The organism is Edaphobacter aggregans DSM 19364, assembly GCF_000745965.1.
In the GTDB taxonomy this organism is placed as follows: domain Bacteria; phylum Acidobacteriota; class Terriglobia; order Terriglobales; family Acidobacteriaceae; genus Edaphobacter; species Edaphobacter aggregans.
Genome location: NZ_JQKI01000016.1, coordinates 57,466 through 114,615, shown reverse-complemented (window position 1 = coordinate 114,615; position 57,150 = coordinate 57,466). Strand labels below are relative to the sequence as shown.

The 57,150-nt window shown below is 61.6% G+C and carries 48 protein-coding genes and 3 pseudogenes (2 of these 51 cut by a window edge); 19 read left to right on the top strand and 32 right to left on the bottom strand.

The window, feature by feature from the left end; all coding sequences use genetic code 11:
• The 3 genes from bufB to Q363_RS08360 all read right to left on the bottom strand — a co-directional run.
• Positions 1 to 477, bottom strand: partial view of an MNIO family bufferin maturase gene (bufB, locus tag Q363_RS08370; RefSeq protein ID WP_035349304.1) — the 5' portion only. It extends 405 nt beyond the left edge of the window; only the first 477 of its 882 coding nucleotides appear in the window; it begins with the start codon at positions 475 to 477; its stop codon lies off the left edge, out of view.
• An 80-nt stretch (positions 478 to 557) separates the two neighbouring features.
• A complete protein-coding gene (locus Q363_RS08365; RefSeq protein ID WP_035349302.1) occupies positions 558 to 848 on the bottom strand; it encodes a hypothetical protein in 291 nt (96 codons plus the stop codon).
• A 177-nt stretch (positions 849 to 1,025) separates the two neighbouring features.
• Positions 1,026 to 1,805: a DUF1223 domain-containing protein gene (locus Q363_RS08360; protein WP_035349301.1), complete on the bottom strand. Its 780-nt coding sequence runs from the start codon at positions 1,803 to 1,805 to the stop codon at positions 1,026 to 1,028.
• A 227-nt stretch (positions 1,806 to 2,032) separates the two neighbouring features.
• Between Q363_RS08360 and Q363_RS08355 the strand changes: the two genes are divergently transcribed.
• The 3 genes from Q363_RS08355 to Q363_RS08345 are packed head-to-tail and all read left to right on the top strand — an operon-like array spanning position 2,033 to position 3,302.
• The gene (locus Q363_RS08355; protein ID WP_245632110.1) at positions 2,033 to 2,440 is read left to right on the top strand and encodes a DoxX family protein; all 408 of its coding nucleotides are present in this window, start codon (positions 2,033 to 2,035) and stop codon (positions 2,438 to 2,440) included.
• Positions 2,437 to 3,066: a sigma-70 family RNA polymerase sigma factor gene (locus Q363_RS08350; RefSeq protein ID WP_035349299.1), complete on the top strand. Its 630-nt coding sequence runs from the start codon at positions 2,437 to 2,439 to the stop codon at positions 3,064 to 3,066. Before Q363_RS08355 ends, Q363_RS08350 begins: the two co-directional genes overlap by 4 nt.
• Positions 3,057 to 3,302 (top strand): anti-sigma factor family protein, encoded by a 246-nt coding sequence (locus Q363_RS08345; RefSeq protein WP_035349298.1) that lies wholly within the window; start codon positions 3,057 to 3,059, stop codon positions 3,300 to 3,302. Before Q363_RS08350 ends, Q363_RS08345 begins: the two co-directional genes overlap by 10 nt.
• Positions 3,303 to 4,206: 904 nt before the next feature.
• Here the strand turns inward: Q363_RS08345 and Q363_RS35905 are convergent.
• The 6 genes and pseudogenes from Q363_RS35905 to Q363_RS43840 form a co-directional block, all read right to left on the bottom strand.
• Positions 4,207 to 5,379, bottom strand: coding sequence for a tyrosine-type recombinase/integrase (locus tag Q363_RS35905; protein ID WP_157466631.1), 1,173 nt, complete (start codon positions 5,377 to 5,379; stop codon positions 4,207 to 4,209).
• Between the two features lie 592 nt (positions 5,380 to 5,971).
• Positions 5,972 to 6,625, bottom strand: coding sequence for an outer membrane beta-barrel protein (locus Q363_RS43855; protein ID WP_051978554.1), 654 nt, complete (start codon positions 6,623 to 6,625; stop codon positions 5,972 to 5,974).
• Positions 6,626 to 6,668: 43 nt separating this feature from the next.
• Positions 6,669 to 7,031, bottom strand: a pseudogene (locus Q363_RS47465) (outer membrane beta-barrel protein); the annotation flags it as partial.
• Positions 6,955 to 7,566, bottom strand: a complete 612-nt coding sequence (locus Q363_RS43850; RefSeq protein WP_483782887.1) for a TonB-dependent receptor domain-containing protein — start codon at positions 7,564 to 7,566, stop codon at positions 6,955 to 6,957. The pseudogene Q363_RS47465 and the gene Q363_RS43850, both read right to left, overlap by 77 nt.
• The gene (locus Q363_RS43845) at positions 7,467 to 8,198 is read right to left on the bottom strand and encodes an outer membrane beta-barrel protein (RefSeq protein ID WP_051978552.1); all 732 of its coding nucleotides are present in this window, start codon (positions 8,196 to 8,198) and stop codon (positions 7,467 to 7,469) included. Before Q363_RS43845 ends, Q363_RS43850 begins: the two co-directional genes overlap by 100 nt.
• Positions 8,092 to 8,727, bottom strand: coding sequence for an outer membrane beta-barrel protein (locus Q363_RS43840; RefSeq protein ID WP_051978551.1), 636 nt, complete (start codon positions 8,725 to 8,727; stop codon positions 8,092 to 8,094). The genes Q363_RS43845 and Q363_RS43840 overlap by 107 nt, the downstream gene beginning before the upstream one ends.
• Here Q363_RS43840 and Q363_RS47460 point away from each other — a divergent pair.
• Both Q363_RS47460 and Q363_RS08325 read left to right on the top strand, forming a co-directional pair.
• Complete coding sequence (locus Q363_RS47460) at positions 8,683 to 8,820, top strand: DUF3455 domain-containing protein (RefSeq protein ID WP_157466643.1); 138 nt, start codon at positions 8,683 to 8,685, stop codon at positions 8,818 to 8,820. The two genes, Q363_RS43840 and Q363_RS47460, sit on opposite strands and share 45 nt — an antisense overlap.
• A gap of 161 nt (positions 8,821 to 8,981) precedes the next feature.
• Positions 8,982 to 9,812 carry a sensor histidine kinase gene (locus Q363_RS08325; RefSeq protein ID WP_245632109.1) on the top strand — a complete coding sequence of 277 codons (831 nt, stop codon included), beginning with the start codon at positions 8,982 to 8,984 and terminating at the stop codon, positions 9,810 to 9,812.
• A gap of 453 nt (positions 9,813 to 10,265) precedes the next feature.
• On the opposite strand, the gene Q363_RS08320 is transcribed toward Q363_RS08325, so the two are convergent.
• Positions 10,266 to 10,850, bottom strand: a complete 585-nt coding sequence (locus Q363_RS08320; RefSeq protein ID WP_035349297.1) for a TetR/AcrR family transcriptional regulator — start codon at positions 10,848 to 10,850, stop codon at positions 10,266 to 10,268.
• Positions 10,851 to 10,994: 144 nt separating this feature from the next.
• On the opposite strand from Q363_RS08320, the gene Q363_RS08315 reads away from it, so the two are divergent.
• Positions 10,995 to 12,002: an SDR family NAD(P)-dependent oxidoreductase gene (locus Q363_RS08315; protein ID WP_035349296.1), complete on the top strand. Its 1,008-nt coding sequence runs from the start codon at positions 10,995 to 10,997 to the stop codon at positions 12,000 to 12,002.
• Here Q363_RS08315 and Q363_RS08305 read toward each other — a convergent pair.
• The 7 genes and pseudogenes from Q363_RS08305 to truA form a co-directional block, all read right to left on the bottom strand.
• Positions 11,999 to 13,170 (bottom strand): annotated as a pseudogene (locus Q363_RS08305) (IS5 family transposase). The gene Q363_RS08315 and the pseudogene Q363_RS08305 overlap by 4 nt on opposite strands.
• Before the next feature lie 216 nt (positions 13,171 to 13,386).
• On the bottom strand, positions 13,387 to 13,764 hold the full coding sequence (locus Q363_RS08300) for a peptidoglycan-binding protein (RefSeq protein ID WP_064742614.1): 378 nt from the start codon (positions 13,762 to 13,764) through the stop codon (positions 13,387 to 13,389).
• A gap of 524 nt (positions 13,765 to 14,288) precedes the next feature.
• The gene (locus Q363_RS08290) at positions 14,289 to 15,932 is read right to left on the bottom strand and encodes a trypsin-like peptidase domain-containing protein (protein WP_035349290.1); all 1,644 of its coding nucleotides are present in this window, start codon (positions 15,930 to 15,932) and stop codon (positions 14,289 to 14,291) included.
• A 204-nt stretch (positions 15,933 to 16,136) separates the two neighbouring features.
• Positions 16,137 to 17,060, bottom strand: a complete 924-nt coding sequence (locus tag Q363_RS08285) for a DMT family transporter (protein ID WP_035349288.1) — start codon at positions 17,058 to 17,060, stop codon at positions 16,137 to 16,139.
• A gap of 96 nt (positions 17,061 to 17,156) precedes the next feature.
• A complete protein-coding gene (locus tag Q363_RS08280) occupies positions 17,157 to 18,929 on the bottom strand; it encodes an amidohydrolase (protein WP_035349287.1) in 1,773 nt (590 codons plus the stop codon).
• Positions 18,930 to 19,055: 126 nt separating this feature from the next.
• Positions 19,056 to 20,318 (bottom strand): M20/M25/M40 family metallo-hydrolase, encoded by a 1,263-nt coding sequence (locus tag Q363_RS08275; protein ID WP_035349286.1) that lies wholly within the window; start codon positions 20,316 to 20,318, stop codon positions 19,056 to 19,058.
• Between the two features lie 159 nt (positions 20,319 to 20,477).
• The gene (gene truA, locus Q363_RS08270) at positions 20,478 to 21,275 is read right to left on the bottom strand and encodes a tRNA pseudouridine(38-40) synthase TruA (protein ID WP_035349285.1); all 798 of its coding nucleotides are present in this window, start codon (positions 21,273 to 21,275) and stop codon (positions 20,478 to 20,480) included.
• 447 nt (positions 21,276 to 21,722) lie between these two features.
• On the opposite strand from truA, the gene Q363_RS08265 reads away from it, so the two are divergent.
• On the top strand, positions 21,723 to 23,828 hold the full coding sequence (locus tag Q363_RS08265) for a TolC family protein (protein WP_035349284.1): 2,106 nt from the start codon (positions 21,723 to 21,725) through the stop codon (positions 23,826 to 23,828).
• 114 nt (positions 23,829 to 23,942) lie between these two features.
• Positions 23,943 to 26,102: a thioredoxin domain-containing protein gene (locus Q363_RS08260; RefSeq protein WP_035349282.1), complete on the top strand. Its 2,160-nt coding sequence runs from the start codon at positions 23,943 to 23,945 to the stop codon at positions 26,100 to 26,102.
• Positions 26,103 to 26,109: 7 nt separating this feature from the next.
• Here Q363_RS08260 and Q363_RS08255 read toward each other — a convergent pair whose 3' ends face one another.
• On the bottom strand, positions 26,110 to 27,042 hold the full coding sequence (locus tag Q363_RS08255) for a mechanosensitive ion channel family protein (protein ID WP_035349281.1): 933 nt from the start codon (positions 27,040 to 27,042) through the stop codon (positions 26,110 to 26,112).
• A 100-nt stretch (positions 27,043 to 27,142) separates the two neighbouring features.
• On the opposite strand from Q363_RS08255, the gene Q363_RS40295 reads away from it, so the two are divergent.
• Positions 27,143 to 27,535, top strand: a complete 393-nt coding sequence (locus tag Q363_RS40295) for a hypothetical protein (RefSeq protein ID WP_035349280.1) — start codon at positions 27,143 to 27,145, stop codon at positions 27,533 to 27,535.
• Here the strand turns inward: Q363_RS40295 and Q363_RS43835 are convergent.
• The 3 genes and pseudogenes from Q363_RS43835 to Q363_RS40280 form a co-directional block, all read right to left on the bottom strand.
• Positions 27,426 to 27,854 carry a S8 family serine peptidase gene (locus Q363_RS43835; RefSeq protein WP_157466629.1) on the bottom strand — a complete coding sequence of 143 codons (429 nt, stop codon included), beginning with the start codon at positions 27,852 to 27,854 and terminating at the stop codon, positions 27,426 to 27,428. The genes Q363_RS40295 and Q363_RS43835 overlap by 110 nt on opposite strands.
• 101 nt (positions 27,855 to 27,955) lie before the next feature.
• Positions 27,956 to 28,195 (bottom strand): annotated as a pseudogene (locus tag Q363_RS45365) (S8 family serine peptidase); the annotation flags it as partial.
• Positions 28,144 to 29,127: a S8 family serine peptidase gene (locus Q363_RS40280; RefSeq protein WP_035349278.1), complete on the bottom strand. Its 984-nt coding sequence runs from the start codon at positions 29,125 to 29,127 to the stop codon at positions 28,144 to 28,146. The gene Q363_RS40280 and the pseudogene Q363_RS45365, both read right to left, overlap by 52 nt.
• Before the next feature lie 262 nt (positions 29,128 to 29,389).
• Here Q363_RS40280 and Q363_RS08235 point away from each other — a divergent pair, with 262 nt between their 5' ends.
• The 4 genes from Q363_RS08235 to Q363_RS08220 all read left to right on the top strand — a co-directional run bounded on the left by Q363_RS08235 (position 29,390) and on the right by Q363_RS08220 (position 37,612).
• The gene (locus Q363_RS08235; RefSeq protein ID WP_245632107.1) at positions 29,390 to 31,699 is read left to right on the top strand and encodes a sodium-translocating pyrophosphatase; all 2,310 of its coding nucleotides are present in this window, start codon (positions 29,390 to 29,392) and stop codon (positions 31,697 to 31,699) included.
• Positions 31,700 to 31,883: 184 nt separating this feature from the next.
• On the top strand, positions 31,884 to 34,070 hold the full coding sequence (locus Q363_RS08230) for an alpha-ketoacid dehydrogenase subunit alpha/beta (RefSeq protein ID WP_035349277.1): 2,187 nt from the start codon (positions 31,884 to 31,886) through the stop codon (positions 34,068 to 34,070).
• An 81-nt stretch (positions 34,071 to 34,151) separates the two neighbouring features.
• Positions 34,152 to 36,296, top strand: coding sequence for a DUF1800 domain-containing protein (locus Q363_RS08225; protein WP_035349276.1), 2,145 nt, complete (start codon positions 34,152 to 34,154; stop codon positions 36,294 to 36,296).
• Between the two features lie 56 nt (positions 36,297 to 36,352).
• Entirely contained in the window at positions 36,353 to 37,612 is a 1,260-nt protein-coding gene (locus Q363_RS08220) for a DUF1501 domain-containing protein (protein ID WP_051978561.1), read from the top strand.
• 283 nt (positions 37,613 to 37,895) lie between these two features.
• Here the strand turns inward: Q363_RS08220 and Q363_RS08215 are convergent, their stop codons facing one another.
• Together Q363_RS08215 and Q363_RS35880 are read right to left on the bottom strand one after the other, a co-directional pair.
• Complete coding sequence (locus Q363_RS08215; RefSeq protein WP_051978546.1) at positions 37,896 to 38,321, bottom strand: DoxX family protein; 426 nt, start codon at positions 38,319 to 38,321, stop codon at positions 37,896 to 37,898.
• Between the two features lie 46 nt (positions 38,322 to 38,367).
• Complete coding sequence (locus tag Q363_RS35880; protein WP_051978545.1) at positions 38,368 to 39,288, bottom strand: alpha/beta hydrolase; 921 nt, start codon at positions 39,286 to 39,288, stop codon at positions 38,368 to 38,370.
• A 58-nt stretch (positions 39,289 to 39,346) separates the two neighbouring features.
• On the opposite strand from Q363_RS35880, the gene Q363_RS08205 reads away from it, so the two are divergent.
• From Q363_RS08205 to carB, 3 genes are all read left to right on the top strand, one after another.
• Positions 39,347 to 39,706 carry a Rieske (2Fe-2S) protein gene (locus Q363_RS08205; protein ID WP_245632106.1) on the top strand — a complete coding sequence of 120 codons (360 nt, stop codon included), beginning with the start codon at positions 39,347 to 39,349 and terminating at the stop codon, positions 39,704 to 39,706.
• A 149-nt stretch (positions 39,707 to 39,855) separates the two neighbouring features.
• Positions 39,856 to 40,995, top strand: a complete 1,140-nt coding sequence (carA, locus tag Q363_RS08200; protein WP_035349275.1) for a glutamine-hydrolyzing carbamoyl-phosphate synthase small subunit — start codon at positions 39,856 to 39,858, stop codon at positions 40,993 to 40,995.
• 88 nt (positions 40,996 to 41,083) lie between these two features.
• Positions 41,084 to 44,365 carry a carbamoyl-phosphate synthase large subunit gene (gene carB / locus Q363_RS08195; RefSeq protein ID WP_035349274.1) on the top strand — a complete coding sequence of 1,094 codons (3,282 nt, stop codon included), beginning with the start codon at positions 41,084 to 41,086 and terminating at the stop codon, positions 44,363 to 44,365.
• Here the strand turns inward: carB and Q363_RS08190 are convergent.
• Complete coding sequence (locus tag Q363_RS08190; protein WP_035349272.1) at positions 44,362 to 44,844, bottom strand: hypothetical protein; 483 nt, start codon at positions 44,842 to 44,844, stop codon at positions 44,362 to 44,364. The genes carB and Q363_RS08190 overlap by 4 nt on opposite strands.
• A 135-nt stretch (positions 44,845 to 44,979) precedes the next feature.
• On the opposite strand from Q363_RS08190, the gene Q363_RS08185 reads away from it, so the two are divergent.
• Positions 44,980 to 46,017 (top strand): dihydrodipicolinate synthase family protein, encoded by a 1,038-nt coding sequence (locus Q363_RS08185; RefSeq protein WP_035349270.1) that lies wholly within the window; start codon positions 44,980 to 44,982, stop codon positions 46,015 to 46,017.
• Between the two features lie 523 nt (positions 46,018 to 46,540).
• On the opposite strand, the gene Q363_RS08180 is transcribed toward Q363_RS08185, so the two are convergent.
• The 8 genes from Q363_RS08180 to panB all read right to left on the bottom strand — a co-directional run bounded on the left by Q363_RS08180 (position 46,541) and on the right by panB (position 53,946).
• On the bottom strand, positions 46,541 to 47,509 hold the full coding sequence (locus tag Q363_RS08180) for a tetratricopeptide repeat protein (protein ID WP_035349268.1): 969 nt from the start codon (positions 47,507 to 47,509) through the stop codon (positions 46,541 to 46,543).
• A 252-nt stretch (positions 47,510 to 47,761) separates the two neighbouring features.
• Positions 47,762 to 48,517 carry a peptidoglycan-associated lipoprotein Pal gene (gene pal / locus Q363_RS08175; protein WP_035349267.1) on the bottom strand — a complete coding sequence of 252 codons (756 nt, stop codon included), beginning with the start codon at positions 48,515 to 48,517 and terminating at the stop codon, positions 47,762 to 47,764.
• A 90-nt stretch (positions 48,518 to 48,607) separates the two neighbouring features.
• The gene (tolB, locus tag Q363_RS08170; protein WP_035349265.1) at positions 48,608 to 49,963 is read right to left on the bottom strand and encodes a Tol-Pal system beta propeller repeat protein TolB; all 1,356 of its coding nucleotides are present in this window, start codon (positions 49,961 to 49,963) and stop codon (positions 48,608 to 48,610) included.
• 85 nt (positions 49,964 to 50,048) lie between these two features.
• Positions 50,049 to 50,843 carry a TonB family protein gene (locus Q363_RS08165; RefSeq protein ID WP_051978544.1) on the bottom strand — a complete coding sequence of 265 codons (795 nt, stop codon included), beginning with the start codon at positions 50,841 to 50,843 and terminating at the stop codon, positions 50,049 to 50,051.
• A 9-nt stretch (positions 50,844 to 50,852) separates the two neighbouring features.
• A complete protein-coding gene (locus Q363_RS08160) occupies positions 50,853 to 51,266 on the bottom strand; it encodes an ExbD/TolR family protein (protein ID WP_035349264.1) in 414 nt (137 codons plus the stop codon).
• Between the two features lie 2 nt (positions 51,267 to 51,268).
• Positions 51,269 to 52,069, bottom strand: coding sequence for a MotA/TolQ/ExbB proton channel family protein (locus Q363_RS08155; RefSeq protein ID WP_035349262.1), 801 nt, complete (start codon positions 52,067 to 52,069; stop codon positions 51,269 to 51,271).
• A gap of 90 nt (positions 52,070 to 52,159) precedes the next feature.
• Complete coding sequence (panC, locus tag Q363_RS08150; RefSeq protein WP_035349261.1) at positions 52,160 to 53,023, bottom strand: pantoate--beta-alanine ligase; 864 nt, start codon at positions 53,021 to 53,023, stop codon at positions 52,160 to 52,162.
• A gap of 8 nt (positions 53,024 to 53,031) precedes the next feature.
• Positions 53,032 to 53,946, bottom strand: coding sequence for a 3-methyl-2-oxobutanoate hydroxymethyltransferase (panB, locus tag Q363_RS08145; protein WP_035349259.1), 915 nt, complete (start codon positions 53,944 to 53,946; stop codon positions 53,032 to 53,034).
• Positions 53,947 to 54,080: 134 nt separating this feature from the next.
• On the opposite strand from panB, the gene recN reads away from it, so the two are divergent.
• On the top strand, positions 54,081 to 55,772 hold the full coding sequence (recN, locus tag Q363_RS08140) for a DNA repair protein RecN (RefSeq protein WP_035349258.1): 1,692 nt from the start codon (positions 54,081 to 54,083) through the stop codon (positions 55,770 to 55,772).
• A 404-nt stretch (positions 55,773 to 56,176) separates the two neighbouring features.
• Positions 56,177 to 57,150: the 5' portion of a 4-hydroxy-3-methylbut-2-enyl diphosphate reductase gene (locus Q363_RS08135; RefSeq protein WP_035349257.1), read on the top strand. The gene runs 40 nt beyond the window's last position; the window shows 974 of its 1,014 coding nt (coding positions 1-974); the start codon lies at positions 56,177 to 56,179; its stop codon lies beyond the right edge, outside the window.

Sequence of the window (57,150 nt, the reverse complement as noted above, 5' to 3'; positions counted from 1 at the left end):
CATTTGGGAGTCGTTATATGCCGCATAGCTGCTGACGTTTTCGACAGCGACAGGAATTTCGAGGTAGTCCTGCACTATACGAATCCGTTCGGCTGTCGCCCGCACAGCCTCGAATGTATACGGCAGCGGCAGAAGGTCGTGGGTATAGCGCCCGTCCACGCTGCCCCAGCAAAGATGATCGGAGAGCCAGGGAGTCTTGGTGCGCTTGGTCAGCTCCTTGATGCGCCGGAGGTGGTCCCGGTTCAACGGCTGTGCGCTACCGAAGTACATGGAGACCCCATGTTGGACCACTCGATACTGGTCGAGGATCTGGTCGAGAATCTTGAGCGGACGCCCACCGTCGACCATGTAGTTCTCCGAGATGATCTCAAACCAGTCCACGAGCGGCTTCTTCGAGAGAATGTGGTCGTAGTGAGGAACTCTCAGGCCAATACCGACTCCGCAGTCGGTATATCCGTTGAAGCGATTGGCAGACATAGAAGCTCCGATCCGGGTGAGGCGGCGTAATCGGCAGGAGGCTCATGCTTGCATACACAAGCCTCCCACGCGGGTCGAGATTAGTGCTTGGAGCCGTCGGTCGCGCAGGCACCTTGTCCTTTGCAGTCGTTCTTGCCAGCATGCTTCTTGTCGCCGCCGCCCTGTCCCTTGCAGTCGTTCTGTCCCTTGCAGGCATGCTTGGGGAGCGCCTTCTGGCCATCTTCAGCCATCACACCAGTGATAGCCGGCGAGACGCTTGAGATGCCCGTGTGGCCGGCGAGGGGTTGAGCATTGAGACGGACAGCGGTGCCGCCCAGGAGGCCCGCGAAAGCTGCGGCCAGTGCGAGGTTGCTTACGGTGTTGGTCTTCATGAAGAGTTCCTTTCTTCGGTTGGGCCAGGTGTTTCCACCTGGAGGTTTGGGGTCATGACCCGGAGGCCGGGAAGAGCGTCATCTACGACCTGGGAGGCTGCTCTTCCCATGCCGCCTGTTTGAGGTGCGAAAGCAAGGTTGGTTACAAGAGAAGAAAAGAATCTTGACATGGATACTTCAGAGGGATGCCGTGGCAGCTCCCAGAATCGTCCCCTGATGCGCTTCCTGTACGAAAAGGACGAGGTGGTGTCCCGGACCGGCCGTCACTTGAAAGCCCTCCGGGAGCGATAAATGGATGGACTTTTCGGCATCTCCTGCCACCGTGGCAACCTTGGTCAGAGATCGAGCGACCGAGACATGCTGCAGGAGTCTGCCCGAGTTTTCTCCCCGCAGGACATTCGAGCGGTCCGCGTCATCGGTGAGGACTGCGACAACATCCAGGGGCTTGGAGGTGTGGCCTGAGAAGGAAAACTTCACATCGACGCCATCCGCTGAAAGCGTCGAGGTTATGATCCGCAGATCAAAATGTGTCCGCTTTGTGTCGTCGAGGAGCGCGCGCTCAAGAGCACCGCCATCGCTCCCTACGAACTGATCCCGCCCGTTCAATACCATCTGCGGCGTGTAGGAGCCCTCCGCGGACAGGCGGGATGCGTAGACACTCTGCCTTTCCGTGAAGACCGGCAAAGAATAAGGATCTCGCCATCCCAGATTGTTCCAATAGGTGACATGCTCACTGATGCCGACGATGAGCTGCCCGGCGTTTGTCTGCTTCAGATTGATCTGACGCAGCAATGCATCGGCGGGCGGACAACTCGAACATCCCTCAGAAGTGAACAGCTCTACGATTGCGACGGAAGCAGGTTTGCTCGCGGATACATCCTGGGCAAACGCTGAAGACGGTACCGCATGAGTGACGAGAAGAGCACACGAAGCGGTGAGCAGAACACGAAAATGCATAATCAACCTCCAGCCAGACAGCGTTCATCTGACGTGCGTTTGGCTTAAGAGTTACAGCCAGAACTTCTTAAATCGTTTGTAACCGGAGCGTACCCCGTGACTCTAACGATGCGATAAGGCATTCCCGCTATGAATAAGCGGCTCAGCCGCCAGATGAGGAGTATATGGCTCAAATCTTACGCATCTATCATCGTGCCGTGTCTGCACTCGCTTCACTTCAATCTCCGATGCTGCTCGCAGTTCGGCTTTACTGGGGCTTTCAGTTTGCCCAGACCGGATGGGGCAAGCTGCATCATCTGGCAAAGATCACAGGCTTCTTCGCCAGCCTCAATATCCCGTTTCCGGGTTTCAACGCGCCGTTCATTGCGTCGCTGGAGTTTGTTGGCGGTATTCTGATGATGCTTGGTCTCTTCTCCAGGCCGATCGCTTTCCTTCTGGCCTGCAACATGTTCGTTGCATACTGGACCGCCGATCGGGAGGCGCTGACCGCGATCTTCTCCGATCCAGAAAAGTTCTACGTGGCCGATCCATATACCTTCCTGTTCGCATCTTTGATGATCCTGATCTTCGGGGCCGGCCTGTTCTCGATCGATGCTCTTATTTCCAAACGGCTGCAGGTCACAAAACAGCGATGACCGCTGAGACTTCAACTCGTTCTGAGGCGGGAATGATTGCCGCGATCCTCGCCGGGGACACCCAGCTCTATCACGAGTTGATCCGTCCCTACGAACGAAGTGTGTATTTGATGGCTTTGTCGTACATCAAGAATGAGGCCGATGCGGAGGATGTTGCTCAGGAAGCCTTTGTGAAAGCCTTCCGGAGTCTCTCAACGTTTCGCGCGGAGGCGAAGTTCAGCACGTGGCTTATCAGCATTACCCTAAATGAAGCGCGCAGCCGACTTCGCAGACAGTCTGTCATCCGAATGCAATCGCTGGATGGGCCTGCTGACGACAACAGTGGTGTTTCACCGGCGCTCTTACGCGATTGGCGCGAAATACCGTCAGAGGTCGTGGAGCGAGCAGAAATACGGCAACTGATTCAACACGCAGTTGAAAGTCTTCCTGACATTTATCGCGAGGTCTTTCTTTTGCGGGATGTCCAGGAGCTCAATGTCAATGAAACTGCCGAGGCACTGGGCATTAACATTCCTAATGTGAAGGTCCGATTGCATCGTGCCCGTATGATGCTGCAAAAACAACTGGCCCCTCAGCTGAAAACAATAAACAAAACATTGAAACGGAGGTGGCTCCCATGGTCATAGATTGCAAACACGTCTGGAACTACATCTATGGCTATCTGGATGACGATCTGCCGGAGGAGACTCGCGACATAGTTCAGAAGCACCTCGATCATTGTGAGATCTGCTCAGCGATTCTGGACTCGACACGAAACATCATCATTCTCACTGCCGACGATCGTGTCTTTGAACTGCCGGTTGGGTTCAGTGATCGGCTTCATGCACGCATCGACCTTGAGCTGATGAAAGCTGGATCGTGAGAGGAAATTGCAAAATAGATATCGAGATAAGCAGCAGTACCGATTCGAATTGAATATGCAACGGGCAAAGATATTGGCGACGGTAAAACGGCTAGATCGGGAAATTTTCATCAAGCATTTAGTGATGTCGACGTTGCCAAAAAAGACTCCTAACAACGGATCTTGCCGGGCTCGCTTTCGATCAGTGGTTTGCAGACATCTTGTGTCCCTATTCCGACGCTAACGGGCGAACGTCAACCTTGAGCGTCTTCAGGCCAGCGGTGGCCTGAAGGGCGGCAATTGCAGTTTGAAGAGTCTGATATTGCCGGCCTGCTAGCTCCATGTCCTGCCCCTGTTCATGATTGCAGCTTGTTCACGTAAACGTGAACAAGCTGATTTTGTGAACAAGAACACGAGGCTCTCAAGCTAAATAGGCAAAGAAAATGGGCTGAACCCCAACGGTCAGCCCACGCCCACTGGTTAGAAAAGTTGATGCCAATTTGATGCCAAACAGAGCCCGGAATACCGGTTTTTGCGGGTTCTACCGGCTATTAACTCCTTTAGAATGTTTAGCCGTCCACCGTTCGTACACCTTCACACGATGGAAGTCGACGCAGTTTGGCGTTTTCGATCAAGAACTGGCAGATCGTAGCGAAGACATCGCTAAGATTGCTGTAGTCTTCCAAACCGTTCTGTCCACGACCAGGCGTTCAGAAGCGTTTTGAACGATGTTCGTTTCAACAGCAAGTCATCTGCTGTCGAGAAACTTCACCGAATTCTTCAACGTTGGATTCGACCTATGAGCCTCGATCCAATTGACCTGCGGTCGGCGATCTCCTCGTTCGCGGTTCCGAGTTTGGCGTGAGCCAACTCGTGAACCACGATCCTCCCCGAGAAGGGAAGCGACCTCTCACCGTGGGGTGGTTCAGGCGGCGAACGCGTCTTCTAGTGCCTCTCGCTTAGACTGATGATCCAGATGGGCATATCGCGCGGTCATCTTGATATCTCGGTGACCGGCAAGCTCCTGAACAACCTTTAAGCTCTTCCCGGCTTGGACTAGCCGGGAACAGAACGTGTGTCGGTTATCGTGCCATCGATAGTTCTTCACCTTTGCCTCCTTCAACACGGCAGCCCACCACTTCTTCGGATCTGCCAGAGCGAAGCAGCAGCCTTCCGGTGATTGATTCGGCTCTCCCTCTCTCCTGTCCTTCCTCTGGAGCTTCATCATCTTTAGAGTTTGGAATGACTGGACGACCTCGGGAAGCATTGGGATGTAGCGTTCGGTGCCGTTCTTCGACTCCTTCACGTGGATCTGTTTGTGTTTGAAGTCGACTTCGGCCCAGTTTAGTCCGTATTGCTCCCCTCGGCGCATTCCGGTTTGCAGGGAGATGACGAACTCGCACAGATGATGTTGTTCCCAATTCCCCTCCTGATGATGACCGGCTTTGTCACAATCATCGATACGCTTCTGGATGGCCGCGCGGATAGCTTTCTCCTCTTCCGGCTTGAGCCAGCGGATCACGCCATTCTTGAGTTTGCGCTGGGACGTACCCTTGACCGGATTGTCCGTAACCTTCTCGTTCTTGATGCCGCGCTTGTACGAGGCGCTGAGCATGACTCGGTATCTGTTGACGGAAGCGTCGGCGAGCGGCTTCCCTTTGTCCTTGGCTTTCTGGGTGTGTCCATTGGTGAGTCCGTCCAGCCAAGCCTCGACCTCGCGCGGCTTGAGGCCAGCAGCGTGTCGACCTCCGAGACCTGCCTTGATCCGATCAAGGCGCCTAGGTGGATTGACCTGATCTTTGTATTGAGTGGGATGCTTGGCGATGTAGTCCTTGAGATCGTCGCATAGCTCCCCGACGGTCACGCCGCTGGCCTTTTCGTCTCGCAGTGCCTTCTTTTCCGCCATGGTAAGGATCGGTTCTGTTGCCTTTACGGGCAGCGCGTCAGCACCTTCTTTGCGCTTCAGGGACCGGGCATCCTCCAACCATGCAATAGCCTGTTGTCGGTCTTCCGGGTTTGGTCCGAAAACCTTACGCACTAACTTACCGTTTGCCCGGTACTGTGCGGCCCAGGCATTGCGATCCTCGCGCCAGTACACCCCACGAATCTTCTGCGGTTTTGGTCCCCTTGCCACAGATCCCCCTTTGTCTTCCGTATCGCCATCATAGCCGCTTGGGGATACTTTGGGGATACTTTTAAGTGGAGTTTAGGGCGTCTGTGTGCAACGATTGGCGTCTAGCTGATTCCAGTAAGTAGCTGTAAATAGTTATGTTAACCGTCATTATGCGTTCCTGTGCGAATCGGTGCAAAACTTCATTGAACGCACTCCTAACGCGAAGGTCGCAGGTTGGACTCCTGCCCGGGCCACCAGATTTCATTTCTTATCAGCAAGATATAAGAGCATCGGCAAGAAGCCGATCCGGGTCCTCCTGGAATTGGGATACTTTGGGATACTTTCACGAAAATACTTTTTTCGTGTCAGCGCCGCATGCTAATGCATGGAAGCGCACCCGCACGAACACCGACGTTGAGCGCCTGCTCAACACAGTCTGTTCAGCAATTGTTTGGAGCAGGAAAGGCCTCTGCGCGACCTGCTACACGTGACGTCACAACCAGGAAAAGCAAAGGAGGCAAGAGAAAGGCTGGACACTGCTGAAAACGCAGTATCCAGCCTCGGGTGGTACAGACTGTTAATAGGAAAGACGGAGGGCGAGCTGCATCACGCGGGGGTCGCCTGAAAGCGTGGTGATCTGGCCGGCCGCACCGCTGGAGAAGTTATTGTTGGGTTGGCCAAAGAGAGGTGTGTTGCTGACGTTGAAGACCTCCCAACGGAACTCAAGGTTGGCTATTTCGTGGATTGGGAATTCGCGCAGGAGCGCAGCGTCGAAAACGTTGGTGTGCGGACCCCGGAGCGTGTTGCGACCACTGTTGCCAATGACGCCGGGAGCCGTGAGCGAAAAGGCATCAGTGAGGTTGGGAGCGTTGGCGCGGCACTGCGGGTTTTGCGCGGCGTAGAACCAACAGTCCGTATTGTGGACCAGCGTGGGCTTGCCGATCAGGTTGACAGTGGCGGTGGCTGCCCCGTATGGATCTAGTGCCGTGCCGAGCCATCCACCGCCGTTGACGGTGAAAGGATGACCGCTGTAGTAGGTGTAGACGCCCGAGGTGCGGAAACCGCCGAGGATGGAGCTGAGAATTCCGTGGTTGGCGAAGGTCTTGCCCTTGCCGAAGGGCAACTCGTAAACGTAGTTTGCGGAAATGCGATGCGGGATGTCGAAGTCGCTGAGGCTGTACCAGGCAGCGTAGTTTCTCCCATCGGGGGGGTGCTCCGGAGTTGCTCTCAAGCTCCTGCGGTGTATTGTCGAGGCTGCGGGAGTAGGTGTAAGCAGTGCGGAAGCTGAAGCCACTGGCGAAGCGGCGAGTTAGCGTCGCCTCGAGGCCGTTATAGTTTCCGAATCCGATCGAGTTGGTGTATTCGATGTAGCCGAAGTTAGCGAAAGGAACCTTGCTGGGTGCGCTAGGGGAGGCGATGCTGGGCTGATTGAGATCGCTGATGACGTCGAGATGGGTGGACTTGGTGCCAACGTAGTTTACCTCGACGGTAAGTTTGCTGGGCAGATCACGCTGGAAGCCGAAGCGCCACTGCTGCACGTTCGGAGCCGGGCGTGCGGGTTCATCGTGCGGAGATGGAAGGCCTGAAGCTGCGACAGATTGATCGTCGAGGGATCCAGGAAGTTTGCGGAAAGCCATTCTGGGTAATCAGAGCTGGAGTCGTAGAGTTTGAGGCAACCGCCGGCGCCTTGTTGATAAGGAAGGGCGGGTTGAGTGCGAGCTGGTTCTCGCTGCCGAAGCGCTCAAACATCGAGTAATAGTAGCCATATCCGGCTCGAATGACAGTCTTCGTATCCGGAGAATAGGAGATGCCGAGGCGTGGGCCGAAGTTCTTGTAGTTGGGGTTGATCAGCGCGCGGTCCTTGAGAGAGCCGCTCTTGGCAAAGACTAGTCCGCCGGCGCCTCCGTTGGCAGTGGGGTCGAAGTTGGCCTGTTGGTTCTTGCCTTCCAGGGCCGGGGTAGCGAAGTCGTAACGGAGCCCAAGGTTGACGGTGAGATTTGGCAGCAGCTTCCAATCGTCCTGCGCGAAGCCCGAGACCATCCAGAGCCGCTGGTCCACGAATTGTACGTTGGTCAGCTGCGTCGACTGTGCGAGGCCGAGCAGTCCGTCCGCGTAAGAGAGGCCGGGCGCAAGGCAGTGATTGCTCGCACCGCCGCGCCGGCAACTGAAGATGCCGGTGAAGCCAAGATCGCCGCGAGTGCCGGCTCATCCTGGAAGATGTTGCGCATGGGAGCGTAGAGGGTGCCGCCTAGCTTGAGTGAATGCTTGCCCAGTGCAAGTGAGACCGTGTCGACCCACTGAATCTGCTGGGGCGTCTGAGATTTGGGCAGGAAGTCGGGCGAGCCGATGAAGGTGAAGTTGGCGAATTGAGTCAACGGAACGCCACCGGCGACGGCTGGGTTGTTGGGGATGCCAGGAACAAATTCGTCCGCAGCGTTCAAGCCGAAGGGATCCTGCTGGGCAATCGACCGATTTCGGATGAAGCCCAGATGAAATTCGTTGAGAATGTTGGGAGAGAGAATGTGGGTCCAGCCGAGGACTGCGCTGTGGGAGTAAATCTTCTGGCGGCCAAATGCGGAGGTCGAGGTGCCGTCGGCGATGCCTCCGTAGTTACCGGGGATGAAGCGCGAGCGGCTGATATAGCTGTAGCGGACGAAAAGGTTGTCGGTTTTGGAGGCGGTCCAGTCAACCCGGCCGTCATAGCTGTCGTTGTTGTCGCTCAGGCCGGCGTTGCGAAAGTAATTGTTGAGCTGACCCCGGCCGGTTAGGCTGCGGAAAGAGAGCGATGATGCCCTGCATGGCATTGTCTGAGCCGCGTGGCAGGAATCTGATTGTTGGGGAAGGTTTGTTGGTGAGGGGGTCGTAGATGGTGGGATATTTCACGCCGAGTAAAGCCGCGGTAGCGGGGCTGAAGTCGCCGATGCGCTCATTCGGCAGAGGCACGGTCGATGTGCGGGAGACGCCTTGCTTGATGCGGGTGCCTTCGTAGTTGAAGAAGGCGAAGAGGCGATCGTGGATGATGGGGCCGCTGACGCTTCCGCCAAACTGGTGCTGATTGTTTTGTGCCTTGCGAGTTTGACTGCGCTTGGTGAAGTAGTCCGTCGCATCGAAAAAGTCGTTACGGAGATATTCGAAGGCAAGGAGATGAAAGCGGTTGTTGCCGCCCATCGTGTTGACAGAGAGAGCTGCTCCGGGCGCGCGGCCATACTCGGCCGAATAGGGATTCGTGACGATGGTGAACTGTTGGATTGTGTCAACGGACGGATGCGGGGCCTGCGTGCTTAACTCCTGAACGTTTTCAGAGATTGTGTTGTCCAGCGTACCGGGACGCACGGGGAAAATGCGCCTGACGGTAGTTGCAGCCAGAGCGCAACGCGCAGAGTTCCTTACACAGCGACATATTCCTTCTATGAAGCGGGGCAATGATCAGAACATTGCGCTCGTAGCTAGAGGGCAAGGGCATTGGCAGCGGCCTCCATCCTGAATTTAGATTTCGAGAACACGTCGAAGCTATTTATTTGCGCCGGGAATAAAAACAGTGGCGCCGTGTTCTTCACCACCAGTGATTAACTTCGAGGCAACTTGTCGTGAGCAACAAGAGCAGGGAACACAGGGGAACAGTGAGAACACACCGTAGGAAAACAAAGATTTCAGACCGCGGCAATATCCTCGTGTTTGATAAGGGCGTTGGTCTGGATCTGCGAAACGAACCGCAGCTGCATGCACCACGCCAACTGATAGAGGCAGAGAGGATGTCGGCAATCGGCAGGATGGCATGCTCGATATCCCACGATATGCGCCACTCGCTCACGGCGATCTATGCGAACGCCGAGTTCCTCGAGCGCCACGATTTATGTGCGGGCGCGCGGGCTGATCTGCTGCTCGAAATTCAAGAAGCAGTGCTCGCGATGACGGACCGCATCGATTCATTACTGCAATTCGGTAGTAGCGGACGGAAAAATCCGCTTGTCCATGCGCGCGTTTCCTTGGTAGTTGAGAAAGCTGTTGCGGCAGTGAAGTTTCATCCAGACGGACAGAACGTTTCCATCACAGTTGGCAAGTTACCGCCGGCGGAAGCAGACATCGATGCGAGGAATCTTGAAAGTGCCATATATAACTTGCTGCTCAATGCCTGCCAAGCTGCGACACGCTCAACTCGTGTGCCTGAGGTGAAGGTCCACCTGACGGAAGTCGATGAACGGATCTACCTCACAATCGTGGACAATGGTCCCGGCATACCTGCCTCTGTCCGGAGTACGTTGTTCGATCCATTCGTGACCGCAGGAAAACCCAACGGAACAGGCCTGGGGCTCACCCTGGCTCGTCGAATAGCTGAAGAGCACGGTGGTAGTGTCTGCCTCGAGGAATTGAATCGAGAGAGGACGGTATTCACGCTGAGTCTGACGAAGAACAGATGATTACCTTTAGAAGGGCTGAAGAGTGGCAGAGCGGCTTCGGAGCCTGCAGCAATGGATCTGCGAACTGCTCTTAAAGAATCAACGAACTGAGATGGGCACTCACGGAAATTAAGGAGCTTCCCCGGGTGCAGAATGCGGCGTTTGGTTCATCCCCGCCTCCCACCCACCTTCAATCGACGATCTTCAAAGAGACAGAACGCGAGTTCATCGTGATGTTGACAAGAGACTATTCCTCGCACGATCAAGCCAGGACGCCGCAGACCGCCGACGCGCAGGGCGGTAGAGGCGGAGTCGGATTCAGCAACTCGTGTTACCTCGGGTCGCAGCCGAAAACCACCCCTCATACAAGTACCGGTAAAGGTATCGGTGTTGGGGTAAGGCCCTACTCAACTTACATCATTGAGACCTCGATGAGTGGCAGCGGGTGGGCACCCACACATAAAGATACCTGCTCTAAGTGATCGGCCGCGAACCGATGATGAGGATCTGCACGAGTCTTCTTGCGCTTTGCTGCCAGTCTGGCGCGGACGCCACGTTGGAGACGCCGATAAGAGCCCGAAGCAGATCGAGGGGGGCAAGATCGGAACGTATGTCGCCGCTCTTGATAGCGCGTTCCACCAGAGCGTTGATCGCTCCTATGATTTGGGCGCCTGATGCTTCAAACACCTTACAGTGTTCTCCGACAAGAGTATTCAGTGCCGGTGCGATGATCTGCTTGGTCGCAATATAGTCGACGAAGAGCAACATCCAGGCCTGCAATGCCTCGATGGGTGGCATCGTCCTGGCAAACTCCCTCTCTGCCGCCGCTAGCTTTTCTACTTCGGTGCGATAGACCTCCTCAAGGAGTGCCTCGCGGGTGGGGAAATGGCGATACAAAGTTCCCGCACCAACGCCTGCCCTCTTGGCGACATCGTCCAGGCTGATGTTTGCGCCTGACCGGGTGAAAGCTTTCTTCGCTATTTCCAGAATGCGCTCCCGGTTGCGCTGCGCATCTGCGCGGGGCTTCCGACTAACGAGTTGTGAATGTTTTGTGGTCATGCCCAAAATATTTGCAACCGGAGGCCGTCTCCGATTATCGTAGTCTTTTACGGAGTCACTCTCCGTTTTATTCCCAGCCGAGAGCGACAGTCAATATCGGTGCGCAAGCACACGCCTGGAACGGCTGGTTCAAGGAGGAAGAGAATGGCGAACGTGTTTGGTGCGACCTCAACAACGGAAGATGTGCTGTCTGGCGTAAATTTACAGGGCAAACGGATTCTCGTTACGGGAGTTTCAGCTGGGCTTGGTATCGAGACTGCGCGGGCTCTGGCTGCGCATGGTGCGCAGGTGGTTGGCGCGGCGCGAGATTTGACTAAGGCTGAAGCGGCGACCGCCCAGGTACGAACGGACGCTGCGGCCTCCGGTGGAAGCTTCGGGCTCGTTGAACTAGACCTCGCCAGCCTTAAGAGCGTGCGAGCCTGCGCCGACGGACTGTTAGCAAAAGGTGAACCCTTCGACGTGGTCATCGCGAACGCGGGAGTGATGGCCACACCGTTCGGACATACGGCAGACGGTTTTGAAACACAGTTCGGCACCAACCACCTGGGCCACTTTGTCTTCGTCAATCGGATTGCGCCGCTTATTGGTAGCGGAGGGCGGCTGGTCGATCTGTCTTCTTCGGGGCATCGCTTCGCCAACGTCGACCTGGACGATCCCAACTTTGAGCGCACACCCTATGACCCCTTCGTCGCTTATGGCCGATCGAAGACGGCAAACATTCTCTTTGCTGTAGCTTTCGATCAACGGCATCGCGGGCGTGGCGTACGTGCCGCAGCCGTGCATCCTGGCGGTATACAGACCGAGTTGGCCCGCCACATGGATCCGAGCCACCTGCAAGCCATGGTCGACCAGATGAGTAAGCAGCTTGAAGCAGAGGGTAAAGGACCCTTCCAATTCAAGACGGTCCCTCAGGGAGCCGCAACTTCCGTGTGGGCGGGTGTCGTCGCCTCGGCTGGAGAGATTGGTGGCCAGTATTGCGAGAACTGTCATGTCGGCAAGATCGTATCGGACGACGTGACCATCAGCGCTATTAGCGAAGGAGTACGCGGATATGCGCTTGATCCCAACAATGCCGAGGCGCTCTGGAAGAAGAGCGAAGAAATGGTTGGCGAGTCTTTTAGCGATCAGCCTTTAGCTATGAAGTTTCACTAGGTTGTTGTCCATCTGACCGAGAACGAAGAAGCTGATTGTGACGAGCAATGAGTGACTTCGGAGGTCAGATGGACTACCACTATCATGCCCGTGAGACGGCGCGTGGTCGAGAGCAGTTGATGAAGAAGGTGCTGGACGACCAGCTGCACCAGCCAGTTGACGCGGCGCAAGCCACGCAGCTTGACTTGGTGGAGCGCGCGGTCCAGCTTGGCCCAGCCGAAGACCTTCTCCACCAGCTTGCGCTTCTGCTGACTCAGCCGGAAGCCGTCGCTCGAGCGCTCGGCCTCGGTCAGCAAGTTTTGGTCCACTTGGGGTTCGGTGCATACTCGGCGACGTGCGGCACCACCTGCCGGGTGCGTATCTGCTCGAGGAACGACTCGTGCTGATAGCTCTTGTCTGCCCCCAGCGTCATCGAGCCAGACGGTCTCCTTCGTTGCCGGTGCAGGTTGATCATGCGCAGCGCCGCGTCTCGCTCGGCGGTGGTGCTGGACGGAGTGGCCAGCGCCTGCACGACCAGGCCGTTGCGGTTCTCCGTCAGCACATGGCCCAGATAGCTCGGCACCACCGCGGCGGAGGAGCTCTTGCGGTACAGCCGCGCCTCCCGATCGGTGGCCGACTCATGGGTGGTGTCGCGCAGCAGCTTGCGCCCGCGCGCTCCCGTGCCGCGATCCGGCGGGTCCTGCTTCTCCCGGAAGCTGCGCCGGCTTGCCCAGGCCTGGATCAACGTGCCATCCACGGTGAAGTGTTCTTCGCTCAACAGCTGTTGGGCATGCGCCTGCTCGACGACGGCCAGCAGCCGCTCGACCACCTCGCCCTTCATCAGACGCTGGCGGTTCTTGGTGAACACGGTCACATCCCAGATGGTGTCGTCCATGTTCAGGCCCACGAACCAGCGGAACAGAAGGTTGTAATCCAGCTGCTCCATCAACTGCCGCTCGCTGCGCACCGAGTACAGCGCCTGCAGCAGAAGCGCACGCACCAGCTTCTCCGGCGCAATGGAGGGACGCCCACCGACGGCATACAGCGTCGTGTCGAAGTGCGCCGACAGCTCCGACAGCGCAGCATCTGTCATCGGCCGAATCGCTCGTAGCGGATGGTCCGGCGGAACCCGCTGCTCCGCACTGATATAGCTGAACACTGCGCCTTGCTGAAGATCGTCGCCTCGCAATCTCCTCTTTTACCAATTTAAAAACTCAGAGAGTTTTTCCGCAGCCTGTAAAGCCGTGCCCATAAGCAAAACACAGTTTTTCAGCATCCTCTGAAGCCCCGCTCTACCTCAGAGACAACAGCAAGGGCATCGGGCGTAAGGCAAGGTGCCGGCTGACCGGACTTTGTACCCCAAAAACTTTGTTTTTGGGGTACGTTGCGCTAGGAGGGGTGGGCTTCAGCGATCGGAGCTGGTGGTTGCGGCGGCTTCGAGGTTGGAGTTCTGGGAGGGGCCGAGGCCTAGCTTGATGATGGCGCGGGAGTCGGGCATCAGCTTGGTCTGCCAGCCGTTGTCGGACTGGAACTTGCGCATGGCGCTCTCGGTGGCCGAATCCCAGTGGCCGCTGGGCTCGGTCATGTAGCCGGAGCGGACGAGGGCGTCCTGGATCTCGGTGGCGCGGTTGTCGTCGATGGAGCGTTGGCCGGAGGTGTGCTTGGCGGTGGGCTTCCGTTTGGTGGGCGAGGTGGGTCCGCGGCGGGGGTGCGTCATCGCGATACAAGGGGTCAGGGCGGTTGCCAGAAGAAGGGCGGAGGTAAGGAGTCGGCCTGGCCGCATGGAGTTGTGAGACCTCGCGTGAGCAGTATGATGCAGATGGCCGGGGAGCCTACTGTCAAATCATTACTATCGTATAAGGGTATCCCGAGAGTAAAGGGGATGCAAGAAAAGGTTGACAGTGTGGTACAGCTTTTTGGGGAGGCGGATATGGATATAGGGAGAGACCCGGGGGATGAGGAGGGTGCTGAAAAGTGCTCCGCGGGCGAAAATCGTAACCTCGGCGGCTAAATCCTCCTTGAAAACAGGAGACTTGCGGCACGGCTGAAGCCGTTGCCTTGAAGCAAGACGGATCATTGGCGTCCGCGAAAGCCTCTTGTTTATGAGGGTTGGGGTTTACCCCTGAACCCGGTCCGGCATTACTACTGCGCTCCGTCCTCGGAGATTACGGCAGGGGCCGGAAGAAATGCGGGTCCTTCGACTCCGCTGGGCTCCGCTCAGGATGACACATCGTAGAGGACTGAAGATGGAAAAAGGGAGTGGCTGGGCCACTCCCCTTAGTTTCTCGAAGGTTTCCAGTGGAGGGCCTACGGGAGGGTTCCTCCAACGTAGGAGTTTCCGCCGCCCTTTTGCAGGGGCGAGTGGACGACGAAGACCACATCATCCTTGGACTTGAGGGCGGTGACGATGGCCCGGTAGGAGGCCTCATCGGTGACGGGTTTCTTGTTGATCTCAGTGATGATGGTTCCCTTGACAAGGTTGATCTCGTCAGCGAAGGAGCCGGGGCGGACGTTGGTAACGATGACCCCCTTGGAGATCCCGGTCTTCTGGGCGACGGTGGGTGGGATGGCTGAGACGGTGATGCCGAGCTTGCTCTGGCCGGCGTCAGACTCCTGCGGGCTGTTGTCGTCGTCGTCGTTGTTCCCGGCGAGATCGGCGTAGGTCTTGTTGCGGTCGCCAATGGCGACGTTGGCGGTGTTCTGTTTGCCGTCGCGGAGGTAGCCGAGCTTGACGGTGGTGCCGACCTTGCGGGCGGAGATGTCGTTGACGAGGTCGTCGCCGTCCTTAATCTCGCGGCCGTCGATGGAGACGATGACGTCGCCGGGCTGGATGCCGGCCTTGGCGGCTCCGCCGGTGGGCGTAACGGTGGAGACGATGACTCCGTTCTTGAAGCCGTACATGCGGCCGACTGCGGAGCTGAGCGAGGACTGGAAGGAGATTCCGATGGAACCGCGGACGACCTTATGCTCCGGCCCGATGAGGCTGTTGTAGACGTTGACGATGATGTTGGAGGGCATGGCGAAGCCGACGCCCTGGGAGCCCATGGACTGGGTGTAGATGGCGGTGTTCATGCCGATGACCTGGCCTGCCATGTCGACGAGCGGACCGCCGGAGTTGCCGGGGTTGATGGCGGCGTCAGTCTGGATGAACTTCTGGAACTGCGACTGGGAGACGCCGGAGGGCGTGGGCTCGTCGATGGAGCGGTTCTTGGCGGAGACGATGCCGGCGGAGACGGTCTGGGAGAGGCCGAAGGGGCTGCCGACGGCGAGGACCCAGTCACCGACCTGCGCGCCGTCGGAGTTGCCTAGCTTGACGGAGGGCAGAGGCTTGTCGGTGTCGATCTTGATGACGGCGATGTCGGTGTCCTTGTCGGTTCCGATGACCGTGGCGGGACGGCCTTCAGTGTCGGGGCCGCCGTCAGGGTCGGTGGAGAGCTTGACGTAGATCTTGTCGGCCTTGTCGACGACGTGGTTGTTGGTGATGATGTAGCCACGGGAATCGACGATGAAGCCGGAGCCGAGGGCGCGGCGCTCGCTGGGACCGAACTGGCCGTCATCGTCACCGCCGCCAGGGTTTCCGAAGAAGCGGTTGAAGAAGTCCTGCATGTCGCCCTGGTCGTCGCCGCTGGGAGGACGCTGGCCGGGACGACGGCGGCCCTTGGTGGTGGACTGCTTGGGGAGCGACTCGGTGTTGATGTTGACGACGGCGGGACCGACCTGTTTGGCGATCTGGGAGAAGCCGTTGGAGAGGGAGGCGGCCGCGGGGACGACGAGCGGCTTGGCGTCGGAGGTATCGACGCGGGTCTGTTCCTTGCCGCTGACGCCGCGGGTCAGGATGGAGCCTGCGAGGATGCCGGCGGAGAGCGTGGCCAGGAGTGCGAAGGTCGTGCTGAGTCGGTGTGTGCGCAGCCGCTCGAGCCAGCTTGGGTTGGTGCTTGTCGGTGTGTCCATCGGTAAATGAGACCTCTTTCGATTGCTTCCTGTCGCCCGGACACCGGGGAGCGGGCGGAGTCTTAAGTATAGTCTTTGTCCGGATTCGCTGGTGAGAGCGATTAGGGAGTCATCCGGTTGATTAGACGCGAAGGATTGGCAAAGGTGGTCTCCCCAATGGGATGGGTATCTGACGGAGGAAGATGAGGATCGGATGGATGGAGTTCAGGATGGGTGCGTGGGAGTTGGGGCGGATGTGGGTAGGAGTTCGGTGAAGAGGATGCCAGTGAGGATGAGCGCTGCTCCTGCGAGGGAGCGAGGGCTGAGGCGCTCGTGGAGGAAGAGGAAGGAGATGAGCCAGGCGAAGACTGGTTCGAGGGTGAGGAGCAGTGCGGTGTGCGTGGGAGGGAGATGCTGCTGGGCCCAGCTCTGAATAGTGAAGGCGGCGGCGGTGGCGAGCAGGCTGGTGATGGCGAGGGCCGTGATGAGGCGTGGGGTGAGGGTGAGATAGATGGGGCCTCCGAAGGAGAGTGTGAGGAGCATGAAGGCGGCGGCGAAGGTGATCTGCAGGGTGGCTAGCTGGGGGATTGGGATCTGGGAGGAGGTGTGGGCGAGAGAGAGGAGGTGTCCGGCGAAGGCGATGGCGCAGAGGAGGGTGAGGAGGTCGCCGAGGCTGATGGAGGTGAAGATGTTTGAGGCAGTGGTTCCGGCGGGTGCGGTGAGGAGGAGGAGGCCGGCGAAGGCGAGGAGTGCTCCGAGGTATGCGGCCGCGCGCGGAGGGTGCGCGCTGGCGGGGCGGATCGCGGGGATGGCGGTCAACAGAGGGACGAAGACGACGACGAGTCCGGTGATGAAGGCGGATTTGGCGGCGGTGGTGCGAGCGAGGCCGGCGGTCTGAAGCTGATAGCCAGCGGCGAGGAAGAGGCCGACGACGGCTGAGGCGGCGAGGGTGGTGCGAGGGATGGAGCGGAGTTGGCGACGATTGATGAGGGCGAGTGCGATGGCGGCGAGGGTCATTCGCAGGAGATTGAAGAGGAGCGGGGAGGCGTCGCGGAGGGCGTCCTTGATGAGCGCGAAGGTGGCTCCCCAGACGGCGACGACGGCGAGGAGCAGGAGGTGGGCGATGGTGGATGGGGATAGGCGGGGCAAGTGATTGGGCGGTGCTCGGTGGTGGAGAAGCGGCTCTCTCTGCTCCGCTGCGCTCGGGTCGAGATGACAACGCTGTGGAATTGAGTCTAGGCGAAGTTATTTTGGCGCTGTATAGACGGTTTCGCCGTTGACGATGGTTTGAAGGACGCGGGTGTGGAGGAGCTGCTGCGGGGTGGCGGTGGTGATGTCGCGGTCGAGGACGATGAAGTCGGCCAAGAAGCCGGGCTCGAGACGGCCTTTTTCTTTTTCGCGGAAGTCGGCGAAGGCGGAGCCCTGGGTGTAGGCGTAGAGGGCTTCGTTGAAGGTTAGTTTTTCCTGGGGTTCGTAGGTGCGTGTGCCGGCTTCGTTCTGGCGGGTGATGGCGGCGTAGAGGCCGCGGAAGGGATTGATGGACTCGACGGGGTAGTCGGTGCCGAAGGCCAAGACGACATTATGGTCGAGGAAGGAGCGCCAGGCGTAGGAGTATTTGGCGCGGTCGGGGCCGAGGCGGTCGCCAGCCCAGTTCATGTCGGTGAGGAGGTGGGAGGGCTGCATGGAGGCGATGATGCCGAGCTTGGAGTAGGTGTCGAAGTCGGCGGGGAGGAGGACCTGGGAGTGCTCGATGCGGAAGCGAGGGTCGTCGGATTTAGGCATGAGCCGTGTGCCAAGGTTGGCTTCGGCGCGAGCGGTGGCCTCCTTTTGCTGCTGGGAACGGGCGTTGATGGCGAGTTGGAAGGCTTCGAGGGCCATGTGGTTGGCGCGGTCACCAATGGCATGGAAGCCGAGTTGAAAGCCCGCTTCGGCGCGCTCGATGGCCATGGCGTTCAATTTGTCCTGATCGTAGCGGGGGATGCCGGAGTTCTTGGAGTCATCGGAGTAGGGGGCGGCGAGGGCGGCTGTACGGGAGCCGAGTGAGCCGTCCATGTAGCCCTTGAGCATGCCGGTGTGGAGGAACGGGTCAGTGTAACCGGGTACTCCGGGTGTGCGGCGCTCGAAGAGAGTATCGAGTGGGGTGTCGTAGGCGAGCCACTCGCTGATGCGGAGGTGGAGCTGGTTTTTACTGCGGAGATCCTGGAGAACGAAGTAATCGTCCCAGGAGGAGAGGTCTTCGACGGAGGTGACGCCGTTGGCGAGGGCATCATTGATGGCAAGGAGTAAGGCCTTGCGGCGTTGTTCCGGCGTGGGTGGGGGGACGATGTTGAAGAGCAGCGAGGTGGCGGGGCCTTCGCGGACGATGCCTGTGGGGTCGCCCTTGGCGTCGCGGTCGATCTTGCCGCCTGCGGGGTCGGGGGTGTCGCGGGTGATGTGTGCGGCGGCGAGGGCGGCGGAGTTGGCGACGAGGATGTGGCCATCAGTGCGCTCGAGGACTGCGGGGTGGCCAGCCGTGACGGCGTCGATGTCCTGGCGGGTGGGGAGAGTCTTGGTGGGCCACTTGGTCTGGTCCCAGCCTCCACCCTGGAGCCAGGCGCCGGGCTGCTGTTTGGCGGCGTAGTCGCGGATGCGCTGCTGCATATCAGTGAGTGATTTGGTGCCGTCCAGGTCGATCGTCAGCTTCTGCTGACCGGCTCCGGCGATGTGGGTGTGGGCGTCGATGAAACCGGGCATGACGAAGGCGCCGTGGAGGTCGATGATCTTCGTATTCGCGGTTTTGCGAAAGAGCACAGCCGAGTCTTCGCCGACAGCGGTAATCGCGCCGCTTCCCCCGATAGCGATTGCGGAGACGCGCGCGGGTGTCGGCGAGGGGTCGTCGGGCCGCAGATGCGCGCCGGTGAGGATGTTTCCGTTGATGTAGATGGTGCTGATCGTGAGGGGCGGCGGGATGGGTTGAGGCACGGACTGGGCGTGCGCCGCGGCGGCGAGCAGGAGAATGACTGCGATGGGGGCTTTCACGCGCTTGAGTGTATCGCAGGAAATCTTCGTTCTAGCAAAGGATTCGCTCCGCTCGAATGATCCCAGGTCTCAGAAGCGACCCATTCGACTGCGCTCAGGGCAGGTCCTGGGGCACCGGCACCCGGCTCAGGAGACGGTTGCGGAGGATTCCTGCTTTGATTCGGCGGCGAGCTTGGGAGCGATCTGGGTGGCGGCGAGCAGGAGAAGGAGGATGCGGCGGAGAGCGGTCTCGCGACCGGTGGGGTCGTACCACTCCTCGATGGTGTGGATGTTGCCTCCGATGCCTCCGGTGCCGATGGCGAGGGCGGGGATGCCGAGGGAGAGGGGGAGGTTGGCGTCGGTGGAGCCGAGGCGCTGCTCCGTGGAGAGGTTGAGGTGGCGGTCGACGGCGCGGAGGGTGGAGAGGAGGGCGGAGTTGTCGGGAAGAGAAGCGGCTGGGCGGTCGCCGATGGTCTCGATGTGATGCGTTGCGGGGTTGGACGTGGCTGCGAGCGGAGCCATGAGTTCGTCGAAGATTCGTTGGATCTCACGGGTGGCGATGTGAAGGTGCTCGGAGTGGGTGGAGCGGAGTTCGATGAGCGCGGTGGCGGAGGAGGGGATGGAGTTGACGGAGGTTCCGCCGGAGATGTGGCCGACGTTGAGGGTGGTGACGGGCGAGGTGGAGAGGGGAAGGTCTGCGATGGCTGCGAGGCCTCGGCTGAGGAGAAGGATGGGGTTGGGTGCTCCGGCGTCGGACCAGGAGTGGCCGCCGGGACCGGTGATGGTGACGCGGAAGCGAACGCTGCCGAGTGCGCGGGTGACGACGGTTGAGGTTCCGCTGCCCTCGAGCGCGATGGCGGCGGCGATGCGCCCGCGATAGGTGCCGTGCTCGAAGAGGTAGCGACTGCCGCGGAGGTCGCCTTCGCCCTCTTCGCCTACGTTTGCGGCGAAGAGGATGGTTGCGGGCGGGTTGATGCGGGCGTAGCGCAGTGCAGCGGCGATGGCGAGGAGCGCGGAGAGGCCGGCACCGTTGTCGCAGATGCCGGGGCAGTGAATGCGCTGGGTGTCGGTGCGCTCGACGGGTTCGCAATGGGTGCCTGGGGGGAAGACGGTGTCGAGGTGTGCGGAGAGCAGGATGACGGGGTGATCGGAGGTGTGGTCCTCGGGGGTGAGTTCGGCGAGGGCGTTGCCCTCTTCGTCGGCGTGGACGTTGGAGAGACCGAGGGAGCGGAAGCGGTCGAGGAAGAACTCGGCACGTTGCTGTTCGTGGAAGGGGGGAGCGGGAATGCGGACGGTGTCTAGGAGCCAGTGGCGGATCTGCGGCTGATGGAGATGAAGCCAGTGGAAGGCACGATGGACCGCGGTGAGGGTCGCAAGCTGCGTGATGCGCTGATGGTTGGCGGCAGACATGGCTTCTAGGAAGAGTAGCGCGATTTTGGGTTTGGGTTTGTGGAGTGTGATCGAGGGGATGGCGGAAGACTGGGATTTATGCCGGCGAGAGCGGTGTTTAATGCGGGGGTTCTTCCCCTTCGACTTCGCTCAGGGTCGGAATGACGCTTCTACTAAACGTCAGTAGTCGACTTCAACGAGAAAGAGGCCTTGCGGTGGGGCAGTGGGGCCGGCGGCGGTGCGGGAGCGGGCAGCGATGATGGTGGGGACGAGGCCGGGGGCGGTGCGTCCGCGGCCCACGTCGACGAAGGTTCCGACGAGGTTGCGGACCATGTGGTGAAGGAAGCCGGAGCCGGTGACGCGGTAGAAGAGCAGGTCGCCGTCGCGGTGCCAGGTGGAGGCGAAGATGGTGCGGATGGCGGTCTTTGCGGGCCCGTCAGACGAGGTGTTGTCGTCTTCATCTGATTCATCTGAGGCATTGCGGTTGGCGAGGTCGGGATCGGTGGCGGCGAAGGAGGTGAAATCGTGGGTTCCGATGACGTGTGCGGCGCCTTGCTGCATGTCGGTGAGCGAGAGGGGCCATGTGCAGTTCCAGACGAAGGGAGCGAGCGTGGGCGGGCAGATGGGCTGGGTGGCGATGCGGTACTCGTAGGTCTTGCGGCGGGCGCTGTGGCGGGCGTGGAAGTCAGCGGGGGCTTCTTCAAGGGAGACGATGCGGATGCTGGCGGGGAGGATGTGGTTGAGGGCGCGCTGGAGATTGGACGCGGGGATGGGGGATTGGAGGGAGACGCTGGCGACCTGTCCGAGGGCGTGGACGCCGGTGTCGGTGCGGCCGGAGCCCTGGGGGAGAACGATCTCGCCCGTGATGTGGTGGAGGGCGCGGGCGAGGGTTCCCTGGACGGTGGGGAGGCCGGGCTGAATCTGCCATCCGTTGTAGGACGAGCCGTCGTAGGCGACTGTGAGCTTCCAGTGAGGCATGGGGATAGATGGACGGTAACATGCGAGCGTGGGGGACGTGAATGAGGTGAGAGTGTTGGTTCCCCGGGCTCGGTTGAGGGGAGTAACGGATGGGGGTTGATATACTTAGCGCGTTGCGAATCGGGGAAAATTTGCGGAGTCGGTGGGAACGAAGCGGCAGGTGTGTGCGTATCAGAGCCAAGCCGCAGCCTTCCGGTTGGATTGGTCTGCAGGGAAGGTCTCCTGCAGGTCATCATCATCTTTATGAGTCCTTGGGAACATGCTGCGCGTCTTAGAGAGCTACTGAGAGAGAAAGAGCCGTTGTGACTTGGCGCGGGTTGTGCCGGGTTTAGCAAGCAAGAGGGAAGTTCCGGCAAATTGCCCAGGTGTAGGGAAGTGCCCGTCTGGGCATGACACGGGAGCATGACACAAGGAAGAGTTGGAGAGCGCATCGTGAGATTAAGGGATATGCAGGCGGCGGCGAGCATCGGATTGCTGCTGATGAGCGTGAGCACACAACCGGTGGTGGCGCAGCAGGCGAACCCTCAGCCGCAGACTCAGACCAATCCCACGGCACCGGCGCCGCAGCAGCCGGTGGTGACGGACACGACAGGGACCCCTGGGCTGCCGCAGGCTCCGGCGCCGAAGCCGACCGAGCCGCTGTATCTGCGGGACACGAATGTGGATTACACGAAGCCGAAGAGCCATATTTGGAATCCGCTTGCGCCGTATACGGCGACGAACGTTCCTGAGACACGGCTGGGCAACTCGCCGCAACTGGCTCAGCTGCTGCGCGACGGCAAGATTTATCTGAGCCTGTCGGATGCGGTGATGCTTGCACTGCAGAACAACTACGACATCGAGATTGCGCGCATCAACCTGGATATTGCAGACACGGATATTCTGCGTACGAAGGCTGGTGGAACAATCCGCGGTGTTTCGACGGGTCTGGTGACGAACACCATTGGCGGAACCACATCCACGATCACGGGCGGCGGTGGTCCGGGCGGAACGACGACCGGCGCGGGTGGCGGAGCTGCCGGCGCTACGGGTATCGTGCTGAGCACCAACGGCGGTGGACCGCTGCCGATCAACCGTGATCCGGTGCTGACAGGCACGCTGCAGTACGAATCGGCAAGCACGCAGCAGTCCACGACGTTCCTTACTGGAACCAATACGCTTAACCAGAACACTGGTACTTACAACTTCGGCTATCAACAGGGCTTTGTCACGGGCACCCTGCTGAATTTCAGCTTCAATAATTCGCGGACGACCACGAACAGCATCCGAGCGACCTACAGCCCGCAGGTGAACTCGTTCTTCCAGATCAGGGGAACGCAGCACCTGCTGCAGGGCTTCGGACCGTGGCTGAACACGCGCTTGCTTCTGCAGGCGAAGAATGACCGGCGGATTACGGATTCCGCGTTCCGGCAGCAACTGCTGTTCACGGTGACCCAGGTGGAGAACATCTACATTGGTCTGGTGAGCGCGTATGAGGACGAGCAGGCGAAGACGCGCGCTCTGGCCCAGTCGACGCAGCTGACCTCGGATAACCGCAAGCAGCTGGAGATTGGAACGCTGGCTCCGCTGGATGTGGTGAACTCGGACGCGCAGGTGGCGACGGACAAGCAGGCCCTGGTGGCCTCGCAGACGAACCTTGAGTATCAACAGCTGCTGATGAAGCAGGCGATCGCGCGGAACCTGAATGATCCGACGCTGTCGGCTGCTCCAGTGATTCCAACCGACCGCGTGGGCCTGGAACGGCTGCCGGAAGAGGACATGCCGACGGAAGATCTCGTGCGGCAGGCGTATGCGAACAATCCGCAGATCGAACAGGCCGTGCTGAACATGAAGAACAACGAGATCACGATCAAGGCGTTCAAGAACAATCTGCTGCCGACGGTGGATGCGTATGGCTTCTACGGTGGATCGGGGCTGGGTGGCCCTCAAAATCCGAATCTGAACTGTGCACTGGCTGGTCCGGGAGTCTGCCCCGTTCCAACGACGGGTTACGGAGATGTGCTCAGCAACACCTTCAACAACAACTTCCCGGACAAGGGTGTGGGCGTGAGCATCAATATTCCGCTGCGGAACCGGATTGCGCAGGCGGACCAGGCGCGGTCGCAGATGGAGTACCGCCAGTCGGAGATGCGTTTGCAGCAGCTCTATACGCAGATTCGCATCAATGTGATCAACGGGCAGTATGCGTTGACCAACGACCGGGCGCAGGTGCAGGCGGCGCAGGCCTCGCGCGACTTTGCGGCGCAGAGCCTTGACGCTGAGCAGAAGAAGTACCGGCTGGGTGCTTCGACGACCGCACTGGTTCTGCAGCAGCAGCGGAACCTGGCGACGGCCGATAATAACCTGATCTCGGCGCTGGCGGCTTACGCAAAGGATCGCGTTGCGCTGGGGCAGCTGCTTTCGAATCTGCTGGACAAGTACGGAATCAGGATTGAGGATGCGGCCACGGGCAACATCACGCGGCCACCCGTGATTCCGGGACTGACGACGCCGAAGGCTCCTGAAGCGCCGAAGCCGATTCCGGGGACTCCGACAGGTCCTCCTCCGCAGTAGTCTGGATTTCAACGCATGCAAGGCAGGTCCGGGCTTCGGTCCGGGCCTTGCTGTTTGCCGATGAGATAGAGTGTTGCGGGGATTTAGGGAGCGCGCTGCAATACACTGGTGATTATGAGTGACGGACAGAAAACGGAGCAGTGGAACGCCCTGGCGAAGGCGGCCTCAGCATACCTTCGGTCTGCGATGCATCAGCCGGTGGAGTGGCATGAGTGGAGTGAAGAGGCGTTTGCCAGAGCGAAGTCTGAGGACAAGCCGGTCCTGCTGGATATTGGAGCGGTGTGGTGCCACTGGTGCCACGTGATGGATCGCGAGTCGTATGAGAACGCGGAGACGGCGAAGCTGATCAACGAGCACTTTATCGCGGTGAAGGTGGACCGGGACGAGAGGCCGGACGTCGATACGCGCTACCAGGCTGCGGTAGCGGCGATCAGTGGACAAGGAGGCTGGCCGTTGACGGCGTTTCTCACGCCGGAGGGCAAGCCCTACTTTGGAGGGACGTATTTTCCGCCGGACGACAGGCATGGCAGACCGGGCTTTCCGCGCGTGCTGCTGACGATGGCCGAGGCCTTCCAGAAGCGGCGCGAGGAGGTGAACGACTCGGCGGGCAGCGTGATGGCGGCGATTGAGCACAACGAGTCGTTTGTGGGTCGGGCAGGGAATCCGGGGCCGGAGCTGGTAGCGAAGCTGGTGGGATCGGCGCTGAAGCAGTTCGATGCGCGCTCGGGCGGCTTCGGGTCGCAGCCGAAGTTTCCGCACTCGGGAGCGATCGACCTTCTGCTGGATGCGTCGTCGCGGGTATGGGTGGGGGCTGGAGAGCAGGTGGGCGAGGACGCGAAGACGGCCGCGATGGTGACGCTCGAAAAGATGTCGCGCGGGGGAATCTACGATCATCTGGCCGGCGGGTTTCATCGCTACTCAGTGGATGAGCGATGGGTGGTGCCGCACTTCGAGAAGATGGCGTACGACAACAGCGAACTGCTGAAGAACTATGTGCACGCCTTCCAGACGTTCGTCGAACCGGAGTGCGCGCGTGTGGCGCGAGAGATCATCCGGTGGATGGACGAGTGGTTGAGCGACCGCGAGCGCGGAGGATTCTATGCCTCGCAGGACGCGGACTTTTCCCTCGACGACGATGGCGACTACTTTACATGGACCTTGGATGAGGCGGCTGCGGTGCTGACGCCCGAGGAGCTTGCGGTTGCGAGCGCCTACTACGACATCGGCGATATCGGGGACATGCATCACAATCCTGCGAAGAACGTGCTGCACGTGCGCGGGACGCTGGAGGGAGTGGCGAAGTCGAATGGCATCTCTCCGGAGACGGCCAGGGAACTGCTGACGGTTGCGAAGAGAAAGATGTACGCGGCGCGGCTGAAGAGGCCGACGCCGTATGTGGATAAGACGGTATACGTGGGCTGGAACGGGATGTGCATCTCGGCATACCTTGAGGCCGGGCGTGTGCTCGATATGCCGGAGGTGCGGGAGTTTGCCCTGAAATCGCTGGACCGCGTGCTGAAGAGCGCGTGGGACGGCGATGCCGGCATGGCGCATGTCGTGGCGTATGGCGAAGGACAGAGTCCGGGGCAGCGCGTCGCTGGAGTTCTCGAAGACTATGGGTTCATGGGTAATGCAGCGCTCGATGCCTGGGAGGCGACTGGGGAGATTCGCTACTACGATGCCGCGGAGGCGATTGCCCGGGCGGTGGTCAGGCGGTTCTACGATCCGGTTGGCGGAGGGTTCTTCGACACCGAGGCAGCTGCGGGTGGAGAGCAACGCCTAGGCGCTTTGACGGTGCGGAGAAAGCCTCTGCAGGACTCGCCGACGCCGGCGGGGAACTCCGTAGCGGCGACGCTGCTGCTGCGCCTGGAGGCTCTGAACGGCCGCGAGGACGATGCGGTGAAGGCGCAGGAGACGCTGGAGACGTTTGCGGGGATCGTGGAGCACTTCGGGCTGTATGCGGCGAGCTACGGGCTGGCGCTGCAGCGCATGGTGCAGCGGCCTGTTCAGGTCTGCGTGATCGGCGACGACGCGGAGGCCCGCAGGCTTGAGGCGGTTGCGCTGGCTCGGTACGCGGTGAACAAGAGCGTGATCCGCTTCCGGCGGGAGGAGCTTGCAGCGCTGCCGCCGACGCTCGCGGAGACGCTTCCGCATCTGCCGTGGTTGAAGGACGAATCGTCGGGCAGCTTTGCGGTGGTCTGCACAGGCAAGGGATGCCTGCCTCCGGTCGGAACCGTGGATGAGCTGATTGCGGCGATGAACCAGGCGCTGTAGCGACTATTCATGCGCCGATGGTTGGCGGGGCCGGTGGGGCGGTGGGGTCCGGCTTCTGCTGCATGACGAGCATGTTGGAGGAGGTTCCCAGGGGGATTCCATCCTTCTCGAAGGCGAGGATGATGCGGCGGCGCAACTCGCGGAGGACGCCGTCGCGCTGGTTGGCGCGGACGCGGATGCTGATCGGGTAGATGATCTCGCGGCCGCGGATGTCGTTGACGCCGGCGATGTCGGGGTCGGCGACGGCGATGTCTTTGAATGCAGGATCGTTGCGGACCTCGGTGGCGACGCGGCGGAGGAGTGCCATGACCTTGTCGGGATTCGCGGTGGCGTCGACGGAGACTGGTAGCGAGGCGATGGAGAAGTCGCGCGACTGGTTGGAGACAGTGGCGATCTGGCTGTTGGGGATGAGGTGGAGGGTTCCGTCGCCGTCGCGGAGGCGGGTACTGCGGAGGGAGAGATCCTCAACAGTGCCCTTGAGACCGGCGATAGTGATGACCTTGTACTGATCTTCGAGCAGGATAAAGATACCGTTGAGCATGTCCTTGAAGATGGACTGGGCTCCGAGTCCGATGCCGACGCCGAGGATGCCGGCCGAGGCCAGCAGCGGTTGATAGGGAATGTTGAAGATGGTGAGGACCTGCAGGAAGGCGAGGAATCCGAGGACGCCAAAGGAGGTGGCTCGGAGGATAGAGGCCATGGTTCGGAGCTGAGCGGCGCGGTGGAAGTTGCCAACCTGCAGTTCGGCATGCTTGCGTAGCCGGTTGACGAAGAAGATTACGATGCGCCAGACGATGAAGGTGAGGACGAGGACGACGATGAGCTTCGGCAGTTTCTCGTGAAGGAAGACGGATATGTCCTGGTTCCACTCCCGGGCGAGGAGCTGGGAGAGACGTTCTTCCGGGGGAGGTTCTTGCAGGGCCTGGGCCAGAAGGAGCATGATACTGGCATCTCGCTTTCGCGGTTGAGTTCGGGTTTCCTTCAGAATGCAGTAATTCGTGGATTGGATGCAAAGCCGGAAGGCGAGGAGAGGGGGACACGTGAAGACACGACGGATTTCCCTGATAGGAACGGCGCTGCTGGTGGGCGCGTCGGGTGTGATTGTGCTGGGGCAGCGGCAGAGCAATCCGCAGCCGCCGCCGCCTCCGAGGACGAACTACCCTCCGATGGTTCCGATGTCGCCGATGGGTGGACTCGATTCGTCGGGGGCTCCTGACATGCTGGGAGCGCGGATGGCCGAGCAACAGGCTCGGTCGCGGAACAGCGAGCGGCAGAGGCGGCTGGAGTCGGACACCGAAAAGCTGGTAGGACTGGTGTCGAACTTCAAGGAGCAAGTGCAGAGCGACAAGGGCTTGTCGCCAACCGATCTGAGCAAGAAGGCCGAGGAGATCGAGAAGCTGGCCAAGAGCGTGAAGGACAGAATGAAGGGCTGAGCGTGGCCTCTCTTACGGCTGTTTGAGTGCGTCGGCCGTGTCGATCTCGGGGATTGGCAGAGGTGGGCGTGGGTGTGGTGGCGGTGGAGCGCAGAACGTTGACGGTCTTTGTGGCGTCCCAGTCAGGATGCGCGGCTCGCAGGAGTGCGGCGGCGCCTGCGACGAGCGGAGCCGAGGCGCTGGTTCCGATGGCCTGGACATAGGCAGTGTGTCCGAGGTCGAAACAGCCGAAGCTGTGTCCGGGGTCGGAGGGCACGCCATCGGCCGTGTTGGGAAGGCCGGAGGTGCGGGCTCCGCGAACCCACCCGCTGACGGCCATGTCGGACCCTGAGGGGTAGCTTCCGCCGGGCGCGGCGAGCGCATTGAGGGGCGCTCCGTAGTGCTGTAGTAGGCGAGCGGCGGTGGGCCTGGAACGCAGACGGCTCCGGTGCGGGTGTCCTCCATGCAGTCGGGGTTGGTGGAGGCGGCGATGGCGAGGACGCCGCGGGACTGCGCGGGGATCTCGACGTAGCGTGGGTTCGAGAGGTTGTAGCCGTTGTTGCCCGCTGCCGCGATGACGACCGCTCCCGCCTGGGTGGCCGCGTAGGTGACGCGGTCGAAGGTCGCCTTTATGCCTGCACCGTCGCCAGTGGAGAGATCGATGGTGGCGCCAAGCGACATGGAGATGACGTCGGCGTGGTTGGCGATGGCGTCGTCGATGCCTTGGATGACCCAACTAAGCGCCGGACGCCGCTGGAGTCGCCTGAGGTACAGCGTGCGGCATTGGAGGCTCCGACGATCGCCAGCGGCATGCGCTCGAGGACCTTGATGTTGAGGATGGTTGCGGTGGGAGCGACTCCGACGACGCGGCCTGTGCCGGGGCCGAGAGCGGCGGCGGCGAGCGATGCGGTCCAGGTGCCGTGACCGGCCTGATCCTGCAGGGAGCCGTCGTCGCAGACGCTGGGAAGCACGGTGGGATCGACCTCGGAGACATTGAGGCCGAGATTCGGGGCGATGTCGGGGTGGGCGGCATCGACCCCGCTGTCAATGACGGCGATGCGGACGCCCCGACCGGTGGTCGTGTCCCAGGGGCCCTGCGCTGGACCGCCGGGAGTGTTGCGGCCGTAGCCACCTGCCTGACGGACGGCCCATCCCTGGGGCGAGTTGTAGTAGGTGTCGAAGGCGGCGGCCGGTCCGGAGACGACCGAGAAGGTGGGGTCGAGGGAGCCGGGCACGGGACGGATGCGGAGGCGGTGCGCGGTGACGATGCGGTCGTGCAGGACGAACTCGACGCCGGGTTGCGCGGCGAGCAGGCGAATGATGGCGCGATCGTCTTCCTGAGGTAGTGTGATCTTCGCGGAAAGAGGCGAGGCGGAGTGTTGAAGCGTTTGAACGGTGGCGATGCCGAGACGGTCGTGGCGCTGAACGCGGGCGCCGACGGCCTGCGCGCGGAGTTCGGCGTCACCTCGAATGGAGGCGTTGCGGTAGACGACGATGTAGCGGTTGGGGACGATGTTGTCTGCGCTGGAGGTGGCTGCGGTCTGCGCCTGCAGGCATGGCGCGAGGGAGAGAGCAGAACACAGGGTAAGGCGGAGACAGCGGCGAACATGCACAGGACACCTCGATGATTTGCGCTGTCTTCCTGATCGGCACTTTGGCGAAAAGGCATTAGCGGAGGTGGGCGCCTGTGCTATTACTTTGATTTGTGTATCGGGGCTCAAGTCGTGTTGGCCTGAACCTGTCGATACATTGACCCTGTTTATCGGCACATGCTCTAATTGGCCGCTCTTAGGGCACCGCATCGCGGGCACTTCCGGGAGCACAGTGGATAATCTGCTGGATCTGATGTTGGGCTGATTTCAAGGAGACCTTTGCATGCATGTGGTAAGCCTTCTGGCTATGGCAGTTGGAGAGCAAGTTCCTTATACATCTGCGGTGGGGGATGGCAGCGACGGGCGGATGTGGTTGTGGATTGCGTTGGGGGTGGGCGCGCTGGCGCTGGTGGCTGCGCTGATCCTGGCACGCAAGGTGATCTCGGCCGATACGGGAACGGCGGACATGCAGATGATCTCGAATGCGATCCGCGAAGGGGCGGAGGCGTTCCTGAAGAGGCAGTATCGGACGATCGGGGCGATTGCGCTGGTGCTGGCGGTGGTGCTCTTCATCGGGTATCACATGTCGGAGCGGACGGCGCCTTACGCGCTGAAGACGGTGGTGAGCTTTCTGATGGGAGCGGTCTGCTCGGCGCTGGCGGGCTATACGGGCATGTACTGCTCGATCCGGGCGAACATCCGCACGGCCGCAGCGGCGCGGACGAGCCTGAACCAGGCGCTGCAGATGGCGCTGCGAGGCGGCGCGGTGACGGGCCTGGTGGTCGTGGCGCTGTCGCTGCTGGGCGTCGGTGTGCTGTTCCTGTTCTTCGGAGGGCTTGAGAATCCGCGGGCGGTGCCGTATCAGCTGGTGGGATTTGGATTCGGAGCTTCGCTGGTCGCGCTGTTTGCGCAGCTCGGCGGCGGTATCTATACGAAGGCCGCCGACGTGGGAGCGGACCTCGTGGGCAAGGTGGAGGCGGGGATTCCGGAGGACGATCCGCGTAACCCGGCGGTGATCGCAGACTTGGTGGGTGACAACGTTGGCGACTGCGCAGGCCGCGGCGCCGACCTGTTCGAGTCGACGGCAGCGGAGAACGTGGGCGCGATGATTCTGGGCGCGGCGCTGTATCCGGTGTTCGGGGTGAAGGGGATTCTGTTTCCCCTGATCGTGCATGCGATCAATTTGATTGCGAGCACTGTGGGCGTCTTCGTGGTGAAGACGAATGAGCAGGAAGACCCGATGCATGCGCTGAACCGTGGGTTCTACCTGACGTCAGGGCTGGCGCTGCTTGGGTTTGCCGGTGCGGTGTATACGATGCTCAACGGGCCGATGGTGCAGCCGATATGGCTGCTGGGCTGCGGCGTGATCGGGCTGGCGACGGCGTTTCTGTTCGTGTGGATCACGGAGTACTACACGGAGTCGGTGTATCGGCCGGTGAAGTCGATCGCGGAGGCTTCGCTGACCGGACCGGCGACGAACATCATTAGCGGGCTCGCTGTGGGCATGGAGACTCCGGCGCTGCCGGTGATCGTGATCTCGGCGGCACTGCTGCTGAGCTACTACTTCGGCGTGCGCGGGCTCGCAGCGGTTGCGGGAATCGGCGACTACGAGAAGGGGATCTACGGAACGGCGATCGCCACGATGGGTATGTTGAGCTGCGCGGCTTACATCCTTGCGATGGATACCTTCGGGCCGATTACGGACAACGCCGGTGGCATCATCGAGATGTCGCACCAGCCTCATGAGATTCGCGAGCGCACGGACAAGCTGGATTCGGCTGGCAACACGACGAAGGCGCTGACCAAGGGCTATGCGATCGGGTCGGCCTCGCTGGCGGCGTTCCTGCTGTTCTCGGCGTACCTGGAGGAGATCAAGGCGATCGTGACAGACAAGGTGACGCACGCGGGCGGCTACATGCCGGCGGGATGGAGCTTCACGAACATCAATCTGGCGCAGATTCCGGTGTTTGTGGGTGCGCTGCTGGGCGCGATGCTGACGTATCTGTTCAGCTCGCTCGCGATCAAGGCGGTGGGACGGACGGCGCAGATGGTGGTGCAGGATGTGCGCGCGCAGTTTCGCGAGAACCCGGGCATCATGGAGGGGACGGCGAAGCCGGATTACGCACGCTGCGTCCATATTGTGACCGGCGCTGCACTGAAGGAGATGGTGCTACCGGGAGTCCTTGCAGTCGGCCTGCCGGTGGCGGTCGGGCTGATCTTCCGGCACTTCAGCTCGAGCTATCAGGCAGGGACGGCGAGCTATGCTCCGGGCACGATCCTTCCTGTTCCGGCGATCGCGGGCCACGCGGTGAACTTGGCCGGGGCCGAGGCGGTTGCTGGTCTGCTGATGGTTGGCACGATCGCTGGCGTGCTGCTGGCGATGCTGATGAACAACGGCGGCGGTGCCTGGGACAACGCGAAGAAGTTTATCGAGACCGGGCAGTATGGCGGCAAGAAGAGCGAGGCGCACAAGGCAGCTGTCGTGGGCGACACAGTGGGCGATCCGTTTAAGGACACCGCGGGCCCTAGCCTGCACGTGCTGATCAAGCTGCTCGCCACGATTACGCTGGTGCTGGCTCCGCTGTTCGTTTAGTGCGAGGCGCAGGAACAGGGGCGGCCTGCGGGTTGCCTCTCTTCAGTAGGAGGCATTGACAGTGTGAGTGGAAATTCGCTTGTAGGGGAGCCGTAGGGGCAAGTCAGGTCATGCGGCTTCCCGGTACAATCTTCTTTGGTGGCGCGGGTCCGGCTGCCGCTTCCGAGGTTTGAGGATAAGGCGTATGGCTCGTCAGTCTGGCAGTGGCGTTGTGGAGAAGAAGAAGGCGGAGGGCGGGGTGGCGGAGACGTCGCTGACGCGGGAGCAGCTGGTGGAGTTCTACCGGCTGATGTATCTGTCGCGCAGGACGGACGACCGCGAGATTGTGCTGAAGCGGCAGCAGAAGATCTTCTTCCAGATATCGTGCGCTGGGCACGAGGCCCTGCTGGTGGCCGCAGGCATGGCGATGAAGCCAGGATACGACTGGTTCTTTCCGTACTACCGCGATCGTGCACTCTGTCTGGCGCTCGGAAACACGGTCGAGGAGCAGATGCTGCAGGCCGTCGGCGCGGCGGCCGATCCGGCCAGCGGCGGGCGGCAGATGCCGTCGCACTGGTCGAGTCCGAAGCTGAACATCGTGAGCCCGTCGTCGTCGACGGCGACGCAGTGCCTTCATGCGGTGGGCTGCGCGGAGGGGGGGCGCTACTTCGCAAAGCATCCTGAGGCCGCGGCGAAACATGAGGGCGACTACCGCGAGTTCAAGGACGTGACGTTTCACGGCGATGAGGTGGTGTATGTCTCGATCGGCGAGGGCTCGACGAGCCAGGGCGAGTTCTGGGAGTCGCTGAACACGGCGAGCAACGGCAAGCTGCCAGTGCTGTACGTCGTGGAAGACAACGGCTATGCGATCTCGACGCCAGTGGAGGCGAATACTCCGGGCGGCAACATCTCGCGGCTGGTGGCGAACTTCCCGAACTTCCACTTTGCGGAGATCGACGGAACAGATCCGATTGCGAGCTACAACGCGATGGTGGAGGCGGTGGCATGGTGCCGCGCGGGTAAAGGGCCGGCGCTGGTGCATGGTCATGTGATCCGGCCATACTCGCATTCCTTGAGCGACGACGAGCGGCTATACCGCACACAGGCGGAGCTTGAGGCGGACGCGCTGCGCGATCCGATTTCGCGGATGCAGATGTGGCTTCTGCGTGAGGGGATTCTGGACGCGGAGGCGATCAACCGGCTGGAGCGGCAGGTGGACGACGAGGTGCAACGTGCAGCCGACAAGGCCGTGATGGCGACGCTGCCAGCGCCGGATACGATCCTGCGGCATGTGTATTCGGAGAATCTGGGTCCTATGAACGCGCGTTTCTACAGCGAGCCGGTGGCTACGGCGGACCAGACTGAGCGCACGATGGCGGACCTGATTAATGCATGCCTGAAGGACGAGATGCGGCGCGACGACAGGATCGTCGTCTTCGGCGAAGACGTGGCCGATGCGACGCGCGACGAGCCGCTGCGCGCAGGCAAGCTGAAGGGCAAAGGCGGGGTCTTCAAGCTGACCTCGGGGCTGCAGATGGAGTTCGGCAATGACCGCGTGTGGAACTCTCCGCTGGCCGAAGCGAACATCGTGGGGCGCGCGACCGGCATGGCGGTGCGCGGTCTGAAGCCGGTGGTGGAGATACAGTTCTTCGACTACATCTGGCCGGCGATGCACCAGATGCGCAACGAGCTATCGGTGATGCGGTGGAGGTCGAACAATGGTTTCAGCTGTCCGCTCGTGGTGCGCGTTCCGATCGGCGGCTACCTGACCGGCGGCTCGATCTATCACTCGCAGTCAGGCGAGAGCATTTTTACGCATACGCCTGGTGTGCGCATTGTGATGCCGTCGAACGCGCTCGATGCGCTGGGGCTGCTGCGGACCGCGATCCGCTGCGATGACCCGGTGCTGTTTCTCGAACACAAGCGCCTGTACCGCGAGACCTTCGGCAGGGCAGTGTATCCGGGACCGGAGTACACGATTCCCTTTGGCAAGGCGAAGATCGTCCGCCCAGGAAAGGACCTGACGGTCGTCACCTACGGTGCGGTGGTCCCTCGTGCGCTGCAGGCCGCGCAGAAGATTCATCGTGAAAAGGGAATTGACGTGGAGCTGATCGACCTGCGCAGCCTGACGCCGTACGACTGGGAGGCGATCGCCGAGAGTGTCCGCAAAACCAATCGCGTGATCGTCTCGCACGAGGACATGATGAGCTGGGGCTACGGCGCTGAGATTGCCGCCCGCATCGCCGATGAGCTCTTTCACGATCTCGACGCACCGGTGCGGCGCGTGGCCGCAATGGATGTGTTTGTGGCCTATCAGCCGCTGCTGGAGGACGTGATTCTGCCTCAGCCTGAGGATCTGTACCGCGCGATGGATGATCTGGCCGCGTTTTAGATTCAGAAATATCCGCAACTGCCGTCGGGGATGCGTGTTTGCACAACCGTATGCGGGCTTGCGCGCCGAAAGGAACGACGTATGGATCTGGTGCGACTTTCCGGTGGGCGGGTGAACTCCTCGATCGAGGCGACGATTGCGGCAGTTCTCTGTGTCCTTCTGATTGTGCCTCCGGTTCCGGCGGAGGCATCGGCGAAGAAGAAGCTGGCGTTCCAGGTAGGACAGATCCAGGGCGACGCGCGCTTGCAGCATGCTCTGAACCGGCTGACCTTCGGACCGCGGCCGGGCGACGTTGCGGCAGTGCAGAAGAAGGGCCTCGACCGCTGGTTCGAGCAGCAGCTTCATCCTGAGAAGATAGATGACTCGGCACTCGATGCGCGGCTGGCGATGTTCCCGGCGATGAAGCTCCAGCAGGCCGAGTTGCTGCGGAGGTTCCCGAGCCCGCAGGTTCTGCGGCAGGTGATCCAGCAGCGGCTGCCGATGCCCAGCGATCCTGTGGAGCGGGCGATCTATCGCGACGGCATTGCGCGGTACGAGCAGGCGAAGGCGAAACAGGAGGCCGCACAGTCCGCGCCGATGACGGCCAAGGACATGAACGCTCCGGAGATGGCGAAGGGCTCCGATGCCGCAGCGGCACTGCCGGGCGCCGGCGTCGATCCCGCAGCCCCGGCGATGGCCACGCACGAGGAGCAGTTCTACTCCGGCCTCGAGGCTGTGAAGATCATCAACCTTCCGCCGGACGAGAGGATGAAGCGGATTCTCGCGATGCAGCCTGACGAACTTGCGAGCTTCCGCAAGAGCCTGAGTGCTGCCGAGTTGGCCGCGGCGGCCGAAGGGCTTTCCGCGGAGCAGCGCGAGACCCTGATGGCGCTGGGTGGTGGCTCCAGGATGGCGGGAGCGGAGCTGCTGGGGACACGGCTGCTGCGGGACATCTACAGCCAGCGCCAGCTGGAGGCGGTGATGACCGACTTCTGGCTGAATCACTTCAATGTCTACCTCCGGAAGAACCAGAACGAGCCGTATCTGCTGCCCTCCTACGAGCGCGACACGATCCGGCCTCATGCGCTCGGCCGGTTCGAGGACCTGCTGGTAGCTACGGCCAAGAGTCCGGCGATGCTGGTGTACCTGGATAACGCGCAGAGCATCGGTCCGAGGTCCATGGCGGCGATCCGCGTGGAGCGGCTGAAGGCGCAGATGCCTGACGCGAAGATCGCCAATGGGCTGCCGCAGGGACTGAACGAGAACTACGCGCGCGAGCTGATGGAGTTGCATACGCTCGGCGTCAACGGAGGCTACACCCAGGCCGATGTGACCCAGGTGGCGAAGGTCTTTACGGGCTGGACGGTGGATCAGCCGCTGCGCGGCGGGGGCTTCCTGTTCGAGGAGCGACGGCACGAGCCGGGCTCGAAGACCGTGATGGGAATGACGATTCGTGAGGGCGGCGAACGCGAGGGGCTGCAGGTGCTGCACATGCTGGCGACCAGCCCGGCGACGGCACGGTTCATCTCGAACCAGCTGGCGGTGCGGTTCGTGAGCGATACGCCTCCGCCGATGCTGGTCGACAGGATGGCGAAGGCGTTTCTTGTGAGCGACGGAGACATCGCCACGGTGCTGCGGACGATGTTCGAGTCGGCTGAGTTCTGGTCCCCTGAGGTGTATCGCGCGAAGATCAAGACGCCGATTGAGTTTGTGGTCTCGGCGGTGCGGGCCACAGATACCGAAGTGAACAATCCGTTGCCGCTGGTGCGCTCGCTCGAGAAGCTGGGGATGCCGCTCTACGGCATGCAGACTCCGAACGGATACAGCTGGACGGCAGAGCCCTGGGTGAGCACAGGAGCGCTGGTGAACCGGATGAACTTCGCGGTTGCGCTCAGCTCGAATCGTGTCGGCGGGACCAATGTGAACTGGAGCGCGCTGCTGGACCAGAAGGAACCTGTGCAGACGGTTTCAATAGATCCGACGGCTGGCTCGGCGGCGAAAGAATCGCGGCTGGAGGCGCTTCTGCTGGGGCAGCCGGCGAGCGAGCAGACGCGTGCGACGGTGATCAGGCAGCTTGACGGACAGGCTGCGCAGCGGGAGTTCGGCATTCGGGCCCGTGACGCGGAACCGATGTGGGCCGTCTTGAATGCAGCGACGCCGGCCAGTCCTGTGCGAGCTCCGATCGATCGCGAGGCGGCTGTCATGGCGGGGCTTCTGCTGGGTTCGCCGGAGTTTCAGCGCAGGTAGGTATGGCGTCACGTCCATAGGACTTCATGATTGAAAGGCAGGTCGAGGAGACGACGATGACGAAGATTCAGCCGGAGATTACGAGGCGAGGCTTCATGAAGGGTGGCGCGCTGGCGCTAGTGGGGACCTCGGCGATCCCGAGCTTTCTTGAGCGCAGCGTAATGGCCGAGGCGACGACCGCGGCAGCCAACAATAAGAAGCTCGTCGTGCTGTTTCAGCGCGGCGCGGCGGATGGCCTGAATATCGTGGTGCCGTATCGCGAGAAGAACTACTACGCGATGCGACCGTCGATCGCGATCAAAGAGAACGAGGTTCTGGACCTCGATGGGTTCTTCGGGCTGCATCCTGCGATGGCATCGCTGAAGCCGCTCTACGACCAGGGTCATCTGGCGATGGTGCACGCCTCGGGGTCGCCCGATACGACGCGCTCGCACTTCGATGCGCAGGACTACATGGAGAGCGGGACGCCGGGCGTGAAGATCACCGAAGATGGCTGGCTGAACCGTGCCCTGCAGGCAGAGGCCATCTCGGGCAAGGCCTCGGCGTTTCGCGCCGTCGCGTTGGGAACGCAGGTGCCGCGCACGCTGCAGGGCAAGGTTCCGGCGATCGCGGTCAGTAATCTGGCAGACTTCTCCATCGCCGGCCGCGGCCCCCAGACGTCGGCGATCAGCAACGCCTTCCAGGCGATGTACGACTCAAGTACCGACGCTGTGCTGCATGGCACCGGACAGGAGACCTTCGAAGCGGTGAAGATGCTCAAGGCGGCGAATCCGTCGAAGTATCAGCCGGCCGCCGGGGTGGTGTACCCGAATACCACCTTCGGGAACAGCCTGCGACAGGTGGCTCAGCTATTGAAGGCGAACCTCGGAGTGGAGGCTGCCTTCTCGGAGGTCGGCGGCTGGGACACCCACCAGAATCAGGGCAATACAAGCGGCCAGCTGGCCAACCGGCTACGCGAGTTCTCCGACACCATCGCCGCCTTCTGGACAGACATAGGTAATGATGCCGGTAATATCACTTTAGTTACTATGTCGGAGTTCGGCAGGACGGCCCGGCAGAATGGAACCGGTGGCACCGATCACGGCCATGCGAATGTGATGTTCGTTCTGGGTGGACAGGTGAAGGGTGGAAAGGTCTACGGGCGCTGGCCCGGACTGGCCGACGAACAGTTGAATGAAGGACGTGATCTTGCTGTCACAACCGACTTTAGGCAGGTTCTCGGAGAGGTTACTTATAAGTCGTTGGGCTCAAGAAACCTTGATCTGGTATTTCCCGGGGGAAGAGTCGACCCCGCGATGTTCCTGAAGATTCTCTAAAGTAACCAGGAATTGAATGATTATTCATAATTCTGGTTTTAGAAGAGTTACCCACAGGATTCTTCTAAAAAATGTACAAAACCTAAACAACTTTTCCCCCCCGCGGGCGTCTTATTGGATGTAACACGAAAGCGCCGAAGCTAGCAGTTCCCACAGTTTCGGCTTCACCTATCCGCACGACAACTCCCCACCAAATGTAAGGCCTCCAGTGTATCGGGGGCCTTCTCGCCTTTTGTTTTCAACTGTTTCTGGACAGGTTCCGGATTCCCGTAGGCTCGTCCTGTCAGGCGAACCCGAACTTCCGGTCGAGGGCGCAGCTGCCTGATCCGTAAAAGAAGAGCATCAGGGCGATGACGAAGAGCGCGAGCGAGTACTCCGAGCCGGCATAGCCGTGGTGCCGGGTGACCATGACCAGCGCGACAAGCATGTTGGCGGAGATCAGGAAGGCCGCGAACCGCGTGAAGAGGCCGATGAGTACAAGGATTCCGCCGAGAAACTCAGTCAGCGCGGAGACGATACCGAGCCAGTACGGCAGGCCGAGCGAGGCGACGAAATGGCTATGGTGCTCGAGCGCGGAGAAGGTATTGCCGCCGTGGAATCCGCCGGCCGGGATGACCTTACCGTAGCCGTGATAGATCATTGCGATGCCAAGGACAAGGCGCAGAAAGAGTGCGCCCCAGGGCTGCAGATTGTTCAGTGATTTGGACATGATGTGATTCCTAGCTGAAGTTGAGGGTAGCTCGGATACGAGCCCTTCAGCGCGGGTTTGTCGCGGAGGGTGCCGGAGAAGGCACCAGTTGGCGGGAGGGTTCGGGGAGGTACTGATCGAGGAAGCGGGTGATGGTTTCGTCAAGGAGGGCGCCGGAGCGCGATGTCAGGGTAACGGTGATTTTTGGTTCGGCTGCTCTAGCGAAGGCCTCCGGACGAGGAGCGCTGGAGTCGGTGAGGAGGAGCTTCGGGGTATGTAGGCTGGCCAGCGGAGCGGCGAGAGAAAATCGTTCGTGAAAGAGCAATCCCACTGGCAGAAGACTCGAGCGGGAGTCACGGCGTGCCTCATCGAGCAGGTCGGCATGAGGGGAGTCGAGGATGAGGGCGGGGATCTCAGGGTGCTCCGCGGCGAGATTCGCGGCGAGCGAGGCTCCCACGCCAGTTCCGTAGGGAATGATTTGATGGTTGGGAACGTCGCGCGTAGTCGTGAGGTAGCGCCAAGCGGCCTCCGCATCTTCGGTCATGCGCTGCTGGCTGGGATGGATGTCGGCGCTGCGGCCGTAACCACGATAGTCGAAGGCGAAGACGTTGAGGCCGATGCCGTGAAGTGCCTCAAGCATAGAGGTGGAGTCAGAGAGCGAGCCATCGCCCGCAGGGAGGAACAGGATGGTGAGGCCGCTGTACCGGCTGCCCGGAGATGCAGGATGCCACTCTCCGAGCAGTTGTGGCTGTGCGGACTCTCCGGGGCCGAAACGGACGAGGCTGGCGGACTGAGGCGGCTGGCTGGCGGTGTGAGTTGGGTGAAGGACGATCTGCCACTGGCCCTGATGGTAGAGCAGGCAGAGGCTGAGATAGCTGCACAGCAAAGCTCCGAGCATGACGGCACCGAGCGCCTTGACGAGCCAGCTTACTTTGATGTTCTCTGTGTCGCGGCTGGGTTGGGCTGGTTTGGGTTTGGAGCGTGCCATCGGAGAGCGTCATCTATGACTCTAGCATCGTGCAACCTCGCAAATTGAGGCGGGCGAGATGAAAGCGGTTGGGCAGATTACGATAAAGAGGCGAGGAGAGATTGTGGCGAAGTGGGTGAGGTTGTGCGGGGTCCCCGAGGCCCCTGGGCCGGGAGCTGTGACAGAGGTTGAGGTCGAGGGCGGCGTCGCGATCTGCGTGGCGAACCTGAACGGCGAGCTGTCTGCACTGGACAATGTCTGCCCGCATCGACATGGTCCGCTCGGTCAGGGGTGGCTCGAAGGCGACTGCGTCGTGTGCCCGTGGCACTCGTGGATGTTCCATGCAAAGACCGGCGCGGCGGAGTTTCCGGAGGGTGAGCGGGTCGCGGTCTTTCCGTTGAAGATCGAGGGCGGCGACGTGCTGGTGGAGATCGAGTAGCGCTTTTGTGCGCTGATCCTTCATCTCTTTCATCCTTCATTCATCGTGCTAGCGAAGCGCAGTTCATGGTGCGACGATTCGGCGGGCCGAGCGTCCCCATGCGCCGCAAATGCTGATAGAATCTATTAAATCCACTCCTCGGAGAGGCAATGCAGTCAATCTTGGCGCTCGAAGACGGGCGCATCTTTCGCGGCAAAAGCTTTGGCGCACAGCGGGAGTGTGCCGGCGAAGTGGTCTTCAATACATCTCTGACGGGCTATCAAGAGATATTCACCGACCCTTCATACGCAGGACAGATCGTTGTCCTTACTAATCCCCACATTGGCAACTATGGAACGACACCGCACGATGCGGAGTCGAAGAAGCCTTACATCGAAGGCCTGGTGACGCGCGAGTTCTCGCCGGTGAGCTCGAACTGGCGCTCGACCCAGGTGGCCGATGAGTATCTTGAGCGCTATAACGTTCCGGTGATCGCGGAAGTTGACACGCGTGCGATCGTTCGCCACCTGCGCGCGAACGGCGTGATGCGCGGCGTGATCGCGAGCGGCGATAACCTCGACGTGGATGCGCTGGTCGCAAAGGCACGGTCGATCCCGAAGATGGAAGGCACGGATCTTGCCAGCGTCGTGACGACGAAGGAAGCGTACAAGTGGGACGCGAGCGAGCCGAAGAACCAGACGGGCGATCCGCTGTTGAAGCCTGCCATCGACGGGGAGAACAAGCCGTTGCATGTAGTCGCGTACGACTTCGGCATCAAGGAGAACATCCTGCGCATGCTGGCGCGCGAGAACATCGACGTGACGGTGGTTCCTGCGAAGACGCCTGCCGAAGAGGTGGTTGCGATGAATCCTGACGGCGTTTTCTTCTCGAATGGTCCGGGTGACCCGGAGCCGCTGGACTACGCGATCAAGAACGTGCAGAAGCTTCAGGGCAAGAAGCCGATGTTCGGCATCTGCCTCGGCCACCAGATCTTCGGGCTCGCGCTGGGCGGCAAGACCTACAAGCTGAAGTTCGGCCACCACGGCGGCAATCATCCGATCATGAACCACCAGACCGGCAAGGTCGAGATTACTGCGCAGAACCACAACTTCAACGTCGATCCCGATTCGCTGCCAGACAACGTAGAGAAGACACACACCAACCTGAACGATCAGACGCTGGCGGGTCTGAAGCACAAAACCGACGCGATGTTCAGCGTGCAGTACCACCCCGAGGCCAGCCCCGGACCGCACGACTCGCACTACCTCTTCAAGGACTTCCGCAAGATGATGGAAGAGTGGAAGAGATAACAGTTTTGATTTCGGGCATGTAAACAAAGGGCGCGAAGCAGGCGCCCTTTGAAACGCCGCAAAGTTTCGTAACGAGAAAGACGTAGAGATGCCACGCAGAAATGACATCGCGAAGATTCTTGTGATCGGCTCAGGACCGATCGTGATTGGCCAGTCGGCGGAGTTTGACTACTCCGGCACGCAGGCGTGCAAGGCCCTCAAGGCCGAGGGCTATGAGGTGGTGCTGATCAACTCGAACCCGGCTTCGATCATGACCGACCCCGAGGTCGCCGATCGCACCTACATCGAACCGTTGAGCACGGCCTATCTCGAAGAGGTCATCCGCGCTGAGGCCGCGATGATGAAGCCTGGCTCGGGCAAGTTCGCCGTACTGCCTACGGTGGGCGGTCAGACGGCGCTGAATCTCGCCGTCGATCTCGCCGACTCAGGTTTCCTGGAGAAGCACGGCGTTGAGTTGATAGGCGCGAAGCTCGAGGCCATCAAGAAGGCCGAGGACCGTCTGCTGTTCAAGGACGCGATGAACAAGATCGGTCTCGATATGCCAAAGTCGCAGCTGGTGAACACGGTCAGCGGTGGGCTTGAGTTTGCAGCAAAGATTGGCTTCCCGGCAGTGATTCGTCCGAGCTTCACGCTCGGCGGTTCTGGCGGTGGCATTGCATACAACCGTGAGGAGATGACGGAGATTCTGACGCGCGGACTCGACCTGAGCCCAGTGCACGAGTGCCTTATCGAAGAGAGCGTGCTCGGCTGGAAGGAGTATGAGCTCGAGGTTGTGCGTGACCTGAAGGACAACGTCATCATCATCTGCTCGATCGAGAACTTCGACCCGATGGGCGTGCACACTGGCGACTCGATCACGGTGGCACCCGCGCAGACGCTGACTGATCGCGAGTATCAGGTGATGCGCGATGCAGCGATCAACGTGATCCGCGAGATCGGCGTTGAGACCGGCGGAAGCAACGTGCAGTTTGCCGTGAATCCGATTACGGGGCGCATGACGGTGATCGAGATGAACCCGCGCGTCTCGCGTTCGTCGGCGCTGGCGTCGAAGGCGACGGGCTTTCCGATTGCGAAGATCGCGGCGCGCCTCGCTGTCGGGTATACGCTTGATGAGATTCAGAACGACATCACGAAGGCGACGCCTGCGTGCTTCGAGCCGACGATCGACTACGTGGTGGTGAAGATTCCGAAGTGGCAGTTCGAGAAGTTTCCCGGAGCCGATGAAGGGCTCGGACCGCAGATGAAGTCGGTCGGCGAGGTGATGGCGATCGGCCGCACCTTCAAGGAAGCGATGATGAAGGCGGTCCGCTCGCTCGAGACGGGCAAGAAGGCGACGGCCGATGAGATCGAGCCGCGGCGCCTGACGCAGCGACTGGTGACTCCGCACCCGGAGAGGCTCGCCTATATCCGCTACGCGTTCGAGCGTGGTATGACAGTGCGCGAGGTGGCTCGAACGACCTCGATGGATCCGTGGTTCCTGCACCAGATCAAGCAGATCACCGATGAGATTACGGCCATCGGCGGCGTCGGCATCGACGAGGTGACGGCGGAGCAGCTTCGCGCTGCGAAGCGCATGGGCATCTCCGACGAGCGGCTGGCCGCGGTGTGGGGGCTGACCGGTGCTGAGGGTACGGCGAAGGTTCGCGCGCTGCGCAAGAAGCTTGGCGTGATGCCGGTCTACAAGCTGGTCGATACCTGTGCGGCGGAGTTCGAGAGTTTCACGCCGTACCTCTACAGCTGCTACGACGAAGAGGATGAGGCGCAGCCGACCGCGAAGAAGAAGATTCTGATCCTGGGCAGCGGACCGAACCGCATCGGGCAGGGAATCGAGTTCGACTACTGCTGCTGTCACGCTGCGTTCGCGTTGCGTGAGGACGGCTACGAGACCATCATGATCAACTGCAATCCTGAGACGGTCTCGACGGACTACGACACGAGCGATCGCCTCTACTTCGAGCCGCTGACACTCGAGGATGTGCTTGCGGTGTACGAGCACGAGGTCTCGTGCGGCGCTGAGATCGGGATGATCGTTCAGTTCGGCGGACAGACGCCGCTGAACCTCTCGCTGCCGCTGAAGAAGGCTGGCGTGCCGATCATCGGGACCTCGCCGGAGTCGATCGATCTCGCGGAGGATCGCAAGCGTTTCGGCAAGCTGATAGAAGACCTGAAGATTCCGCAGCCGCAGGGCGCGATGGCGACCAGCGTCGACGAGGCCGTCGCAGGCGCGAATCGCGTGGGCTACCCCGTGCTCGTGCGGCCTTCGTATGTTCTCGGCGGGCGCGCGATGGTGATTGCGTATGATGACGACGCGGTCGTGCGCTACATGACGACAGCGATCGAGTACTCGCAGGAGAGGCCGGTGCTGATCGACCACTTCCTGGAGGACGCAACCGAGGTTGACGTTGACGCGTTGTGCGACGGCGATGATGTTGTGATCGCGGGCATCATGGAGCACATCGAGGAGGCTGGGATTCACTCCGGAGACTCGTCGTGTGTTCTTCCTGCGGTGGACATCGCGCCTGAGGTGCTGGAGACGATTCGTGACTACACGTGCAAGCTGGCGATGTCGCTCGACGTTCGCGGCCTGGTGAACATTCAGTTCGCGATCCAGCGCGGCAAGGTGTATGTCATCGAGGTGAACCCTCGCGCGTCGCGGACGGTTCCGTACGTCTCGAAGGCTACGGGGATTCCGCTGGCGAAGATCGCTTCGCGCATCATGGTGGGGCAGAAGTTGAAGGCGCTGCTGCCGGAGCAGGTGGCCTCGGGGCAGGACCTGGGGACGGGGTCGCACTTCTACGTGAAGTCGCCGGTGTTTCCGTGGGGCAAGTTCCAGGGGGTTGATCCGGTGTTGGGGCCGGAGATGCGCTCGACCGGCGAGGTGATGGGAGTCGCGGACAACTTCGGTGAGGCGTTTGCCAAGGCGCAGATTGCGGCCGGGCAGCAGCTTCCGCTGAAGGGCACCGTGTTTCTGAGTGTGAACGATCACGACAAGCAGGGCGCGGTGTCGCTGGCGCGGCAGTTCGTCGAGATGGGCTTCCATCTGGTGGCGACGCATGGGACGGCTGAGGTGCTGGAGGCGGCTGGGTTGCAGCCGGAGCGTGTTTACAAGGTGAAGGAAGGGCGTCCGAACGTCGTTGATCTGATCAAGGGCGATCGAATTCAGCTGATCGTGAACACACCGCGCGGGCAGGACACGTTCTTTGATGAGAAGGCGATCCGGCGGGCTGCGGTGCAGGCGCGGATTCCGACGATTACGACGCTGGCTGCGGCGCGCGCGGCTGCAGAGGGAATCTCGGCGTTGCAGCGCGGGACGCTAAGCGTGTGCGCGCTGCAGGAGTTGCATGCAAATCGGCAGATGGTGCGCAGTTAGGAGTCGAGGCCAAACCTGGCCCCGACCGCGTAGCCGATCATGGAGAGCGGAACCCAGGTCCCGGCGAGCAGACCATCGCCGGCCATAAGACCGCTGCCGTTCTGGATGGAGAAGAAGGTCCGCCAGAGCTTGTCGACGGCGCCGCAGTTCTCGCAGAGGCCGTTGCCAGTGGGCAGGTCGAGGACCCAGACGCAGACGACAGCGAAGACGACCAGACCGGAGATCCAAACGTAGCCTGCGATATCGTTCTGCTGGCGGCGCGCGACGAGGAAGCCCCCGACCATTGGGACGATGAACGCGAGCACGGTCGCGAGCAGCTTGGGATTCAGCGCGTCGGGATCGGGATGATTCATCGTCATGCCGAAGACGACGGCGCCTAGCAGCAGGAGGGCAATGAAGGTGTGGCTAAGGAAGGAGAACGCCTCACGGCCGAGCTCGCCGACGGATTTTCCCTGCGTGATGTCCTGTGGTCCGATCATGCTGGTTTCCTCTTTGAAGGTTAGCTGAAGCGGCGCGGGCTGGGCCAGCGCAGAAATTACGTCTTTTAGGTTATCTATTCACTTCCTTGAGGCCTCGCTGCTCTGGAGCGCGGGGGGCTCTAAAATAGAGTCATCATGCTGCTTGAGGGAGTACACCTGCCTTTGACGACGCCGTTCTATCCGGACGGGCGTTTGAATCTTCGCAAGATGGAACATAATGTGGATCGCTACTCGCGGACGCCGGTGGGGGCGCTGGTGGCGCTGGCTGAGGTGGGCGAGGTGGCGATGCTGTCGGACGCCGAGTCGCGGGAGCTGCTTGGGGCTGCGATGGGCGCGGCCGCGGAGACGAAGGTGATGATTGCTGGGGTCTCGCGCGGTAGCGTTCGAGGGACGCTGGAGCTTGCTGAGATTGCCGCTGGGCTGCGCTACGATGCGGTGCTGGTGAAGCGTCCTGAGTTTTTGCGCGGCGGACAGGTTCGCGAGGCGCTGACTTATTTTCAGGCGGTGGCGGATCGCTCGCCGGTGCCCGTGGTGCTGTATTCGACGGCTGCGGCTCCGCTCTCGGTGGACGCGGTTGCCGAGCTTGCCTTGCATCCGCAGGTGATTGGGCTGGCGGATGAGGATGTTGCTCGCGTCGGCGATCTGCGAGCCCGGACGGCCGAGGTGCGGCGCGAGGTTACGGTGACGACGGTGTTTGCGGCGGCGACAGGCCGGATGCTGGCCGTGAAGGACACGGGCGGGGCGGCGACGTTTGTCTCGGCCGAGTCGCTGGGGGGCGGGGCGGGGGTAGCGACGGCTCCTCCGAAGCCGGCGGTGAAGACGCGGACGAAGACGGTCGGGTTCCAGATTGTGGCTGCCAGCTCGGCGCGGATGCTCGGAGGGCTGCGGGCCGGGGCGGTGGGCGCGATGCCGGGGTTTGCGGCGTGTGCTCCGCAGGCTTGTTACGAGGTCTTCGCCGCTTGGAAGGACGACGACCAGGCGCTCGCGGACGAGAAGCAGGCTCGGCTGGCTCCGGCGATTGCGCTGGTTGAGGAGGAGCTTGGGGTGCCCGGGTTGCGGTATGGCTGCGACCTGAACGGTTATTTTGGGGGGCGGCCGCGGCTTCCTCTGCTGCCTTTGAGCGGTGATGCCCGGGAGCAAGTGGATGCGGTGATGAAGGGGATCCGGAGTTAGGGTCCCCCGTATTAAGGGTGCAAAGTCTTCGAAAAAGGTACTTTAGGTTGGTACTTCCTGCCGGGGTGTTTTTCTTTTTCTTGGGCTGATTTTAAGCGTAGCCGGTTGAGGGTAATTAATCGGCAACCTGGATCATCTTTGGTTTGTTAGGGTTGGGGGATTTTGGGGCTTGACAGCGTTTTTTTGGCTTGCCGGCTGTGGAGGTCGCTTCGCGACGGCGATTGAGAGCGGGGCTTCAGCTGAAACCCCGCTCTACTTCAAAAAAGCAACGGCAACGACAGAGTGCGTCGTTGTCCTTGAGCATCCTGGAAAAAATGCGGGGGTTCTTCGCGCTTCGCTCAGAATGACGCGCGTGGAAGGGTATGGCTAGCAGGGAGCGTGTGGTGGCATGAAGGAAATGTGGGGGTTCCTCGACTCCGCGGCTGCGCCGCTTCGTCGGAATGACACTTCATTTGATGTGAAGAAGGAAAAGCGGGTACGGGAGGGGGTGGAGGATAGTGCGGAGGGGAAAAAGGTTGCGGATTTAGTGGCGGGGGGTGACTGGGACGCCCATTCCGCTTAGTTTGCTGCGGGCCTGCATGGCTTCGGGGGAGTTGGGGAAGCGCTGGATGAGGGCGCGCAGTTCGCGGACGCCGGCGTCGGTCTGTTTGAGGGCGATGAGGGCCTGGCCTTTGCGGAGGTGGGAGACGGGGACCTTGTTGTTGTCGGGGTACTGCTCGAGGACGCGGTCGTAGTCCTGGATGGCGTCCTGATACTTGCCGGCGCGGTAGGAGATCTCGGCCTGGTAGTAGTAGGAGTTTCCGGCGAGCGGGTGGTCGGGGTAGAACTTGACGACGTCGGAGAACTCAGAGGAGGCCAGCTGGTACTTGGCGCCCATGTAGTCGCCGAGAGCGGTCTTGTAGAGGTCGTCGACGGGCGGGGCGGCCGGGGTGGGCGGCCCGGAGTCGACTGGGGCCGACGACAGCGGGGTTCCAGCAGCAGGCTTGCCTTTGCGGCCCGGTGTGGTGGCGGGGGCTGGGGGGGGCGGCGGGGTGTTGGCGGGAGGAGCGGCGTTGTCAGCGGGAGCGGTACCGGCGGCGGGCATGCTCATGGACATCGACTGCTGCTGGTTCTGGATGTCCTGCATAAGCTTCTCGAGGCGAGCCATACGGGCCTTCATCTCGTCGAGCGAGTCGTTGAGGGACTGGATCTGGCCGGAGACCTGGTCGGTCTTGGCATTCTGCGCGTCCTGACGGGTGGAGAGCTGCTTCTGGAGAGCATCGATGTTGGAGGACATGCGGTTGACGGAGTCGGCGCTCTGCTGGATGAGATCCTTCATGACGCCCATGCGCTCGTCGTTGGACTGCTGGAGGCGGGCGACTGCGTCCTGAAGTTGCTGGACCTGTGTCTGGAGCTGCACCATCTCCTTGGAGACGGCGAAGGCCGGCGAGGCCGGGAGGATGAGGGCCACGGCGAGGACGGCGGCGGCGAGATTTCGTTTGCGGACGGTCATGACGGGTCTCTCGGTGATGCTGTGGGTTGGACGGTTGAGCCCTCGCGTCCGTTGGGATGCGAGGGCCGGGTTGGATCGTAGCTCAGATCGTGTTACGAAATCGGCCTTGACCAAAGAGCGTTGCAACTTCGATCAAAATGCAGATCCTTCGACTCCTGCTTCGCCTCCGCTCAGGATGACAATTCTAAGGAGGGAGCTGGGTGCCCGGGCTGAAGCCCGGGCCTACCTCAGAAGCAATGCAATGTACGCTGGTTAGCGGTCCATCGAAAACTGGGCACGGCGGTTCTGCTGCCAGCAGCTTTCGTTGGACTCGGTGCAGAACTGCTTCTCCTTGCCGTAGCTGATGACGCGGATGCGGGAGGCGTTGACGCCGGCGTTGACCAGAGCGGTCTTGGCGGCGTTGGCGCGGTTCTCGCCGAGGGCCAGGTTGTACTCGGCCGATCCGCGCTCGTCGCAGTAGCCACCGATCACGATCTTGATCGGGGAGTGCGCGTTGAGGTAGGTGGCAGCGGTCTGGGCCGAGGACTGGGCGTCGGGACGGAGGTCGTAGCTGTCGTAGTCGAAGAAGACGTCCTGAACGTTCTGGTGGAAGGCTGCCTCGGAGCCCATGTCGCCGCTGTCGGCGGGAGCCGTGGGAGCGGTGGGGACGCGGACGGTGACGCGGACGTTGGCCTCAGTGGTTCCACCGTCGCCTTTGGCGGTGAGATGGAAGTTGGTGGAACTGGAGGGAGAGACGGTCTGGGTTCCGTTGGCCGGGACCTCGCCGATGCCGTCGATGGTGACGACGGTCGCGTTCTGGGAGCGCCAGTTGAGGACGACGGACTGGCCGAGGTCGATGGCGGTGGGATCGGCCGTGAGGGTCGCGGTGGGCGCGGCGGCAGGCGTGGGGGGGAGGGAGGCCGGGCTCACCGGCTGTTCCTTCTTGTGGCAGCCGGTGACGGCGCCGAGGGCGGCTGCGAAGGCGACCATGGCGAGGGCTCTGCGAAGACTAGCGTGCGAAACGTTCATCGGAATCTCCTGCTCCTGCTCTTTTGTTATTGAGTGAATCCAAGGTTTAAACCTGCGAGAGCGAATCCATTATCTCGCACGGAAGGGCGACTACTTCCAACTCCAGTTTGGCATGTCGGCTCCGGGACCGGCGAGCGTGCGGCGTCCGGTTCCGTCGGCGAGCATGCTGACGATACGCATCGAAGAGGCGCGGCCGTCGGGCGAATTCGCGAAGACGACGTGGCGGCCGTCGGGAGACCACGAGGGGAAGTCGCAGCGGCCGATGTCGTGGGTGAGCTGAATCCAGCGCTTGGTGGCGACCTCCATGACGTAGATGTCCTGCCCGCCGGGGGCTCCGGGGCCGTACTTACGGTCCCAGGCGAAGGCGAGGAACTGACCGTTGGGCGACCAGGAGGGCGAGGTAGCGTAGCCTCCGTCAGTGAGGCGAGTGACGGCAGAGCCGTCGGCGTCCATGATGTAGAGCTGGGGCAGGCCGGTGCGTCCGCTGATCCAGGCGATCTGCGAGCCGGTCTTGGGATTGAAGACGGGCGAGACGTCGGGACCGCGGAAGCTGGTCACGCGGCGCGGGACTCCGCCGTTGGCGTCGGCGATGTAGATCTCGGGATCGCCGGAGCGCGAGGAGGAGTAGGCGATGTCGTGGCCGTTGGGCGACCAGGCGGGAGAGAGATTGGTTCCGCCGCCGGATGGGAAATTGACCATGCGGTTGAGCAGGATGGAGTACATGCGGATCTGGAAGCCGTCGCGGCCCATCGAGGAGAAGGCGACGCGCGAGTTGTCGGGTGCGATGCGCGGGGAGATGGAGAGGGTTCCGAGGTGCGTGATTTCGTGCTGGTTGGCGCCGTCGTAGTCCATGGCCCAGATCTCTTTGTTTCCGCCGGCGACCTTGACGTAGACGATCTTGGTCTCGGCGATGCCGGGGACGCCGCCGCCGAGGCGGAAGATGATCTCGTCGGCGAAGCGGTGGGCGATCTGGCGGGCCATGTCTTCGGTTGCGTCTTCGCTGTACTGCTTCGCGAGGACCTGCGGGTACTGCGCGTTCTTGGCGTCGAAGAGATAGCCGGAGACGGTGAGGCGTCCGCCGGAGGAGCCGAGCGCGCCGAAGGCGATCATGGCTGCGGAGGCGGGCGCGTTGGACCACTGCTGCAGGTTGATCTCAGCCGGCGCGCCGGGGGTGGTCTGCGGGAGCAGCGACTTCGAGACGACGTCGAAGACGCCGGCGTTGGCGAGGTCGTTGTAGAGCGTGGTGTCGAAGGTGCGCTTCAGCGGCGCGCTCTGCGGATCGACGGCAGAGACGGCCTTGAAGTCGGCGACGGCGAGACGGATGTTGGAGACGCCGGCGGAGGTCTCGGTCTTGAACCAGTCCTGCGCACGCGTCGCGGCAGAGAGGAGCAGGATTGCCGCGCAAAGGAAGAGTTTTGACAGGGATAGAGCGGGACGATGAGTCATTACTTTTATGGTAGACGCAAACAGCGTGTGAATGGCAGCTTATCCGTGAATCAAGGGATGTACTTGGGTAATTTATTTTAGCGGATTACGGCTGGGTGTAGTGGAAGGTGTACTCGACGGTGATGTGGTCTCCGGCGGGCAGTGGGCCGAAGGCGTCTACGCGCTGGACGGCGCGGAGGGCTGACTGGTCGAGCGATGGGGAGCCGCTGCGGGTTTCGATGCGTGCGTTAGAGGGGGCGCCGGAACGGTCGATGTCGAAGAGGACAGTGACGCTCTTGCCGACTGAGGCGCGAGGGTCGGCCTCCTGGGTGAACCAGTTCTGCGCGACGGTGCGGTTGACGATGTTGACGTAGTAAGCGAAGCGAGTGCCGAAGGTGCGATCCTGCACCATGGCGGAGGCGGTTCCGTTCTTGAGCTCGAGCGTGGCCTGCGGGATGCGGATGCCTGCGGTCTCGCCGGTGACTGCCTTGTTGGGCTGCGGGGGCGCAGGCTGGGGATGCTTTGGCGGCGCGGGTGTGGGCTCGGGCGCCTGTTTGATCGGCTTGACCTTCTTCTCGGGTAGCGGAATCTCGTCGGGCTTGGGCGCTTCGATGGTCTCCTGCTTGGTAGTGACGGGTGCGGGGCTGGGGGCCTCGGAGGTGAGGACGCCGGTGTCGAGCTCGCGCTGCTTGGGTGGGAGCGGAAGCGAGGAAACCATGGTGGCCTGGATGGCTCCGGCGGTGGCGGAGTTCTCTCCCCAGCTGTGGCCACGGTGGCTGTACCATGCGAGGCCGACCATCAGAGCGGCTACGGCGCCGTGGAGCGCGAGCGAGCCGAAGAAGTTGCCGCGCAGGTTGTCGCCTGTGGGGTGCTCGTCGTGAATCCAGCGGAGATCGGCCATGATGCTGTTTTATTTTTCGATGGGGCGGGTAACGATGCTGATGTTGGTGATGCCGGCCTGCTTGACAGCATCCATCACGGAGGCGAAGGCGCCGAAGGGCACGCGCTCGTCGGCGCGGAGATAGATGACGCGCTTTGCCGGGTCGCCCTTGCCGGTTGTGCGGAGACGCGCGGGGAGCTCGTTGACGTTGATCGGCTTGTCCTGCAGGAAGACGTTCTGCTCGCGGTCGATGGTGACGACCATGCGCTCCTCCGTGACCTGGTTGACGGTGCGGGTCTTCGGAATCGCGACGTCGATGCCGGACTGCAGCACGGGCGCGGTGAGCATGAAGATGAGCAGGAGCACGAGGACGACGTCGACGAGAGGGGTGATATTGATCTCGGCGAGCGCGGTCTGGGTGCGTCCTTTGGTGGAGAAGGCCATGGCTAGAAGGCCCTCCGGCGCGGCGGCTCCTCGACGGGCGCGTAGGTGGTGGTGGGAGGCTGCGGTGGAGGCGCGACCATGGCGGCGTTTTCGATGGCATTGAGCAACTCGCGGCCGAAGTCGTCCATGCGCGAGCCGAACTCACGCAGGCGCGCGGTGAGCTGGTTATAGCCGATGACGGCGGGGATGGCGACGACGAGGCCGGCGGCGGTGGTGATGAGGGCCTCGGAGATCCCGGGGGCGACGGCGCGCAGCGTGGCGGTGCCGGAGACGCCGAGTCCGTGGAAGGCGTCGATGATGCCCCAGACGGTTCCGAAGAGGCCGATGAAGGGCGCGATGGCGGCGATGGTGGCGAGCCAGGTCATGCGCGACTCCATCGCGGTGAGCGCTTCGGAGGAGGCGGTCTGCGCGGCGCGCTCGAGGGCGACGGGGTTGCGCGGGAGGCCGCGTCCGCCGTTCTGACGCTGGTACTCGTCGTGGATCTCGTTGAAGACGGCGACGAGCGGGCTGGGGCGGAACTGGTCGGCGACGGTGGCGACCTCGCTGAGGCGGCTGGACTTGCGGAAGGCGCGGACGAAGCGCTGGCCCTGTATCTGCGCGCGGCGGAAGCTGGACCACTTGGAGAGCATGATGGCCCAGGAGAAGATGCTGGCGAGCAGGAGGATGACGAGGACCGTGATGGCGACCGGGCCGCTGTTGTGGATCATCTCGGCGAAGGCCGAGCTGCCGTTCGTTGGCGGCGGGGGCGCTAATGCGGCTTCTTCCTGGAAGAAGTGGAGGGCGAGGGCGAGAGTCCAGACCATAGTTATTTGTCCACCAGAGGTTAGTGTAAATCGGGACGGCGCGCGGTTACAGCAGAAACGCATCTGCTGTGGTGCGGACCAATTACCTGCTCAGGATCTGTCCGGGGGCACTATGAGGTTGTCGATCAGCCGCGTGTCACCGATCCATGCAGCCAGCGCGATGAGCGCGCCCGAGCGAACGGAGTCGACGGGCAAGAGTGTCCGGGGGTTCACCACTTCGACGTAGTCCGTCCTGGCGCCGGGCGCCTTTTCGAGCTCTGCGACGGCGAAGGCGCGCAGGGCTGCGGAGTTCGTCTCGCCGCGATCGATCGCATCCTGAATAGAGCGCAGAGCCCGGGAGAGCGCGAGGGCCTGTGTGCGCTGATCGGGAGTGAGATATCGGTTGCGCGAGCTCAAGGCAAGTCCATCGCTCTCACGGAAGATGGGACAGACGGCGATGCGTACCGGGAGATTGAGCTCGCCCACCAGCGCCTGCAGCACCGCGACCTGAGCGGCATCCTTCTGGCCGAAGTACGCGACATCGGGTGCGACAATGTTGAGGAGCTTGGCGACGACGGTGGCGACTCCGCGAAAGTGCCCCGGGCGGGAGGCGCCGTCCAGACGCTCGCTCAGGCCGGCGACCTCGACGAAGGTTGTGGCTCCTTCGGGATACATCTCCTGAACCTCGGGTGCAAAGAGCAGGTCGACCCCGGCACTGTCGAGTTTTTTGCAGTCTTCGTCGAAGGTGCGTGGATAGCGGGCGAAGTCCTCTGTGGGGCCGAACTGCAGCGGGTTTACGAAGATGGACGCAGCCACGAGGCTGCACTCTGTTCTGCCCGCCTCGACCAGAGAGAGATGGCCCTGATGAATCGCCCCCATGGTTGGGATGAGAGCAAGGGTGGAGTCTTCTCCTGCCGCGCGGCGGGCCTGCTTACAGGCAGTGCGCATCTCCTGAACGGTTGTTATGACACGCATGCTGGCAGCTATACCTTTGAGAGTTCCCGACGGGCAGGAAGTTGTTGTTCGGTGTCGGCGTTCGCGGCCAGCTCCTCTTTGGGGAGGTGGTAGCTTTCGCGGTCGCTGGGAAAGGTTCGCGCCTGCACGTCGTCACGGTAGCGGGAGATGCCCTCGCGGAATAGCTGAGCTGCATCGCCGTAGCGGCGGACGAACTTTGCAGGCGGAGAGAAGGTGAGGTTGAAGAGATCGTGAAAGACGAGAATCTGACCGTCGCAGTCGGGTCCGGCTCCGATGCCGATGGTGGGAATGGAGAGTTCTTTTGTAATCTGCGCCGCGAGTTCTCTTGGCATCCCCTCGAGGACCAGTGCGACGGCGCCTGCTCCCTGAAGCGCGATGGCGTCGGAGATCAGTGTCTCCATCGCCGAGGCAGACCTGCCCTGGACCTTGTACCCGCCCATGCGATGAACCGATTGAGGCGTGAGGCCGATATGACCGACGACAGGAATCTCCGCGAGCGTGAGTTGCTCGACGAGCACGGCGCGATGGGAGCCACCCTCGATCTTGACCGCCGCCATTCCGGCTTCTTTGATGAAGCGCAGAGCATTCTCAGTTGCCGTGGCGATGGAGGAGTGATAACTGCCGTAGGGCATGTCGCCCACAAGAAAGGCGGATTGTGCCGCTCGACTGACGGCACGTGCGTGGTGCAGCATCTCCTCCATCGTCACGGGCAGCGTGTTCTGGTAGCCGAGGACAGCCATCCCAAGGGAGTCGCCGACGAGAATCACGTCGATTCCTGCTTCGTCCACCAGGCGGGCGGTGGGGAAGTCGTACGCGGTGAGCGCCGTAATCAGTTGGCCGGATTGCTTTTTGAGAAGGAGAGTGCCGGCGGTTGTCTTTGGTCGGAGAGAAGGTGTACCAGCGGATGGTTGCGTAAGACTCACGTTGTCCCCCAGTGCCGCTCCAGCGAGGCTGGATGAGGCCCGAAATTAGTCAGATTATAAATGGAATTGTTCTGCGTGGGTCGTATGCGAGTTTGCTATTCTCGCCGTACATCGTTCGTTGAGGCCCTGAAGAGATGCTGCTGGAATTACGCGCGGAAAACTATGCTGTGATCGACCGTGCGGTCGCGTCGTTTGGACCGGGGCTGAACCTGATGACGGGTGAGACGGGCGCTGGCAAGTCGATTCTGATTGATGCGCTGGAGATGCTGCTCGGGGGCAAGGCTTCGTCGGACGTGGTGCGGCATGGCGAGGAGAAGGCCGTGGTGTCGTGCGTCTTCGAGATGACTCCGGGGGCCGAGCGTGTGCTTGAGGCCAATGGGATCGACTGCGAGGTGGACGACGTTCTGCTGCGGCGCGAGATCGGGGCCAACGGCAAGGGACGCGTCTTTGTGAATAACCAGCCGGCGACGGTGGGGGTGCTGCGGCAGCTGGCGCCGGAGCTTGCGCTGGTGCACTCGCAGGGCGAGACGCTAGGGTCGTTCGACCAGGCGCAGCAGAGGATGCTGCTGGATCGTTTTGGCGAGATTGCGGCCGATGCGGTGGCTTCGACGTATGAGGAGTGGAAGGCGACGACGGCGAAGCTTGCGGAGCTTGAGGCTGATGAGCAGGATCGTCTGCGCATGGCGGATTTGTGGCGGTTTCAGGCGAAGGAGATCGAACAGGCTGGGCTGACGGCGGACGACGAGGATGTTCAGCTGGAGGCGGAGAAGCGTGTGCTTGCGAACTCCGAGCGGCTGTACACGGCGGCGATGAGCGCGCATGAGCTGCTGTATGAGAGCGAGGGCTCGACAGAGACGACGCTGGGGGCGGCGTTGAAGCACGTCGAGGAGCTGGCGCGTTTTGATGCGCGGTTTGTAGCCCCGGCGCAGCAGCTGGCGACGGCGAAGGCGACGATCGAAGATGTGGACGCCGAGGTGCGGGAGTTTGCCGAGAATGTGAATGCGTCGCCGGGGCGGCTGGAGGAGATCGAAGACCGGCTGGCCGCCCTGGACCGGCTGAAGCGCAAGTACGGGCAGACGCTGGCGGAGGTGATGGCATTTGGCGCGGAGGCGGCGCGAAAACTGGCCGAGGTGGAGAACCGCGACGCTCTGCTAGTGGAACTGAGGGCGAGGCAGGCGAAGGACGCGGAGGCGTATCACGCAGCGGCGGCGAGGCTTACTGCCGTCCGGCAGGAGGCGGCGAAGCGGCTGGAGAAGCTGGCTGTGGCGCAGATCAACGATCTTGCGATGAACACGCGGTTTGAGGTTCGCGTGGCGCCGGACGAGGCAGCGGCGAACTGGACGGCGCATGGGTGGGACACGGTGGAGTATCGGATTGCGACCAACGCGGGGGAGCCGCTGAAGCCGCTGGACGAGATCGCCTCAGGCGGCGAGATGTCGAGAGTGATGCTTGCCCTGAAGGTGACGGTGGAGGAGGGCGTTCAGGGAGGCGCCAGGAAGAAGAAGGCTCCTCTGCCGCGAACGCTCGTGTTCGACGAGATCGACATCGGCATCGGCGGCAGGGCGGCTGAGGCTGTGGGGAAGAAGCTGAAGACGCTCTCGCGCGGCCAGCAAGTGTTGTGTATCACGCATCTGCCGCAGATTGCGGCGTTTGCGGACCAGCATTTTGTGATCGAGAAGACCGAGAAGAAGGGCCGCACTCAGACGGAGATACGACGGATGGACGACGCCGGGCGGGCGCGGGAGATCGCGCGGATGCTGAGCGGGGAGAAGTTGACGGAGACGAGCCTGAAGCACGCCGAACATCTGCTGGCGACGAGCCGGTAGGGCCCGAGGAGGCAGTGAAGGGGCGCACATCCCGCGTCGTGCGAGCTGCATCCGAGTAAGGCTAAAAGGCCTTTTGGGAGGGGCCTTCGCGATGACGACATCGACTCCCCAGAAGTGCGCGAAGGAGGGCTGCAGTTGCATGGCGCAGCCCGGAAGCAAGTACTGTTCGACCCAGTGCGAGGACTCGAAAAAATTCATGACGCTGAAGTGCTTGTGCGGGCATCCGGAGTGCGCAGGATAGACGGCTCGGATGCGGCTGAAGCGTCGACGTGAGGCCTAGTCGCCACGGCAGTAAGTGCCTATATCAGAAGGCCTTTCGTGCGTCAAGGAAACACTATTATATGCGCACCAGCCAAGGTTCCCATTTTAGGGAATTTACCCACCGGACACGATATACTGGATAGGTGACTACTACGACCCTTGATCATGCTGCTGTAACAGAAAGCGGCCCTTCCACCTCAACCAAACGCGTCCTCCTTCTTAAGCCCCGCGGCTTCTGTGCCGGTGTGGTTCGGGCGATCGATATCGTCCGGATCGCGCTTGAGACCTTTGGCGCGCCGATCTACGTCCGCAAAGAGATTGTGCATAACAGCTATGTCGTCAACGACCTGGCGAAGAAGGGCGCGATCTTTGTGAACGAGCTGGACGAAGTTCCGGAGGGCGCGCGGGTGATCTACTCGGCGCACGGCGTCTCGCCGGCGGTGCGGCAGAGGGCGAAGGAGCGCGGGCTGAAGGTGATCGACGCGACCTGTCCGCTGGTGACAAAGGTTCACGTGGAGGCGATCAAGTTCGCCAAGCAAGGCTATTCGCTTGTGCTCGTTGGGCATCGCGATCACGAAGAGGTGGAGGGGACTCAGGGTGAGGCCCCGGAGGTGACCCAGGTCGTCTCGACGGTGGAAGAGGTTGAGGCGCTGGTGGTTCCGGACCCGGACAAGGTGGCGTACCTGACGCAGACGACGCTCTCGCTGGACGAGGCGAAGTACATGATCGATGCGCTGAAGAAGAAGTTCCCCAACATCGTGGGGCCGCACGCGCAGGACATCTGCTATGCGACGGAGAACCGCCAGACGGCGGTGAAGAACGTTGCCCATGGTGCGGATGTGGTGCTGGTGGTGGGGTCGCGCAACAGCTCGAACTCAAACCGTCTGGTGGAGGTCTCGCAGAATCTTGGGACGAGCTCCTTCCTGATCGACAAGGCTGAGGACATCCAGTCGGAGTGGCTGGACGGCGTGGATACCGTGGCAGTGACCGCCGGTGCTTCGGCGCCTGAGGTTCTGGTGCAGGACGTAGTTGGCTATCTGCAGACGAAGGGGTACGGCTCGGTCGATGAGGTCGAGGTGATGCCCGAAAATGTGCGTTTTGGCTTGCCACCTGAGAT

Excerpts from the sequence above, each read along its gene's own strand:
- Q363_RS08260 (WP_035349282.1), top strand. The coding sequence starts at position 23,943 with ATGAGTGACGGACAGAAAACGGAGCAGTGGAACGCCCTGGCGAAGGCG.
- carA (WP_035349275.1), top strand. The coding sequence starts at position 39,856 with ATGCAGTCAATCTTGGCGCTCGAAGACGGGCGCATCTTTCGCGGCAAA.
- recN (WP_035349258.1), top strand. The coding sequence starts at position 54,081 with ATGCTGCTGGAATTACGCGCGGAAAACTATGCTGTGATCGACCGTGCG.
- truA (WP_035349285.1), bottom strand. The coding sequence starts at position 21,275 with ATGCCTCACTGGAAGCTCACAGTCGCCTACGACGGCTCGTCCTACAAC.
- panC (WP_035349261.1), bottom strand. The coding sequence starts at position 53,023 with ATGCGTGTCATAACAACCGTTCAGGAGATGCGCACTGCCTGTAAGCAG.
- Q363_RS08155 (WP_035349262.1), bottom strand. The coding sequence starts at position 52,069 with ATGGTCTGGACTCTCGCCCTCGCCCTCCACTTCTTCCAGGAAGAAGCC.
- Q363_RS08360 (WP_035349301.1), bottom strand. The coding sequence starts at position 1,805 with ATGCATTTTCGTGTTCTGCTCACCGCTTCGTGTGCTCTTCTCGTCACT.
- Q363_RS08205 (WP_245632106.1), top strand. The coding sequence starts at position 39,347 with ATGAAAGCGGTTGGGCAGATTACGATAAAGAGGCGAGGAGAGATTGTG.
- Q363_RS08320 (WP_035349297.1), bottom strand. The coding sequence starts at position 10,850 with ATGACCACAAAACATTCACAACTCGTTAGTCGGAAGCCCCGCGCAGAT.
- Q363_RS08160 (WP_035349264.1), bottom strand. The coding sequence starts at position 51,266 with ATGGCCTTCTCCACCAAAGGACGCACCCAGACCGCGCTCGCCGAGATC.
- Q363_RS08315 (WP_035349296.1), top strand. The coding sequence starts at position 10,995 with ATGGCGAACGTGTTTGGTGCGACCTCAACAACGGAAGATGTGCTGTCT.
- Q363_RS08290 (WP_035349290.1), bottom strand. The coding sequence starts at position 15,932 with ATGGACACACCGACAAGCACCAACCCAAGCTGGCTCGAGCGGCTGCGC.
- Q363_RS08225 (WP_035349276.1), top strand. The coding sequence starts at position 34,152 with ATGGATCTGGTGCGACTTTCCGGTGGGCGGGTGAACTCCTCGATCGAG.
- Q363_RS08265 (WP_035349284.1), top strand. The coding sequence starts at position 21,723 with ATGCAGGCGGCGGCGAGCATCGGATTGCTGCTGATGAGCGTGAGCACA.
- Q363_RS43835 (WP_157466629.1), bottom strand. The coding sequence starts at position 27,854 with ATGGCCGTCAGCGGGTGGGTTCGCGGAGCCCGCACCTCCGGCCTTCCC.
- Q363_RS08190 (WP_035349272.1), bottom strand. The coding sequence starts at position 44,844 with ATGATCGGACCACAGGACATCACGCAGGGAAAATCCGTCGGCGAGCTC.
- Q363_RS08355 (WP_245632110.1), top strand. The coding sequence starts at position 2,033 with ATGCTGCTCGCAGTTCGGCTTTACTGGGGCTTTCAGTTTGCCCAGACC.
- Q363_RS08350 (WP_035349299.1), top strand. The coding sequence starts at position 2,437 with ATGACCGCTGAGACTTCAACTCGTTCTGAGGCGGGAATGATTGCCGCG.
- Q363_RS08230 (WP_035349277.1), top strand. The coding sequence starts at position 31,884 with ATGGCTCGTCAGTCTGGCAGTGGCGTTGTGGAGAAGAAGAAGGCGGAG.
- Q363_RS08275 (WP_035349286.1), bottom strand. The coding sequence starts at position 20,318 with ATGTCTGCCGCCAACCATCAGCGCATCACGCAGCTTGCGACCCTCACC.
- Q363_RS08180 (WP_035349268.1), bottom strand. The coding sequence starts at position 47,509 with ATGACCGTCCGCAAACGAAATCTCGCCGCCGCCGTCCTCGCCGTGGCC.
- Q363_RS08165 (WP_051978544.1), bottom strand. The coding sequence starts at position 50,843 with ATGGCCGATCTCCGCTGGATTCACGACGAGCACCCCACAGGCGACAAC.
- Q363_RS43845 (WP_051978552.1), bottom strand. The coding sequence starts at position 8,198 with ATGCCATGCAGGGCATCATCGCTCTCTTTCCGCAGCCTAACCGGCCGG.
- carB (WP_035349274.1), top strand. The coding sequence starts at position 41,084 with ATGCCACGCAGAAATGACATCGCGAAGATTCTTGTGATCGGCTCAGGA.
- Q363_RS08365 (WP_035349302.1), bottom strand. The coding sequence starts at position 848 with ATGAAGACCAACACCGTAAGCAACCTCGCACTGGCCGCAGCTTTCGCG.
- Q363_RS08345 (WP_035349298.1), top strand. The coding sequence starts at position 3,057 with ATGGTCATAGATTGCAAACACGTCTGGAACTACATCTATGGCTATCTG.
- tolB (WP_035349265.1), bottom strand. The coding sequence starts at position 49,963 with ATGACTCATCGTCCCGCTCTATCCCTGTCAAAACTCTTCCTTTGCGCG.
- Q363_RS08300 (WP_064742614.1), bottom strand. The coding sequence starts at position 13,764 with ATGCGGCCAGGCCGACTCCTTACCTCCGCCCTTCTTCTGGCAACCGCC.
- Q363_RS08185 (WP_035349270.1), top strand. The coding sequence starts at position 44,980 with ATGCTGCTTGAGGGAGTACACCTGCCTTTGACGACGCCGTTCTATCCG.
- pal (WP_035349267.1), bottom strand. The coding sequence starts at position 48,517 with ATGAACGTTTCGCACGCTAGTCTTCGCAGAGCCCTCGCCATGGTCGCC.
- Q363_RS08215 (WP_051978546.1), bottom strand. The coding sequence starts at position 38,321 with ATGTCCAAATCACTGAACAATCTGCAGCCCTGGGGCGCACTCTTTCTG.
- Q363_RS08255 (WP_035349281.1), bottom strand. The coding sequence starts at position 27,042 with ATGCTCCTTCTGGCCCAGGCCCTGCAAGAACCTCCCCCGGAAGAACGT.
- Q363_RS08220 (WP_051978561.1), top strand. The coding sequence starts at position 36,353 with ATGACGAAGATTCAGCCGGAGATTACGAGGCGAGGCTTCATGAAGGGT.
- Q363_RS35880 (WP_051978545.1), bottom strand. The coding sequence starts at position 39,288 with ATGGCACGCTCCAAACCCAAACCAGCCCAACCCAGCCGCGACACAGAG.
- Q363_RS08235 (WP_245632107.1), top strand. The coding sequence starts at position 29,390 with ATGCATGTGGTAAGCCTTCTGGCTATGGCAGTTGGAGAGCAAGTTCCT.